Source organism: Morganella morganii H1r, from assembly GCF_000633515.1.
GTDB classification, from domain to species: Bacteria; Pseudomonadota; Gammaproteobacteria; order Enterobacterales; family Enterobacteriaceae; genus Morganella; species Morganella morganii_B.
In genome coordinates this window covers 115,343-173,013 of sequence record NZ_AYMP01000006.1, presented here as the reverse complement: position 1 = coordinate 173,013, position 57,671 = coordinate 115,343, and the positions used below count along the sequence as shown (strand labels likewise).

Annotated in this window: 53 protein-coding genes, 4 tRNA genes and 2 pseudogenes (2 of these 59 running past the window's edge); 21 read left to right on the top strand and 38 right to left on the bottom strand. The window is 53.9% G+C overall.

The genetic code is table 11. The features are described 5' to 3' along the window. The 3 genes from U868_RS0104040 to cspE form a co-directional block, all read right to left on the bottom strand. A protein-coding gene (locus tag U868_RS0104040; protein WP_025152167.1) for an MgtC family protein crosses the window boundary here: on the bottom strand, positions 1-88 show its 5' portion. 608 nt of this gene lie to the left of the window's left edge; only the first 88 of its 696 coding nucleotides appear in the window; it begins with the start codon at positions 86-88; the stop codon falls past the left edge of the window. Positions 89-436: 348 nt separating this feature from the next. Further along, positions 437-631 carry a protein DsrB gene (gene dsrB / locus U868_RS0104035; RefSeq protein WP_025152166.1) on the bottom strand — a complete coding sequence of 65 codons (195 nt, stop codon included), beginning with the start codon at positions 629-631 and terminating at the stop codon, positions 437-439. A 103-nt stretch (positions 632-734) separates the two neighbouring features. Further along, positions 735-947, bottom strand: a complete 213-nt coding sequence (gene cspE, locus U868_RS0104030) for a transcription antiterminator/RNA stability regulator CspE (protein ID WP_004240014.1) — start codon at positions 945-947, stop codon at positions 735-737. 460 nt (positions 948-1,407) lie between these two features. On the opposite strand from cspE, the gene U868_RS0104025 reads away from it, so the two are divergent. The 5 genes from U868_RS0104025 (at position 1,408) to U868_RS0103995 (ending at position 3,066) form a co-directional block, all read left to right on the top strand. Next, entirely contained in the window at positions 1,408-1,917 is a 510-nt protein-coding gene (locus U868_RS0104025) for a YlaC family protein (RefSeq protein WP_025152165.1), read from the top strand. Positions 1,918-2,046: 129 nt separating this feature from the next. Continuing rightward, a tRNA-Asn gene (locus tag U868_RS0104015) sits at positions 2,047-2,122 on the top strand. Positions 2,123-2,370: 248 nt separating this feature from the next. Then, positions 2,371-2,446: transfer RNA gene (locus U868_RS0104010), tRNA-Asn, on the top strand. Between the two features lie 243 nt (positions 2,447-2,689). After that, positions 2,690-2,765 (top strand) — tRNA-Asn (locus U868_RS0104000). Between the two features lie 225 nt (positions 2,766-2,990). Next, a tRNA-Asn gene (locus tag U868_RS0103995) sits at positions 2,991-3,066 on the top strand. 49 nt (positions 3,067-3,115) lie between these two features. Here U868_RS0103995 and U868_RS0103990 read toward each other — a convergent pair. Beyond that, positions 3,116-3,307, bottom strand: a pseudogene (locus U868_RS0103990) (XRE family transcriptional regulator); the annotation flags it as partial. A 119-nt stretch (positions 3,308-3,426) separates the two neighbouring features. Between U868_RS0103990 and pyrC the strand changes: the two are divergent. From pyrC to U868_RS0103975, 3 genes are all read left to right on the top strand, one after another. Beyond that, a complete protein-coding gene (gene pyrC, locus U868_RS0103985; protein WP_025152163.1) occupies positions 3,427-4,479 on the top strand; it encodes a dihydroorotase in 1,053 nt (350 codons plus the stop codon). 235 nt (positions 4,480-4,714) lie between these two features. Then, positions 4,715-4,972, top strand: a complete 258-nt coding sequence (gene bssS / locus U868_RS0103980; RefSeq protein WP_004236879.1) for a biofilm formation regulator BssS — start codon at positions 4,715-4,717, stop codon at positions 4,970-4,972. A 167-nt stretch (positions 4,973-5,139) separates the two neighbouring features. After that, the gene (locus tag U868_RS0103975) at positions 5,140-8,754 is read left to right on the top strand and encodes a calcium-binding protein (protein WP_025152162.1); all 3,615 of its coding nucleotides are present in this window, start codon (positions 5,140-5,142) and stop codon (positions 8,752-8,754) included. Between the two features lie 155 nt (positions 8,755-8,909). Here the strand turns inward: U868_RS0103975 and ttrA are convergent, their stop codons facing one another. From ttrA to ttrB, 3 genes are read right to left on the bottom strand one after another with little or no spacing between them, the layout of a single operon-like run. Beyond that, on the bottom strand, positions 8,910-11,990 hold the full coding sequence (gene ttrA, locus U868_RS0103970; RefSeq protein ID WP_025152161.1) for a tetrathionate reductase subunit TtrA: 3,081 nt from the start codon (positions 11,988-11,990) through the stop codon (positions 8,910-8,912). After that, positions 11,983-13,047 (bottom strand): tetrathionate reductase subunit TtrC, encoded by a 1,065-nt coding sequence (gene ttrC, locus U868_RS0103965; protein WP_025152160.1) that lies wholly within the window; start codon positions 13,045-13,047, stop codon positions 11,983-11,985. Before ttrC ends, ttrA begins: the two co-directional genes overlap by 8 nt. Beyond that, positions 13,047-13,784 carry a tetrathionate reductase subunit TtrB gene (gene ttrB / locus U868_RS0103960; protein WP_025152159.1) on the bottom strand — a complete coding sequence of 246 codons (738 nt, stop codon included), beginning with the start codon at positions 13,782-13,784 and terminating at the stop codon, positions 13,047-13,049. The genes ttrC and ttrB overlap by 1 nt, the downstream gene beginning before the upstream one ends. A 221-nt stretch (positions 13,785-14,005) precedes the next feature. Between ttrB and ttrS the strand changes: the two genes are divergently transcribed. The 5 genes from ttrS (at position 14,006) to U868_RS0103935 (ending at position 20,570) form a co-directional block, all read left to right on the top strand. Continuing rightward, positions 14,006-15,760 carry a tetrathionate respiration histidine kinase TtrS gene (ttrS, locus tag U868_RS0103955; protein ID WP_025152158.1) on the top strand — a complete coding sequence of 585 codons (1,755 nt, stop codon included), beginning with the start codon at positions 14,006-14,008 and terminating at the stop codon, positions 15,758-15,760. Next, positions 15,751-16,362, top strand: a complete 612-nt coding sequence (gene ttrR, locus U868_RS0103950) for a tetrathionate respiration response regulator TtrR (RefSeq protein ID WP_025152157.1) — start codon at positions 15,751-15,753, stop codon at positions 16,360-16,362. The genes ttrS and ttrR overlap by 10 nt, the downstream gene beginning before the upstream one ends. A gap of 91 nt (positions 16,363-16,453) precedes the next feature. After that, positions 16,454-17,395 carry a Kdo(2)-lipid IV(A) acyltransferase gene (locus U868_RS0103945; RefSeq protein ID WP_025152156.1) on the top strand — a complete coding sequence of 314 codons (942 nt, stop codon included), beginning with the start codon at positions 16,454-16,456 and terminating at the stop codon, positions 17,393-17,395. 24 nt (positions 17,396-17,419) lie between these two features. Beyond that, positions 17,420-18,652, top strand: coding sequence for a multidrug efflux MFS transporter MdtG (gene mdtG, locus U868_RS0103940; protein WP_025152155.1), 1,233 nt, complete (start codon positions 17,420-17,422; stop codon positions 18,650-18,652). 394 nt (positions 18,653-19,046) lie between these two features. Beyond that, the gene (locus U868_RS0103935; RefSeq protein ID WP_025152154.1) at positions 19,047-20,570 is read left to right on the top strand and encodes a peptide MFS transporter; all 1,524 of its coding nucleotides are present in this window, start codon (positions 19,047-19,049) and stop codon (positions 20,568-20,570) included. 39 nt (positions 20,571-20,609) lie between these two features. Here the strand turns inward: U868_RS0103935 and U868_RS0103930 are convergent, their stop codons facing one another. From U868_RS0103930 to U868_RS0103920, 3 genes are all read right to left on the bottom strand, one after another. After that, positions 20,610-21,320, bottom strand: a complete 711-nt coding sequence (locus U868_RS0103930; protein WP_025152153.1) for a helix-turn-helix transcriptional regulator — start codon at positions 21,318-21,320, stop codon at positions 20,610-20,612. Positions 21,321-21,361: 41 nt separating this feature from the next. After that, positions 21,362-21,703, bottom strand: coding sequence for a tRNA-binding protein (locus U868_RS0103925; protein ID WP_025152152.1), 342 nt, complete (start codon positions 21,701-21,703; stop codon positions 21,362-21,364). Positions 21,704-21,819: 116 nt separating this feature from the next. Then, a complete protein-coding gene (locus U868_RS0103920; RefSeq protein ID WP_240182654.1) occupies positions 21,820-22,557 on the bottom strand; it encodes a FecR domain-containing protein in 738 nt (245 codons plus the stop codon). A 616-nt stretch (positions 22,558-23,173) separates the two neighbouring features. On the opposite strand from U868_RS0103920, the gene U868_RS0103910 reads away from it, so the two are divergent. After that, the gene (locus U868_RS0103910) at positions 23,174-23,821 is read left to right on the top strand and encodes a LysE family translocator (RefSeq protein WP_025152150.1); all 648 of its coding nucleotides are present in this window, start codon (positions 23,174-23,176) and stop codon (positions 23,819-23,821) included. A 67-nt stretch (positions 23,822-23,888) separates the two neighbouring features. On the opposite strand, the gene U868_RS0103905 is transcribed toward U868_RS0103910, so the two are convergent. The 19 genes from U868_RS0103905 to U868_RS0103820 form a co-directional block, all read right to left on the bottom strand. Beyond that, positions 23,889-24,815 carry a hypothetical protein gene (locus U868_RS0103905; protein WP_025152149.1) on the bottom strand — a complete coding sequence of 309 codons (927 nt, stop codon included), beginning with the start codon at positions 24,813-24,815 and terminating at the stop codon, positions 23,889-23,891. A 29-nt stretch (positions 24,816-24,844) separates the two neighbouring features. After that, complete coding sequence (locus U868_RS0103900) at positions 24,845-25,138, bottom strand: PAAR domain-containing protein (RefSeq protein ID WP_025152148.1); 294 nt, start codon at positions 25,136-25,138, stop codon at positions 24,845-24,847. Next, positions 25,135-25,689 carry a DUF6931 family protein gene (locus U868_RS0103895; protein WP_025152147.1) on the bottom strand — a complete coding sequence of 185 codons (555 nt, stop codon included), beginning with the start codon at positions 25,687-25,689 and terminating at the stop codon, positions 25,135-25,137. The genes U868_RS0103900 and U868_RS0103895 overlap by 4 nt, the downstream gene beginning before the upstream one ends. 9 nt (positions 25,690-25,698) lie before the next feature. Beyond that, entirely contained in the window at positions 25,699-27,585 is a 1,887-nt protein-coding gene (locus tag U868_RS0103890; RefSeq protein WP_025152146.1) for a type VI secretion system Vgr family protein, read from the bottom strand. Positions 27,586-27,651: 66 nt separating this feature from the next. Then, on the bottom strand, positions 27,652-29,658 hold the full coding sequence (locus U868_RS0103885; protein WP_025152145.1) for an ImcF-related family protein: 2,007 nt from the start codon (positions 29,656-29,658) through the stop codon (positions 27,652-27,654). A gap of 27 nt (positions 29,659-29,685) precedes the next feature. Further along, positions 29,686-30,843, bottom strand: a complete 1,158-nt coding sequence (locus U868_RS0103880) for a type VI secretion protein IcmF/TssM N-terminal domain-containing protein (protein ID WP_025152144.1) — start codon at positions 30,841-30,843, stop codon at positions 29,686-29,688. A gap of 16 nt (positions 30,844-30,859) precedes the next feature. Further along, entirely contained in the window at positions 30,860-31,525 is a 666-nt protein-coding gene (icmH, locus tag U868_RS24000; RefSeq protein ID WP_025152143.1) for a type IVB secretion system protein IcmH/DotU, read from the bottom strand. Positions 31,526-31,531: 6 nt separating this feature from the next. Continuing rightward, positions 31,532-32,788, bottom strand: a complete 1,257-nt coding sequence (tssK, locus tag U868_RS23390) for a type VI secretion system baseplate subunit TssK (protein WP_025152142.1) — start codon at positions 32,786-32,788, stop codon at positions 31,532-31,534. Beyond that, positions 32,778-33,260, bottom strand: a complete 483-nt coding sequence (gene tssJ / locus U868_RS0103870) for a type VI secretion system lipoprotein TssJ (protein ID WP_025152141.1) — start codon at positions 33,258-33,260, stop codon at positions 32,778-32,780. The genes tssK and tssJ overlap by 11 nt, the downstream gene beginning before the upstream one ends. Continuing rightward, entirely contained in the window at positions 33,257-34,150 is an 894-nt protein-coding gene (locus U868_RS23995; RefSeq protein ID WP_025152140.1) for an FHA domain-containing protein, read from the bottom strand. Before U868_RS23995 ends, tssJ begins: the two co-directional genes overlap by 4 nt. Positions 34,151-34,166: 16 nt before the next feature. Beyond that, complete coding sequence (locus U868_RS0103860) at positions 34,167-36,425, bottom strand: AAA family ATPase (protein ID WP_025152139.1); 2,259 nt, start codon at positions 36,423-36,425, stop codon at positions 34,167-34,169. 12 nt (positions 36,426-36,437) lie between these two features. Next, the gene (locus tag U868_RS0103855; RefSeq protein WP_025152138.1) at positions 36,438-37,094 is read right to left on the bottom strand and encodes a type VI secretion system baseplate subunit TssG; all 657 of its coding nucleotides are present in this window, start codon (positions 37,092-37,094) and stop codon (positions 36,438-36,440) included. Further along, positions 37,081-38,805, bottom strand: a complete 1,725-nt coding sequence (locus U868_RS0103850) for a type VI secretion system baseplate subunit TssF (protein WP_025152137.1) — start codon at positions 38,803-38,805, stop codon at positions 37,081-37,083. The genes U868_RS0103855 and U868_RS0103850 overlap by 14 nt, the downstream gene beginning before the upstream one ends. Then, entirely contained in the window at positions 38,798-39,202 is a 405-nt protein-coding gene (locus U868_RS0103845) for a GPW/gp25 family protein (protein ID WP_025152136.1), read from the bottom strand. Before U868_RS0103845 ends, U868_RS0103850 begins: the two co-directional genes overlap by 8 nt. Beyond that, positions 39,199-40,536: a type VI secretion system contractile sheath domain-containing protein gene (locus tag U868_RS0103840; RefSeq protein WP_025152135.1), complete on the bottom strand. Its 1,338-nt coding sequence runs from the start codon at positions 40,534-40,536 to the stop codon at positions 39,199-39,201. The genes U868_RS0103845 and U868_RS0103840 overlap by 4 nt, the downstream gene beginning before the upstream one ends. 15 nt (positions 40,537-40,551) lie before the next feature. Next, positions 40,552-42,033 (bottom strand): type VI secretion system contractile sheath large subunit, encoded by a 1,482-nt coding sequence (gene tssC, locus U868_RS0103835; RefSeq protein WP_025152134.1) that lies wholly within the window; start codon positions 42,031-42,033, stop codon positions 40,552-40,554. Then, positions 42,033-42,536: a type VI secretion system contractile sheath small subunit gene (gene tssB, locus U868_RS0103830; RefSeq protein WP_025152133.1), complete on the bottom strand. Its 504-nt coding sequence runs from the start codon at positions 42,534-42,536 to the stop codon at positions 42,033-42,035. The genes tssC and tssB overlap by 1 nt, the downstream gene beginning before the upstream one ends. Positions 42,537-42,593: 57 nt before the next feature. Further along, positions 42,594-43,112 carry an Hcp family type VI secretion system effector gene (locus U868_RS0103825; protein ID WP_025152132.1) on the bottom strand — a complete coding sequence of 173 codons (519 nt, stop codon included), beginning with the start codon at positions 43,110-43,112 and terminating at the stop codon, positions 42,594-42,596. Positions 43,113-43,140: 28 nt separating this feature from the next. Further along, a complete protein-coding gene (locus U868_RS0103820; protein WP_162817206.1) occupies positions 43,141-44,313 on the bottom strand; it encodes an ImpA family type VI secretion system protein in 1,173 nt (390 codons plus the stop codon). 388 nt (positions 44,314-44,701) lie between these two features. Here U868_RS0103820 and U868_RS0103810 point away from each other — a divergent pair, with 388 nt between their 5' ends. From U868_RS0103810 to U868_RS0103795, 4 genes are all read left to right on the top strand, one after another. Further along, positions 44,702-45,088, top strand: a complete 387-nt coding sequence (locus U868_RS0103810) for a YkgJ family cysteine cluster protein (protein ID WP_029990629.1) — start codon at positions 44,702-44,704, stop codon at positions 45,086-45,088. An 82-nt stretch (positions 45,089-45,170) separates the two neighbouring features. Then, on the top strand, positions 45,171-45,353 hold the full coding sequence (locus tag U868_RS0103805; RefSeq protein ID WP_004241466.1) for a DUF2526 family protein: 183 nt from the start codon (positions 45,171-45,173) through the stop codon (positions 45,351-45,353). A gap of 396 nt (positions 45,354-45,749) precedes the next feature. Then, positions 45,750-46,325, top strand: coding sequence for a class I SAM-dependent methyltransferase (locus tag U868_RS0103800; RefSeq protein ID WP_025152129.1), 576 nt, complete (start codon positions 45,750-45,752; stop codon positions 46,323-46,325). A 70-nt stretch (positions 46,326-46,395) separates the two neighbouring features. Further along, positions 46,396-46,848, top strand: coding sequence for an acetyltransferase (locus tag U868_RS0103795; RefSeq protein WP_025152128.1), 453 nt, complete (start codon positions 46,396-46,398; stop codon positions 46,846-46,848). A 4-nt stretch (positions 46,849-46,852) separates the two neighbouring features. Here U868_RS0103795 and cysM read toward each other — a convergent pair whose 3' ends face one another. The 7 genes and pseudogenes from cysM to U868_RS0103760 all read right to left on the bottom strand — a co-directional run bounded on the left by cysM (position 46,853) and on the right by U868_RS0103760 (position 53,557). Beyond that, positions 46,853-47,734 carry a cysteine synthase CysM gene (cysM, locus tag U868_RS0103790; RefSeq protein ID WP_025152127.1) on the bottom strand — a complete coding sequence of 294 codons (882 nt, stop codon included), beginning with the start codon at positions 47,732-47,734 and terminating at the stop codon, positions 46,853-46,855. Between the two features lie 78 nt (positions 47,735-47,812). Continuing rightward, positions 47,813-48,895 carry an ATP-binding cassette domain-containing protein gene (locus tag U868_RS0103785; RefSeq protein WP_025152126.1) on the bottom strand — a complete coding sequence of 361 codons (1,083 nt, stop codon included), beginning with the start codon at positions 48,893-48,895 and terminating at the stop codon, positions 47,813-47,815. Then, the gene (cysW, locus tag U868_RS0103780; protein WP_025152125.1) at positions 48,885-49,727 is read right to left on the bottom strand and encodes a sulfate/thiosulfate ABC transporter permease CysW; all 843 of its coding nucleotides are present in this window, start codon (positions 49,725-49,727) and stop codon (positions 48,885-48,887) included. The genes U868_RS0103785 and cysW overlap by 11 nt, the downstream gene beginning before the upstream one ends. Next, a complete protein-coding gene (gene cysT, locus U868_RS0103775) occupies positions 49,720-50,547 on the bottom strand; it encodes a sulfate/thiosulfate ABC transporter permease CysT (RefSeq protein WP_025152124.1) in 828 nt (275 codons plus the stop codon). Before cysT ends, cysW begins: the two co-directional genes overlap by 8 nt. A 1-nt stretch (position 50,548) precedes the next feature. After that, the gene (gene cysP / locus U868_RS0103770; RefSeq protein WP_025152123.1) at positions 50,549-51,580 is read right to left on the bottom strand and encodes a thiosulfate ABC transporter substrate-binding protein CysP; all 1,032 of its coding nucleotides are present in this window, start codon (positions 51,578-51,580) and stop codon (positions 50,549-50,551) included. A gap of 387 nt (positions 51,581-51,967) precedes the next feature. After that, positions 51,968-52,861: pseudogene (locus U868_RS0103765) on the bottom strand (Dyp-type peroxidase); the annotation flags it as partial. A gap of 102 nt (positions 52,862-52,963) precedes the next feature. After that, positions 52,964-53,557: an RpoE-regulated lipoprotein gene (locus U868_RS0103760; protein ID WP_025152121.1), complete on the bottom strand. Its 594-nt coding sequence runs from the start codon at positions 53,555-53,557 to the stop codon at positions 52,964-52,966. A gap of 182 nt (positions 53,558-53,739) precedes the next feature. On the opposite strand from U868_RS0103760, the gene U868_RS0103755 reads away from it, so the two are divergent. Continuing rightward, positions 53,740-54,153 carry a YgiW/YdeI family stress tolerance OB fold protein gene (locus U868_RS0103755; RefSeq protein WP_025152120.1) on the top strand — a complete coding sequence of 138 codons (414 nt, stop codon included), beginning with the start codon at positions 53,740-53,742 and terminating at the stop codon, positions 54,151-54,153. Here U868_RS0103755 and U868_RS0103750 read toward each other — a convergent pair. Then, entirely contained in the window at positions 54,150-54,581 is a 432-nt protein-coding gene (locus tag U868_RS0103750) for a GNAT family acetyltransferase (protein ID WP_025152119.1), read from the bottom strand. The two genes, U868_RS0103755 and U868_RS0103750, sit on opposite strands and share 4 nt — an antisense overlap. Before the next feature lie 113 nt (positions 54,582-54,694). Between U868_RS0103750 and hemF the strand changes: the two genes are divergently transcribed. Then, positions 54,695-55,600, top strand: a complete 906-nt coding sequence (gene hemF, locus U868_RS0103745; protein WP_025152118.1) for an oxygen-dependent coproporphyrinogen oxidase — start codon at positions 54,695-54,697, stop codon at positions 55,598-55,600. Positions 55,601-55,701: 101 nt separating this feature from the next. Then, entirely contained in the window at positions 55,702-56,802 is a 1,101-nt protein-coding gene (locus U868_RS0103740) for a M4 family metallopeptidase (RefSeq protein ID WP_025152117.1), read from the top strand. 48 nt (positions 56,803-56,850) lie between these two features. Here the strand turns inward: U868_RS0103740 and der are convergent, their stop codons facing one another. Further along, positions 56,851-57,671, bottom strand: partial view of a ribosome biogenesis GTPase Der gene (gene der, locus U868_RS0103735; RefSeq protein ID WP_025152116.1) — the 3' portion only. Its footprint extends 685 nt past the window's final position; 821 of the gene's 1,506 nt are visible here — the last part of the coding sequence; the start codon falls outside the window, past its right edge; it ends in the stop codon at positions 56,851-56,853.

The following is a 57,671-nucleotide window of genomic DNA, read 5'->3' as shown; positions in this document are numbered from 1 at the left end:
TCCGCTGACGCCACTGACGCTCCGCGCCGATCAGTGCGCCAAGAGCCAGCGCCGCCAGTAAATTGAGTAAATAAGGAATTGCAAACATAGTAACCTCCACCCGAAAGACGCCATGGCGTCAGGTGTTAACAGCAGAAAACGTAAAAATAACTGAAAATTCTGCTCAGTAACCGGGAGGAAAGAGTGCGTGAGAAACAATAAACATACTGCATACCTGTTGCAGTGATACGACCGGGAACCGGTGGATCATCTGTATCAATCAAAAAGTGCAGTACCGCAGAAAGGTGCTGCCCGCCATCATCATTCCGGCAGACAGTTTCAGAAGAGAAAGGTGTGCCGGATCAGTTAATTGAGTTATAACTGTGACTGTCCAAATCCGGGTCCTCTGTTCAGAAAAGATGCGCGGAGTATAGGATGTCCGCGAAAATATGTAAAGTCAGAAATCATTTTTCGGCGTGATAAATACCCCGTCCCCGCCCTCTTTTTCATTAAAAAACCAAATCCCCTCCGGATATTCCGGCAATGCCACCAGGTACATCACCCCTTCACTGAACGGTTCAATCAGCAATATCCGGCCTTCGCGGGGCTCTTCTGCATCCGTTTTAACATAAACCGTGTCGTTAATCTGCATAAACCCGCTCCCGGTGATCACGATAAGGTGATAAACATAAACATCAGATATAAAAAAAGCCCGCCACTTACGCGGCAGGCTTGGAATTCGGTTTGGCTATATCTTACAGCGGAGTTACGTTAGCTGCAGCCGGGCCTTTAGCACCATTCTCGATGGTGAATTCTACTTGCTGGCCTTCGCCCAGGGTTTTGAAACCTGCGCCCTGAATGGCAGAGAAGTGAACGAAAACATCTTTGCTGCCATCAGCTGGAGTGATGAAACCAAAGCCTTTAGATTCGTTGAACCACTTAACTTGACCTTTCATTTTGTCAGACATGTGACTTTCCTATATATAAATAAATGCATTGCCATTTTGGCAGGTACTGGCCGGAAGCAAAAACTAAATGGAGGCACACAGCATATGAAACGGTCAAAGGCTATCCTGGATAACACTCAACTTAAACGCTCAAACTCAGTTGTCATACATAAAGCTGCTCTTTTTAGGGCCGCAAACATTAACTCATGAGTGAGGATGAATAGCAACTGATTTATTACCGTGAATTTTAAAAAAAGTGAAAGCGCTCATATTTATGCATTTTTGTTTGTCTGATTGCCTGCAATTTCAGCGTATTGAACGGATAAATACACCTGTCTTAAGCCAAATAAGACTATTCTTAATAATCCCCGCACCATAACAGTTCTCCCTCACAAACCCTGTAACTGTTCTGCGCGGTTGTATGCCTGACATGTTAATATAATGTATCAGAACAGTCAGCAGACCTGCGGAGGTCATTTATATGGATGTCGTCAGAACACTTATTACCGGCGCCCTTGATAATATTAATCAGCGTGAGAAACGGGACGGAAAACCCCGCTTCAGCAGTCATTTTATCCGCACCTATCCTTATTTATGTCTGGCGATGGTGGTGTCTTATCTTGTGCTGGGTGTTCTTATTTATTACGCACCCTACTTCGGTTTTTACTGGCTGCTCGGTTTCAGTGCCCTGTTTCTGGTAATGGCTGCGGTTCTGCTGTTTGAGGTCAAACCGGTTTACCGCTTTTCGGATATCGGTGTCCTGGATTTGCGGGTGTGCTACAACGGCGAATGGTTTGTCAGCGAAGCAGTACCTCCGGAAACCCTGGCGGTGTTACTTGACCACCCGCAGGTCAGTGAATCACTGAAACAGGCGATCCGCCATATGACAGAAACAAAAGGTACCGTGTCATTTTATGATCTGCATCTGATGGCGTACCCGGAAGCGCATCCGGAGAAACCACGCTCTCACTGGATGAAAGGCGCGGCTTAAGCCACTGTTTATGCCTGTTTTTTATTCACCCGGGTTACTTGCTGAGCAAACAGAATAAAATTATCTTTTTCCCGTTGACACAACCGGGGCACCCCGTTAATATGCGCCTCGTTCCCACGGGAACTCGCTTCCTCCATAGTTCAGTCGGTAGAACGGCGGACTGTTAATCCGTATGTCGCTGGTTCAAGTCCAGCTGGAGGAGCCAGATTCAAGAGCCCGCTCAATTAGCGGGCTTTTTCGTTTCTGCCCGCCGGAAACCGGAACCGCCCCTTCCTGCACGAAAGCCATTAAAATATTCAGACAGCACCGGACACGGCTTACAGAACAGCAGAATCCGTACTGTTTCAGCCGCAATTGTTCAAGCCTTAGCCACTCAGTCATTTTTTTGCATTTTGCCCTTTACAAGCTGCCGCAGGATAGCTATGATTCACCCCGTTCTCACGAGAACGCAATTCCTCCATAGTTCAGTCGGTAGAACGGCGGACTGTTAATCCGTATGTCGCTGGTTCAAGTCCAGCTGGAGGAGCCAAATTTAAAAGCCTGCTCACTGAGCAGGCTTTTTTTCATTTCCGCTGTTTCATTTCCCCGTACTGCCCTTTTTATCGTCCGGCGAATTTAAAAACCGGATTTATATCTGTTAACCCTGTGATTTTGATGATTATTCCGCCGATGTGCTCATAAGTGCGGCAAACAGATCGCAATCGCTGATTTTCGCTTTGACAATCCGTTCTGACCACATTACTATGCATCCCGTTCTCACAGAGAACACGCTTCCTCCATAGTTCAGTCGGTAGAACGGCGGACTGTTAATCCGTATGTCGCTGGTTCAAGTCCAGCTGGAGGAGCCATATTTAAGAGCCCGCTCACTGAGCGGGCTTTTTCGTTTCTGTCATCCGGCAATTTCTGTTTACCCGTTTTTATTTTTCTGACTGACTGATTTACAGGCAAAATTAACCTTTTTCGCTGTTATTTTCCGCAAAGTGATCACAAACAAAGCGAACGATTCAAAAAGTCATTTTTCATTTTGACAAACCCGCCCTGCCACACTACTATGCACCCCGCGTTGAAGATGTTCCTCCATAGTTCAGTCGGTAGAACGGCGGACTGTTAATCCGTATGTCGCTGGTTCGAGTCCAGCTGGAGGAGCCAGCGTTTATCTCTCCTGTTTATTTCTCTGTTTTATCCGCCGTATCCCGTATCAGACCCGGAACGTATAGTGCGTACCGTCCGGCAGTTCAACATCAATATTCAGTTTTCCGCCAATAGTATCGACATAACGTCTCAGCGTGGATAATTTGACATCATGCCCCGGTTTTTCCATTCCGGCGACTGTCGGCTGTCTGATTCCCGGGGCCTGTGCCATTTCTGCCTGTGTTTTTTTCACTTTTTCCGCCGATAACGCAGAAACGCAAATTAACATGGTATTTACCGGCGAATCGTTCTATCATTCTTTTCCGGCTTATGGCACCCGCCATCAGGTTATCCTTTACTTATTTCGGAGCCGGTTCAATGACTCATCCTGTTACTTCCCTGAAAATCCGCCGCCCTGACGACTGGCATATCCATTTCCGTGATGGTGCGATGCTCGGTACTGTTGTGCCTTTCACCAGTGAGTTTTTCGGGCGCGCCATTGTGATGCCGAACCTGGTTCCGCCGGTCACCACCACCGATGCCGCCATTGCGTACCGCGAACGCATCCTGGACGCCGTTCCGCAGGGGCATGATTTCACCCCGCTGATGACCTGCTATCTGACCGATAACGCAGACCCGGCAGAGATTGAACGCGGTTTCCGCGAAGGTGTGTTTACTGCCTGTAAACTGTATCCGGCGAATGCGACCACCAACTCCGCACACGGCGTGTCAGATATCCGCAATATTTATCCGGTGCTGGAGATGATGTCCCGCAACGGTATGCCGCTGCTGGTACACGGTGAAGTCACACATGCCGATATTGATATTTTTGACCGCGAAGCCCGCTTTATTGATGATGTGATGATCCCGCTGCGCCGTGATTTCCCGGCACTGAAAGTGGTGTTCGAGCATATCACCACCAAAGAAGCCGCGCAGTATGTACTGGACGGGGATGATAATGTCGCCGCCACACTGACACCGCAGCATCTGATGTTTAACCGCAACCACATGCTGGTCGGCGGTGTGCGTCCGCATCTGTTCTGCCTGCCGATCCTGAAACGAAATGTGCATCAGGAAGCGTTGCGTCAGGCGGTAGCCGGCGGCTGCAAGCGGTTCTTTCTCGGCACGGACAGTGCCCCGCATGCCCGTCACCGCAAAGAGTCCGCCTGCGGCTGTGCCGGGGTGTTCAATGCCCCGACCGCACTGGCCGCGTATGCCACGGTATTTGAGGAGCTTAACGCGCTGGCGCACTTTGAGGCATTCTGTTCACTGAACGGCCCGGCGTTTTATGGTCTGCCGGTCAATGACGGCTTTATCGAATTAACCCGTCAGGAAGTTATCACCCCGGAAACCATTAACGGTGCAGAAGATATTTTAGTGCCTTTCCTGGCCGGCACCGATGCCCGCTGGGATATTAAAACCTGTCGTTAAGCAAAATAAATTAGTTATAAATACGTAGTCATTTAGTGCAATAAGGCGAAAAACGGCTTATTGCACGACTATGATGTTCAGAGAAGACTATTTTGCCGTTTTTTGCATAATAAAAGTCTGATCCCCCCCTTTTTACTTTTCAAAAAGACCTTATACTGATATCACCCGTTGTTAACGGGACGTCAGCTCTTAGTCAGAGATACTTAGCCATCTTGCCGTATGATTAGGAGGTTCTATGAACGATAAAAAAACCGTTATCCAGACTCATCCGGTTATCGGATGGGATATCAGTACCGTCGACAGTTACGACGCCATGATGCTGCGCCTGCATTATCTGCAGGATCAGTCCCAGTCTCCCGAACATGCAGAAGTGGATAAAACCATGTGGCTGACGACCGATGTCGCCCGCCAGTTGATTGACATACTTCAGGCCGGTATCGATAAAATTGAATCCGGTGAATATTATAATCAGTCAGACAATATCAGACACTGACACGCAAAGACCGCACAAGAGGGACACCATTTGGTGTCCTTTGTGTTTTCTGCGGGCTTGCTGCAAAAACTGAATACGTATCATGTTTTTTACTGACAGACATTTTTTTTTGAGAATGATAAATAAGGGAGTCTTAACAGCCGGTTACAAATCAGAAACGGAAGTATATGCCACCTGTAAACACACTAACCACCGCCTCATCAGCTAACATAACCCCGGTATGCCGGGATAATCCAGAACCGGAAGACCCGGATATCTGGTCTGATGCCATCGACTACGTTGAAATGGAAGAGACCTGGTTTGAAGGGGCTGAAGCCTTTACCCCTTATAAAGACCATCATACTGATCCGTCGTTTTCTGCCGGAGAAGCGGCGGATTCACGGGTTCCGTTTACGGAAGACTGCCGCCGGTGTGTGCAGCAGCTTGTCCGTACCCTGGGCGAATACGGGGAGAACAAAATACTTTCTGTCTGCCTTTCTGAACTACTTCCGGGTACCCCGGCCCCGCTCATTACCGCAGCAAACAGTCTGTATACTGCGGTTACTGAACGACGGAATATTGATACCGCAGCACTGCATGCCCTCGGACTGGTATCAGAGTACCTTCCCGAGAATATGAATATTGTTTCCCGGCTGGCAGCGATTATCAGAAATACCGTTACCGGCTGGACGGATGGAACGTTTCTGCAACAGTTTTTGGGTAACGACGACAATCACACGTCTGTCCGCCTGTTTACGGCACTGGCGGTGATAACCATTGTCGCAAGGCACCGGATGAAAGACGAAGGCCCCCCGCAACGCAATGTGCTGAAAGTGCCGGCCTTTATGGCTAATATTTTTATCCGTGCCGGCCACTACTGGACTGCGCTGGGAAATATGGCGGGTAATCTCTCATCCGGTGCGGAACCCGCTGAAAAAACAGGTAAATTACAACAACCTCCCGCTTTTGAGGTCGACACTCTGGCGGAAATGAGCGGAGGTGTATGCGATGCACCGGCTCCCTGCTCCTCAGTACAACGGCTCACCGCATTCTCATCAAATTCAACTGCCAATCCTGAGGCTTATACCTGTGCGACAGTACAGAACAGGCCGGCCCCTGCGCCCGGGGTAAATACTCATCTCTCTGTGCCTGAACAGATGCATTATCTGGCTGCGGACAAACTCCGGCAGGAAAGTGGTCTTTCAGCGCTGCTGTATTGTACTAACCTTAAGACTGAGAGCCGCCGGCAAATAAACGAAAAGATTATTACCAACACGTATTTCAATATGAAATGTGAAGCCACCGCTTATCCCGCACCGCTGACAAAAGGGGCTCATCGCATATCTGTACACACCGGCATACGGGAAACACAGATATCCTCATCAGCCACAAGCCAGAGTGGCGGGGATACTTTACTGCCTCTGGCGGCGGCAGGAGCAGCTGTGGCACCCGTGGCAACGTCTTATGTGCAGGCCCTGAAAAGTAAAACAGTCATTGCAGCCGGTACTGCCATGGGGGTATTAGGATTAACCGCAGGAGGAAAAGCGCTGTGGGACAGTTTCAGTTCACCGGAATCAATAAAAAACAACGAAATAAAATCAGATTTACTGAAAGCAACGGACATGGATATCCAAAAACTGTGTCTGTCCGGAACACCTAAAAAAGTATTCAGAACATACAGACTCATTAGTGATGAGTCCGGTCAATCAAAAAAAATACAACCCCGAAAGGCAATGAATTTAGATCTGATCAGGCTGGGTTCAGAGATGTATAAAACAAAAGACTATCTGACATTCTCCCTTCCCTCACAACACACGGTTCCGGATGTTCATCAGATTGGCGTTGTTAAAAAAATAAAAAAAGGCATAAGTCATATTACCTTTGATTTGAGATCTGATACAGGACACTCGAAATGCACTATCTTTAGCTTAAGAAAATATAATACCGAAGATGTTTTTAAATTATCAAAGCGCGGAAAGGATCTCATTGTATGGGATAATGGTAACGAATCGATAAGAACAGATTTTTTTATGGACCTTACTCAAACCAGTAAAGTTGATGTAACAGTGAATCTGGGTTTAATGTCTTTTATTGATATAAACATTAACAATGAACATATTTATACGGATATGACTGACAGCACTTTAAGTGAGTTTTTTGCAGGTATTAACTGCGAAAAAACAAGTAAGTATTACAGAGAGGTTCATATTAAAGACCTGACAACAGAACACGTTAAACCTCCTGCTTTATTAACTGACTGGTCAGGTTTCATATCAGTTGCGGAAAAAAACGAGATAAAAATAGATCGGAGTATAAATCCATTTACTGAAGAAGGTATAAAGTTTTATGGCAGTAAAGAACACCTGGAGATAATAGCTGAACGTAAAACACTATTTGAATCAATATACAAAGGCAGAATTAAACGGTCAGTAAGTACTGATGCCTCGCTGACAACGGCTCTTAATGCTGTAAGCTTTATCTATTTAACCATAATCTTATCTGATCCGAAGGTAGACAGAGAAACAAAAGAAAATGCTATCCTTGATTATGTGAAAATTGCATCAGCTGATATCTTTTCTTTCAGTACCGGACTGATTGAACATATGGATCCTTTTAAACTTGTTTCCGGGTCTTATGCCGCTGAAGTAAAAGGAATACTGAAAACAGCAGGTGCCTCCGTTGGTGTGATATTCAGTGCATTGAACTTCATCGAAGGTGTGGAGGAGACAGATCTGGCAAAAATTGCGTCAGCCTCACTGGGTATATTAGGTGCTATCTCTGGTGTTGTTCTGTCAGGGTTTACCGGGTTTGGGTTCGCCTTGTTTTTAATGGGAGGAGGGTTAATTCTGGATGCTATATCAGATACAAAAAAAAGAGGCAGACAAAGAGAAGTATTCTTTAAAGATACAATACTCAATGTGACCAGAAATCAACTGTATAATTATGCATGGATATCAAAAACGAATCAGAAAGGTGAAAGTGAAGGCAGTTATAATGAATTTATACTAAGCGATGATAATGTTCCTGGTGAAAAACAAAAAAATGAGGCTGGTGAATATTTGTTTTATGAATCACTGAGCGGACATCAGTATATAACACCTGAGAAAGCCGGCAGTTTTGATAATGTTACCTATAATACATCCCCGGAAAATGAAAACATGGGTTTTATCGGTTTTAAAACACATGAAGAAACTAAGGGAAAACGGGTATCTCATATTATTTACACATCAGATGGTGCTATAAAAGACACATCTTATATCGCTCATAACAATCAGGGTAAGGACAGTATTCAGGGATATGGTGATTTTCTGAATGGAGATGATACTATTTATTCCAGAAGTACCGGAGCCGGAATTAATGCTGGTGATGGAAATGATATTGTATTCGTATCAGGTTCGGAAGACGTCATTGATGGTGGTTCTGGTAGTAATACGGCAATTATAGACGGATTGAAGAGAAAAATAGTTCTTAATGTTTTTGGTGATGGTCATGCTTCAGTCGGTGATACCGTGTTAAAAAACTTCGGAAGTTACATATTAACCGGGCGTGGTCATGAGGTTATTGTTAACCCCAATGGCTTGTCTGATACTATCCCGGTATTTATTTGCTCAGGGGAAGGACATATAATTCTGAGGAATCCGGTAAGTACGAATGGTGAAGCCGTTGTTCTGCAAAAAGGTAATAAGCTCAGGCTACCGGCCGGAAAAGGTTTTACGTATGCATCAATACCTAACAGTATTTCAGTCGGAGGAAAAACAATTGCATTACAAAAAGGGTTTGTTGTATCGGCTCTGTATGATTGACTGAAGGGCTTGCTGCAAAAGAAGCCTGAGTCTTTTTCAGATTGAGCTGATGATGAACTCTGAAACGAAAAACCCCTAATCATCGGATATCCGACTTTCGGGGTTTACTTTACGGGGTGGCCAGAGGTGATGACGGGTTGAGGCAGACCGTGTTATCAGGCTGCGGAAATCCGTTCCACTTTCGCCGGCAGTCCCTGCCGGACAGAGGCGCCGGTTACCCAGTCCAGCCAGGTGTTCGCCACCTGACGGGTCGGGTCAGCGAAGCCGAGGTCGTTGATATTAATGCCGGACGCGATGCGTTTATCCATTGCCAGCGCTTCGCCGTCAAGATAGTGCTGACGCGCGCCCATTTCGTGATGTCCGTAACCGTGTTCAATCGCCACCACCCCCGGCATCACACCGGTCAGCAGGCTGATTTGCGCTTCGACACTGCCGCCCGGCGTGGTGATACGTACCCGATCCCCGTGCTGCACGCCAAACCTCTCGCCGTCCGCCGGGTTGATTGCCACCAGGTTTGACGGTTTCACATGGTGCAGGCGCTCAATCATGGTGGTTGAACTGCTCATCACATGGGATTTAAAGGACATCAGTTTCAGCGGCCAGCTTTCCGCCGGATAGACACGGTCAATATCGCTGCCGTCAGACAGGCGCGGCGGATAATAGGCCGGACACCCGCTGAAACGCTCGCCGGTGATGGCATGGCGGTTCTGTGCCACTTCCGCGTTCCAGATCTGCAGCGGCTGTTTCCACTGCGGCCCGGTTTTCTCCCCGTCCCAGCCCTTTTCATAAGGCGCAAAACGGCCGCCGCGGCTGAAGAGATAAGCCACACGGCTGATTTCCTCTGCTTTCAGCACCTGCTGCATGGCAGGCATGATGCGATCCACCCCGGACAGACGGATATCCGCCTCTTTGGCTTCCGGCCCCGGTTTCTCACCCATAAAGGCAGTATTGGCCGCCACACGCAGATAGTAATCCTCTGCCGTGTTCAGCGGCCAGGTGTTGCCGTCATTGTCCGCGATAGCATTGTCGCCGAATCCCGGCAGGTTCAGGGCTTTCGCCACCGCAATACAGAAGGATTCCATGGCGACCGGCTGACCATCCGCCGTTTTTGCCACACGCGGCGTAACAACCGGCCAGCGGGCGGTGGTGGCTTTGGTCTGTACCCCGGACCACGGTGCACTGAACCCCCAGCTTTCAAAGTTGTGGGTATCCGGCACAATGTAATCCGCCAGCGCGGTAGTTTCATTCATAAAGGCATCGATACCGATAATCAGCGGCAGATGCGCCGGGTCTTTCAGCTTCTCTTCCATCACCTGACGCATTCCCGCAATACCGTACAGCGGGTTGGTCATATTGGTGATCCAGGCTTTCAGCTTGTGCGGATACCCCTCAAGCGCGGAGCCGAGCTGCTCGGTCAGCTGACCGGCTGCCAGCGGATACCACGGTGCTTTGGCCGGATACGGGTTCTGACCGGCAGAAACCTTGTTTTTGTATTCATCAGATTTTTCATAGACCGACTTACTGCGCGCCAGGTTCATGCCTTTCGGCTTCACTTTGCCCGGAAAGCTGTCCATTTTGTAGCACGGTCCGTCATTGGCACCGTTAAATTTACCGCCGCCGACAGAGACACCGCCTTTCAGGTTCATGTTACCGATCAGTGCATTGAGCATGATCACCGCCCAGGCGTTATAGAATCCGTTACCGGACATCATCCCGCCGTGTGAAATGACTGCCGCCTGACGGCCGTACGAGGTCAGTGTTTTCGCCAGTGCGGCAATTGTTTCTTCCGGCACGCCGCAGCGGGCGCTGTATTCTGCCGGGGTAAAACGCTGTGCGGATTCTTTCAGCAGCAGGAAGCTGCTCTTGAGATCCACCGTGGTACCGTCTGCCAGCGTGACCGGCTGGCTGACTTCCAGTACTGCGCGGTCGCAGTTGTCCGCCGGAACCAGCTCACCCTGCTCTGTCAGCACCATATACACCGGTTCTTCAGATGTTTGCCCGTTCAGGGCTTCAGCAGTCAGATGCTGACCGGCCAGCGGATGCGCATCATCGGTAATGACAAGGTGAGTCGCGTTTGTCCAGCTGCTCTCACCGACACGCTTCATGGAGGCTTCCCCCGGAACGGCGAGATACTCCGCGTTATAGCGGTTATTCTCAATCATCCAGCGGATCATACCCATCACCAGCGCGGAATCCGTGCCTGGTGTGACCGGGATCCAGTGCCCGTGGTCATTGGCAAGCGTGGTGGTCAGCGGCAGTGCCGGTGAAACCACCGCATAGTTAAAGCTATCGCGGATCCGCGCATTCGCCAGCTGACGCCCCTGCCGTTTGAACGGGTTACCGGACTGCGCCGGAGAGGTGCCGAGGAACAGCGCAAATTTCACATAATCCCAGTCCGGTTTGACGTGGGCGTTTTTGTCGAGGTCGTTCATCAGTGCGCCGGAACCGGCGCGGTAAGCCAGTCCGCAGTAGGAGCCGTGCGCACCAAAGTTTTTACTGCCGAAGGCATTCTGGGCAAAACGGCGGATAAAGGTATCGCGCCCGTCATCCCCGGCGTTGGTCACCAGTAACTGGTTTGCCACCGGGCCGAGTGCCGGTTGTGCCGGGTCAATCAGCGTATCGAGGTCGCGGATAGCACGCAGCCCGTCCACATGACCTTCACCGAACAGATCACCGCCTTCCGTCACTTCTTTTATCAGTTGTTCAAAGCTGATACGCTGCCATTTGCCTTCACCGCGTTTACCGGCGCGTTTCATCGGCTCCAGGATACGCAGCGGGCTGTGCAGCCCTTCCATCAGTGTTGCGCCACGGGCACAGGCGGTGGAACGCCCTTCCAGGCCGCTTTCGCCGCCCATATTTTTCAGGGCTTCCGCCAGCGGCGTGTTATAAGCGATATGGTGGTCGTGAGAGAGCGGATGATACGGGTTACCGGCAATGCGGATCACCTGATTGGTTTCGCGGTCAACGCGGGCACGGATCCCGCACTGCGTCCAGCAGCCGAAGCACTGGGTCATTGAGACCGCCTGTGCGTTTTCCGCCTGCCAGCCTTTCAGGGCATTCCCTTCAGGGATCAGCGAGTTACCGTTAATGCGGTGCAGCGTCACTTTACCGGATGTACCGTTCATCAGCCCGTCGACAGCGCGTTTCGCCACATCGCGGTAACTGTAACCGAACGCTGCCAGTCCGCCGATCGCCAAACCTGCTTTTAACCACTGACGTCTTGTTGACTTAGCCATGTTGTACACCCCCGTCCTGCGCGACTTTCTGTTGATTCTGTACTTTGTTATTAACCCAGCGGATACCTTCACGGAATATAATCACCAGAGCTATCCACAGACCAATCGTACCGATAATGGCCTGAATACCGTCCGTGCCCATCGGCAGGCTGTACGGATTGTGCATGACATTGTATTTCGGCAGTGTCTGTACCTGCATCAGCAGCAGCCAGCGCAGCGACCAGGTCAGGAACAGCGTCAGCAGCGTATGAACGGTGATACAGGCGACTGAGCCGCGGCGGGTCAGCAGACGGACTGCCAGCACCATCAGGACATTCCACAGAACGATTTCCCCCATCGCCAGTGTCCACCCGGTTGTGCCGAAGCGCAGCTGAGTACGGATAGCAGCACCTGAAATAGTGTCACCGGCGATCCAGAAACCCATACACACCGCCAGCAACAGTAAGGAAACCACCTGCAGACGCGCCAGTTGTGCCTGATACTGCGGCTCACGGCGGGCACCCAGCATCATCAGGGCAGGCAGTGCCTGTAATGCACTGAAAAAAAGCAGCACCGGGATCCAGTAACTGAACCAGATCGGATGCGCGCGCACCACAGACACCTCACGGCCGGTATATATCAGCAGACCGATGGCAAATGCGGCACTGCCGAGTGCCACCCAGCGGGTCAGTTTAAATTGCTTATGCCAGATTTTATCCGCCACCAGTGCCAGGAAATAAAGACCGATACAACCGGTAAACGCAGGCAGAAACAGAGCGCCCCACGGCATCCACGACCACGGTGTCGGATAAGCATAGAAATGCCAGACACGGGCGGTCTGATGCAGATCCGCTGTCAGCGCCATCGGCGCGGCGATCCCGAGCGTGATACTGATAAAGACCGCCAGCATCTCGAGGCGGGCATCCCGTTTGTCTCCGCGCCAGCGCTGCCAGCAGGCATACAGGGCGGCACAGGCGGCGATCCCGATCATAAAGAAGTATTGCACTGCCCACGGCAGCCAGGTGATTTCCTGCGGCCGGGCCAGCACTTCCTGAATTAACATTGCTTGTTCAGTCATCAGTGGATCTCCTGCCATAATGCGGGCTGTCCGCGATTTTCCAGCGGATGGACAAAAGCCTCATCCAGTCCCAGATAGAACACCTGCGGCAGTGTGCCGTTTTCCGGTTTCAGCACTTTAATCGCGGCTTCATGCTCTCTGAGCATTTTGCTGATGGTGCTGGACGGATCTTTCAGGTCACCGATAATACGTGCACCGCCGACACAGGATTCCACACAGGCCGGTAACAGCCCCGCTTCCAGACGGTGGGCGCAGAAGGTGCATTTATCTGCGGTTTGTGTGCTGTGGTTAATAAAGCGGGCATCGTACGGACAGGCCTGCACACAATAGGCACAGCCGACACAGCGGGTGTTATCCACCACCACAATGCCGTCTTCGCGCTGGAAAGTAGCCTGTACCGGGCATACCGGCACACACGGCGGGTTATCACAATGGTTGCACAGACGCGGCAGCAGCACGTTGGTTGTTGCCTCTTCATTACGGATCTGAATCTGATACTGACTGACACTGGTGCGGAACTGCCCCTGCGGGCTCTGATTTTCAACAGAACAGCTGACGGTACAGGACTGACAGCCGACACAGCAGCGTAAATCAATCAGCATACCGTAGCGCTTTGACGGGTCACCTTCGCGGCGGGTCGGCGAAAAATGCAGACCTGCCTCCGCCATCGGAACCAGGGCCGTACCTGCTGTCAGGACGCCCAGGTTTTGCAGAAATTTTCGTTTGCCAAGATCCATACTGCTCTCCGGTGTATTTGGAACTTCATTGCTCGTCGTATTCAAACTCAACCAAAAAGGAATAAACATGTTGTTGAGTAAAGGGATATGTCATTATGGGGATTGTAAAAATTGCCGGAGACTTCCCCTATTGTGGTTAACCACATAACGGGGAATACGTTGATCTAAAACAACAGATTTTTCCCAGAAAACTGACACAGGACGCACTGACCCGGGGACACATGCAGATAGCCGCACGCACAGGTTTGCTGACCGCACTGTTATTTCTCACCTCTTTTTCATTTGCCGCACAGTGGACTATCGGAGTGCTGGCACTACGGGGGGATGCGCCGACACGTCATTACTGGGAGCCGCTGACAGAGCAGCTCAACCGCGCCCTGCCCGGCGAACACTTCACCCTGTTGCCGCTGACGCTGGATCAGATGCGGGAAGCGCTGCACAATAACGAGATTCAGTTTGTCCTCACCAACCCGGCACAGTTTATCCAGCTGGACAGCAACTTTCCCCTGCGCTGGCTGGTTTCCCTGCGTTCGGCTTATGAGCCGGATAACGCCACCCGTAATGTGATCGGCAGTGTGCTGCTGGTGCGTAAAGAGAGCCCTTATCAGACGCCGGCGGATCTGACCGGTAAAAAAGTCGGGGCTGTCGCGCCGGATGCCTTCGGCGGCTATTTATTAGGCTATAAAGCATTGCGTGATGCAGGTATCGATCCGCCGCGTGATTACCATCTTCAGTTCTCGGGGTTTCCGGCTGATGCCCTGCTTTATCTGCTGCGGGACAAGGCGATTTCCGGTGCGATTGTTCCGGCATGTCTGATCGAATCCATGGATAAAGAGGGGCTTATTCACCAGGATGATTTCCGCCCGCTGATCCGGCACGACAGTCCCATTCCCTGCTGGACCAGCAGCGAATTATACCCGAACTGGTCATTTGCGGCGGGCAGTGATGTGCCGGACGAACTGGCGGATGAAGTCACCCGGGTGCTGCTGAACAGCCACGGTGAAAAAGCGATGCGCTGGGGGGCACCGTCCTCCACCCGCCAGGTGGAAAATCTGCTGAGGGACGTCAATCAGCACCCGCAGCAGCGTCAGTTCTGGCAGGAGATTATCAGCTGGAGCCGGAAAAACAGCTGGCTGTTAGGTTCGGTTGCCCTGGTTTTTATGCTGCTCGGTATCAACCATGTGTGGATTGCTTTCCGGGTGCGCCGCCGTACCCGTCAGCTGGAAGCCGCCCATTCTCAGTTACAGCGCCAGCAGCAGGATCTGGAAAAAGCTCAGCAGCTCAGTGTGCTCGGGGAGATGGCCTCCGGTTTTGCGCATGAGCTGAATCAGCCGCTGTCCGCTATCCGTCATTATGCCCAGGGCTCGCAAATCCGGCTGGAGCGGGAAGATCCCGCCCATCCGCTGCTGCCGGTCATGTCGCAGATTGACAGCCAGGCCGAACGCGGTGCCAGTATTATCCGTAATCTGCGCTTATGGGCGGGAAACAACCCGGCCTCCCCGGACGGCGCGCCTGTACCGCAAAATATCGCGGCGGTGCCGGATCTGGTCTGGAAACTGCTGCGGGTTACAGAACGATATCCTTCTGCGGTTTTATATAACACCGTTGCTCATGATGCCGTATTACACTTACCCCCGGCACTGCCGGATCAGGTGCTTTCCAATTTGTTCAGTAACAGTTTGCAGGCCGGGGCGGACTGCATCCGGGTGACACACCATTATACGCCGGGCGGGCAGATTCTGGTGGTGCAGGATAACGGCGGCGGGATGGATGAAGCACAGCTGGCGCAACCTTTTGCCCCGTTCCGTTCCACCCGGGCCGAAGGGCTCGGGCTCGGGCTGGTGATCTGTCAGCGCCTGATGCGCAGCCAGGGCGGTGATATTCACATGGAAAATTGCACCGGTCCGGACGAACAGCCCGGCTTATGTGTTACTCTTATCTTCAGTGAACCGACAAAGGAACCCCCATGCCCGTGATCCACCTGGTTGATGATGATGTTGCTGTAACACAGGCGTGTCAGTTTTTGCTGGAGAGCCTCGGTTATGAAGTGTGTGTCTGGAATGACAGCCGGACATTTATTGCACAGGCAAAGCTGCATACCTGCGGTATTGTATTACTGGATATGCGCATGCCGCACCTTGACGGCTGCCGTGTGCATCAGCGCCTTCTGGAGCAGCACAGCACACTGGCGGTGATATTCCTGACCGGCCACGGCGACCTGCCGATGGCGGTTGAACAGATGAAACTCGGCGCAGTGGATTTTCTGCAGAAACCGGTGGCCACACAGCCGCTACAGGCAGCACTGATCCGCGCCGCCGCTGTGACCGGTAAAGCTGTGGCCTGTGCCCAAATCCGTGACCGTTTTCAGACCCTGACACCAAAAGAGCGCCAGATCGCCGGTTTTGTGGCACAAGGGCTGATGAACCGGGAAATCGCGGATATCGCCCATGTCGCGGTAAGAACGGTCGAAGTGCACCGCGCCAAAGTGATGGAAAAAATGGCGGCGGGCAGCCTCGCGGAGCTGGTCACACAGCTCAACAGCATTACGGACGCTGAAAACAGCAGTGCAGAACACTAACACCTGCGACTGATACCACGTATAATTTAATGTTATATCATTTACATGAACCCGCATCTGCTGATGCTTTAAACAATAACGATGTCTGACTATGATTACAGCTCCTGAATTTCAACGCTCGTTTCTGCATCCCCGCTACTGGCTGACCTGGTTTGGCCTGGGTGTGCTGTATGTACTGGTGTTGCTGCCGTATCCGGTGATTTACCGGCTGGGTACCCGTCTGGGTCGTCTGTCCATGCGTTTTCTCAAACGCCGCGCGGAGATTGCTGACCGCAATCTGCAGTTATGTTTTCCGGATATGCCGGAAGAAAAGCGCAAAGCGATGGTGGTGGCGAATTTTGAATCCGTCGGCATGGGGCTGTTTGAAACCGGTATGGCCTGGTTCTGGCCGGACTGGCGGGTAAAACGCTGGTTTAAGGTCGAAGGCCGCGAACATATTCAGAAAGTACAGGCATCCGGACAAGGTATTATCGTGATAGGTATCCATTTCCTGACCCTGGAACTGGGCGCACGGATTTTCGGTATGCTCAATCCCGGCATCGGGGTTTACCGTCCGAACGATAACCCGGTGATGGACTGGATGCAGACCACCGGTCGTTTGCGATCCAACAAATCCATGCTCGACCGCAAGGATGTCAAAGGGATGATCCGCGCCCTGCGTGACGGACAGATTTTGTGGTATGCACCGGATCACGATTACGGCCCGCGCAAAAGTGTGTTCGCCCCGCTGTTTGCCGTGGAGAAAGCCGCCACCACCACCGGTACGTCTATTCTGGTCAAAGCCGGTCGTGCAGCACTGATCCCGTTCACACCGCGACGCCTGCCGGACGGAAAAGGCTATGAACTGCTGATCCAACCCCCTGCGGAGGGTTTTCCGGAAGATGATGATGTGGCTGCCGCAACCTTTATGAACCATGTTGTGGAAAAAGAAATTTTACGCGCCCCGGAACAATATATGTGGCTGCACCGGCGCTTCAAAACACGGCCGGAAGGCGAACCGTCCCTCTATCATGACCGGGATAAAGTCCATTAAAAAAGGAATTAAATTACTACCCTGATGCAGAACAAAGCCCCCAACCGTAACTGGAAACGAAATCTTTATGTTGTGTGGTTCGGCTGTTTTCTGACCGGTGCCGCCTTCAGCCTGATCATGCCCTTTCTGCCGCTCTATGTGGAAGAGCTCGGGGTGACAGACCATGAGGAACTCAATCTGTGGACGGGGGCGGCATTCAGTATTACCTTCCTGTTTTCTGCCATTGCCGCGCCTTTCTGGGGCAAACTCTCTGACCGCAAAGGCCGTAAGCTGATGCTGCTGCGCTCCGCGCTCGGTATGGCGATTGTCATGCTGCTGATGGGCTTTGCACAGAATGTCTGGCAATTGCTGTTTCTGCGCGCCCTGCTCGGGCTGCTGGGCGGTTTCGTGCCGAATGCCAATGCCCTGATTGCCACCCAGGTACCGGTCAAACGCACCGGCTGGGCGCTGGGCACACTTTCCACCGGCGCCGTCAGCGGCGCACTTATCGGCCCGCTTATCGGTGGTTTTCTGGCGGATCAGACCGGATTGCGTCCTGTCTTCTATATTACTGCCACCGTACTGTTTATCTGCTTTTTCGTGACGCTGTTTTTTGTCCGAGAAAACTTCACACCGGTATCACGCAAAGATGCCCTCAACACAAAGCAGGTCTTTGCGGCGATAAAAAATCCGCGTCTGGTGATCTGTCTGTTCTTCACCACCATGTGTATTCAGATTGCGGCGGGCTCAGTCAGCCCGGTTATCACCCTCTATATCCGCGAACTCGGCGGTCATACCGGAAACCTGGCGTTTATCAGCGGGTTAATTGCCTCTGTACCCGGGCTTGCCGCCCTGATCAGCGCTCCGCGGCTCGGAAAGCTGAGTGACCGGATAGGGCCGGATAAAGTGCTGGTTACCATGCTGGCGGTCTCTGTGTTTGTCATCCTGCCGATGGCCTGGGTCACCCATTACTGGCAGCTCGGTGCCCTGCGTTTTCTGCTCGGCGCTGTCAATGCCGCTCTGCTGCCTGCGGTACAGACCCTGATTATTTATCATATCTCCCATGAAATTGCCGGGCGGATTTTCAGCTATAACCAGGCGCTGCGTGATACCGGTAATGTTGCGGGACCGTTAATGGGTGCCTGGGTGGCTGCTCATTTCGGCTTCGCTTCTGTCTTTTATTTCACCGCTGCGGTTGTACTGTTTAATCTGTTTTATTCGTGGTGGTGCATAAAATCGCAGAGTACCCCGAAAATTAAATCCGCCGATATCGGGTAGATATCGCCGGTTTTCATCCGGTTACTTTTCACTGTCAGCCATTTGTTACTGAAATTTCATCTTTACGTTATCAGTAAACTTTAACTGGTTGATTTAAAATAATTTTGCAAATATATGTAAGCTTCATAATCCACATCTTCTGTCAATAGACACCCTCACATTTTGTATAAATAAGTCTTGTGAAATGAGATTTTTGTCGACATTTCATCTAAAAAATGGTTTATAAAATAGAAAACGTGCTTTAAGTGAATACGATTCACGATAAGTGTGTTAATAATACTTTAATAAGACAGGATGTTTATTGATACGCAAAAGTATCATTTTGTTAACAGGAACTGTTTATCCTTACCATTTTCAGGCTTATTCTCCGGAATAAACCTTTGGGAAATTACAGATGCAATCAACAACAAACAAAAAACGTACTTTCTTCGGGCACCCTTACCCGCTGAGCTCGCTGTTCTTTACCGAGATGTGGGAGCGTTTCTCCTTCTACGGTATCCGTCCGTTACTGATCCTGTTTATGGCAGCCACCGTCTATGAAGGCGGGATGGATATTCCGCGTGAACAGGCATCCGCTATCGTCGGTATTTTTGCCGGTGCGATTTACCTGACTTCCCTGCCGGGCGGCTGGCTGGCGGATAACTGGCTCGGACAGCGTCTCGCGGTCTGGTACGGCTCCATTCTCATTGCACTGGGTCACCTCTCGATTGCCCTGTCGGCAATCTGGTCACCAAAGCTGTTCTTTGTCGGTCTGCTGTTTATCGTTATCGGTACCGGGTTATTTAAAACCTGTGTGACGGTGATGGTCGGTACACTGTACAAAGAGGACGATACACGCCGTGACGGCGGTTTTTCCCTGTTCTACATGGGGATTAACATGGGCTCCTTTATCGCGCCGCTGGCGACCGGCTGGTTAGTTCCTAACTTCGGCTGGCACTGGGGCTTCGGTATCGGTGGTCTGGGGATGTTAGTGGCCCTGCTGGTGTTCCGCTTTTACGCGGTACCGCTGATGCGTCAGTATGACGGTGAAGTCGGTCTGGACTCCAGCTGGGATCGCCCGACGGTCGCGCGCAAAAATGTCGGCATGTGGGTAAGTCTGGCGGCAGCGGTTATCGCAGTTGTCACTGCCCTGATCGCCGGCGATATTATCCCGTTCAACCCGATGCTGGTTGCCACCAACATGGTTTACCTCATCTCCGGGATGGTTATTCTCTACTTCATCTACCTGTTTGTGTTTGCCGGTCTGCAAAGCAGTGAACGCATCCGCTTGTTTGTCTGTTTTATTCTGTTAGTCACCGCTGCCCTGTTCTGGTCTGCGTTTGAACAGAAACCAACGTCCTTCAACCTGTTTGCGAAGGATTACACTGACCGTAACCTGTTCGGTTTTGAAATCCCGACCGTCTGGTTCCAGTCCATCAACGCCCTGTTTATCATTCTGCTGGCTCCGGTGTTCAGCTGGTTATGGCCTGCCCTGGCGCGCCGTAATATGAACCTGAGCAGTATCACCAAATTTATGTTCGGTGTCCTGTTCGCAGCAGGTGGTTTTGCGGTGATGATGATGGCGTCCGAGCGCGTGATTGAAAGCAGCGCCGGTGTCTCCCCAATGTGGCTGACCTTCAGTATCCTGCTGCTGACCCTGGGTGAGCTGTGCTTAAGCCCGATTGGTCTGGCAACCATGACACTGCTGGCGCCGATGAAAATGCGCGGTCAGGTGATGGGTCTGTGGTTCTGTGCCAGTGCGCTGGGTAACCTCGCAGCCGGTATCATGGGCGGTAATGTCCGTCCGGATCAGCTGATGAACCTGCCGGGCTTCTTCTCACACGTTTCTGTTGCCCTGCTTATCTGTGCCGCCGTTCTGTGTGTGCTGATCGTCCCGGTGCGCAAAATGCTGCAAAGCGCAGACAGCAAATCTGCCTGACAGCAGTAATATATCAAAGCAAAAAGGGTGAGCGACAGCTCACCCTTTTTTTATGCGCAGATTGCCGGGTGTCTCACCGTAAAAACGCCGGAAAGCACTGGTCAGGGAGGATTGGGTACTGTAACCGCAGCGCAGGGCTATGTCCGGCAGTGTCAGCGGAGTATGGCAGATAAGGTGATGCGCCCGGCGCAGACGTATTTCTGTCAGAAAAACCACCGGGGTTTTACCGGTGGCCGCCAGCAGGCGGCGCTGGAGGGTACTGGCCGATAATGCACAGCACGATGCCATCTCACTGACCGTCCACGGGTAATCAGGACGTGCGGTCAGCTGTTGTTTCAGTGTATACAGCCAGCGCCTGTCCGGCTGTAACTGCACCGCAAGCTGCTCAGCCAGCAGCATGTGTGTGCTTTCAGGGTGCTGGTCAATCATCTGCGGATAACGGATAAGCCAGTCCGCATAAGCACGGGTGGCATCCGGCAGCACTGACCACAGGGAATCAGGGGATGTGAGGAAAAAGCTGTCAGCAGGCAGTTCCAGTACCAGCTGGCAGTTATGCCCGGTGCCGCAGAAACGGTGATGATACCCCGGCGGGATCGCCGCCATCCGCCCCTGCTCCACTGAACCGCTGTCACTGCCGACAGTCAGTTCCATTGCACCACTGCCGCCCAGCACCAGCTGCCACCTGTCATCATGACGGTGTTCCAGGGTCTCCTGCTGATAGCTGCGTAATGAGATAACAGGTCGTTTCATGGCATGCCCCTGTGAGTACGGAAAACGACAGGCGCAGGGTGTTACATCAGGCGGTGACCGGCAGGTACCGGCAGGGAAAACTCCGCGAGAACGATATCCCCGTCCGCGTTGGCGGCACCGGTGATCAGCACTTCTGATTTCACACCGGCCACCCGTTTCGGGGCAAAATTACACACACATAATACCTGACGCCCGATTAATTCTTCCGGTTTATATAATGCGGTAACCTGCGCGCTGGATGTTTTCACGCCAAACTCACCAAAATCCACCGTAAAGATATAAGCGGGTTTGCGGGCTTTCGGATTAAGCTCTGCAGTCAGTACCACACCGACCCGCAGTTCCACTTTTTCAAAATCCGCCCATTCAATTTCTGCTGATGTCATTGGTCTCTCTGTCTGCTGTACAGTGGTTAATCAGGGTAATATTCCGTATCATTATACCGGTGATCAGCCACCGCCGCTGTTGCCGGACAGTCAGATTTTATCGCCGGACAGGCAACTCAGCGGTAAGCCTCTGAGCCCGGCAGTGATTCGCGGGTCAGCCCGAGGGAGCGCATCATCTCCTCAACCTCTTCATCCAGACGGCTGAGATGCAGCACACGATCCACAATAATATCTTTTTTATCATTATTCAGCAGAACCACCGGTACCGCGCGGTAGCTGTTGATCATCTCAATCGCTTCTGACAGCGGAATATTATCCAGCATCAGTGAGCCCGATAACCAGTCGATATCGGTATATGTGCGCTGAAATACTTTCGCCCGGCCTTCCGGCAGAATTTCCAGACGCTGTCCCGGTCCCACCGTTTCGGTTTTGCCGTTAAAAAAGGTGGTCACCGTTTGATCCAGCGGACAGACCGAGACTTTGTTATCCTCAATATCGACCACAAAGTTACCATTACCGGATTCCACCCGCACACCATTAGCGGTGACCCGGAACGGGCGCAACTCCTCCCGGTTATCACTGACGGCAAAACGCGCCCGTCCGGACAGTAATTTTACCGCCCGGCTGCCGTTATCATAGGCCACCACAGCACGTGACTCCGTATCCAGCTTCAGCAGGCTGCCGTCACGCAGAGAATATTGTTTAATCTCCCCGCGGTGTGTGTAGTGTTCCTCAACGCCTTTTGCTTTCATCCGGATAGCGTTGTATACCCCGTAGCCTGCGAGGATAACAAGGAAGACACATAACGCGGTGAGCAAACGGCGGCGCCGTTGTCTGAAAAATAGGTGTTTCAACTGCATTCTCCTGCGGATAGTGAACGCCGTAATCTGTATTTCCGGCGTCACATATATCGTCCGGCAACCGGACGGCTCCGGTCATCGGTTGATAAGAAATCTCGATTAATCACTGCGGTTATTGTCGCTGATTACCGGTGTCAGGCTGTTGTTATTAGTTATCCGCAGAAACCACGCACACAGTGATAAGTATCAGATAATTATCATTTACAATTAAAAATAAGTTCGCAGATATCCGGCGATATCCACAACAAAAATAAGGCCAAAAGTAAAATATCATCTTTTAATTCAGTTAATTAATCGATGATACGGTAATATTGGTGCAGCTGAGTATAATACACTTTCCCGGATGTAAAGCCGTGCTTTTACGTTTTGTTACACTATCTGCCATCCGGAAACACTCTTTTGAGGTGTGTTCTTTTTGCCTCTGTTTTTTTCAGCCGGCCAAATAATGACACGAGTAATTCATTATAAATATTAAACAAGTTTATATGATTCAGTAAATCAATATGCGCGTATAAATAACCGGTAAAAATGTCATTTGCCAGCAGATCATACTTAATGGCATTATATCCGCCATAATATAACGTTTTCCCTGACTGCGGAGGGCTGTCACATGCTGGATATTATCCATTACCCACTGTTTTTACTGTCTGTTTTTATCTTTGCAGTAACACCGGGGCCGGATATTGCCTATGTACTGGGACAAAGCCTGGCCAACGGCCGCAAAGCCGGTATTTTGTCCGCACTGGGGGTGATGCTCGGCAGCAGCGTGCATGCCATTGCAGGGGCGGTCGGGCTGGGGGCGATTATTGCCGCGTCACCGACACTGTTTACCGTGATTAAATATCTCGGCGCACTCTATCTCGCATTTCTCGGTGCCAAAATGATCCTCGGCACATTCAGAAAGCGCGGACAAACGGCTGATGATAATGACGAAATCGTGATTCAGAAGACAGCAGCAAAACCGATTCTGATCCGGGGGTTTATCACCACACTGACCAATCCGAAAGTACTGCTGTTTTTTATCGCTTTTTTCCCGCAGTTTATTGCTGCAGGCGGCAGTTATTATGCGGAATCTTTCCTGCTGCTCGGCGCAACTTATGCCCTGCTCGGGTTCTGTACCGATACCGCGCTGGCACTGATTGCGGGCACACTGGCGGCACGGATTTCCGGCAGCCAGAAAGCGCATTGCTGGATTGACCGCCTCGTCGGCACCACCTTTATCGCACTCGGTCTGCGTCTGGCGTCAGTGGCCCGCTGAGGGCTGCTGCATAACGGAAAAGACCGGCACCGCACTGAGTTTTACACAACGGTGCCGGTTATCAGATTCAGCGGAAGAAATTATCTCCCTGTGACATCAGGGTGGATTCTGTTGCTTCCAGTAATTCCAGCATATTTGCCATATGTGCTTTAATTTCACAGCTCGCCGCATCCAGCAGCGTGCACATATTGGTGACCTTTTCGACATAATGCAGGCTTTCATGAAAACTCATTGCCAGATCCGTCAGTTCTCCCCGGATCATGGATAAATCATGGCTGCCGAGATGGTTGTGGCTGTGCGCATTTACCTGATCGATCCGCTGTTGTGTGCTCTGCCCCCGGCTCTGTAATACCACCACGGACTGTTTCAGCTTATACAGATTGCGCTGTAAATCACCGCCGAGCTTACTGAGGGTTTTGCAACTCCATTTGGCGGATTTGCGCTGCGCTTCAGTCTCACCGATTTCTGCAGCGACGTCGTTCTTATCCTGAATATAATGCCTGATCTTGCGCATACGGCGTACCGCTTTCCCCTGTGCCATCACTGTCAGGGCACAGGATGCGACCATTTTGCTGATCCCGCCGTCCGGAATAAAAGCCAGCGGTGCGGTCAGCCCTGAGGCCAGATTCCGTTTCAGCTGCGCGCGCCCGATATCTGCTGCTTTACGCATAAACTGGTAAGAGAGATTACCGCGGCCTTTTTCATAATAATCCGCTGTTTCCGACAGCAGATTTTTGCCGCCGATAACCTCTCTGTCGAGGTGTGTGCGCTGTGTGCAGTCCGTACCGACCATCACCGCAGTATGTGTTCTGGTGCTCAGTGCCTGAGAAATATAGGTCGCATACATTTTCTTTACCGACTGCGCAATTTTGGTGCGTTCTGCGGCCATGATCTTTTCATCCAGAATGGCCAGTCCGCCATTCAGTGCACCGCTTCCGGCGATAGTATTCACGTATCCGAGACCGGTTTTGACCTCTGCTCCTGATATTGCCATAAAATTCCCTTTTTATTGTTGAAATCAGATTATCCGCCGATCAGTACTGACGGCAGACCGGTGACAATGGTGCCGCCGTGCGCCGTACTGTCGCCCAGCCGGGCGGCGGGTTTGTTGTTGATAAACACCGTCATACTGCCGGTGATGATGCTATCCGGCACACCAATACACAGACACATCTGTCCCAGCGTGGCTGCCGGTAAGCCGCCAATCAGCACTGTCGCCGGGGCGGGCAGTACCGGGCCGCCGGCATGCGGCACCGGTACAGGTGGTGTCTGGGCCGGGCACAGATGCATATCGCCGCTTCTGGCTGCCGGTTTCATTGTTTATCCCCCCGGGCCACGGCCAGCCCGTGTGCCAGGAATGTCCGGTAATGTTCTGCAATGTGCGCACCGTCCGGCATCACTGCCATCAGGTTTATTGCACCGCTCAGTGCCTGCGCATATAAAAACGGCGGTGCCGGTAACGGGGGCTGTCCGGCATCCAGCATGCTGCCGGTACTCCAGAACACCGCCTGTGCCAGCCAGCCCGCTGCCGAGGATAATCCCTGCTGCTTTGCCGCATCACCACAGGCACGGCGCTCTGATTCACCGGATCGGGTTATCCAGTCCCTGACGATTTCCAGCACACGCCGCTCCTGGTCACTCCATTCTGTCAGTTGCTGCGCACAGTGATATCCCCACCAGAGCGCCTCTTTCAGCGGCAGACCGTGCGCCAGAAAAAGCACGGCATCCCCGTAATGCGCCTGCTGCTGCGCGGCGATCAGAAAATCCGCCGGTGCCGGATATTGTGCCGCCAGCGCTGCGGCTTCCCCGGAAGGGGTATAATTTTTCATCACCAGCATTGCGCTGCTGTAAGGCATTTTGTTCAGCATCGCCGTTCCTCAGTTAATTTTTGTCAGCGCACCGCTGATTTGCACCATCGCCCCGGCTTTGACTTCTGTCATTGCCGAGCCGCTGATTTCCACCAGCGCACCGCTCAGCCGGGCTTTTGCCTGTGCTGTCATCTCCAGCACCGCACTTTCCAGGCCGATTTTGCCGTTCCCTTTCAGGGTAATTTGCGGCGCCTGTAATGTGATGCCGGAAGCAGACAGCTCGATTTTGCTGCCGCCCGCCGTCAGTGTCAGTGTCTGTGATGCGGATAAGGTGATCGTTTTCGCGTCTGCGGAGAGTGCGCCGTCCGCCTGTAATGTCAGGTTTCTCCCGCTGTTCTGGGCGATCCCTTCCGCTGCTTTCAGCTGCCACTGTTTATCACTCAGATGCTGCGTGTTTTCTTTGCTGCTGATGGTCAGGTCTTTTTCTGTTTCACAGCGGATATTGCCTTTAATCAGGGTTATCCAGTCATTATTGGCGCTGATGGTTAAATCCTTCTGTGCCGCCAGCGCCAGACACTCCTCATCCCGTTTATCCTCGAAACGCAGCTGATTGCCATCCCCCTTTGCACCTGCCGGGGAGGAACGGCTGTATATACCGCCTGTCAGCGGATCGGCGAAAGGCCGGGCGTGATTCTGATGCCAGAGTGCGCCGGTCACCACCGGTTTATCCGGGTCACCATTGAGAAACTGCACCACCACCGCATCCCCGGCACGCGGCAGAAACTGAATTCCCGCCCCGGCACCCGCGCTGTGTGAAAGCACCGGCAGCCAGGCCTGAGATAACCCGCTGTCCTGATTATCCTCTTCCCAGTGAAAACGGACTTTCACCCGCCCCTGTGCGTCATAACAGGTTTCGTCTCCGTCACGGGCAACGACTGTCGCCGCCTGAATGCCGTCATAACGGGGAGCAGCAACCGGCGGCAGACGAAAGGGGGTGCGGGACTGATGACAACGGAACGTGTTGCTGTATCCGGGGCTGCCGCTGCTTTCACTGCAGTCAATGGCGTGTGTAATCTCACTGATATAATATTCGCTGTTATATTCCGCCGCCGGATGATCATTCAGCCGGAAACGCATACCGGCACACAGTGCCATCACCGCCGACCCTGCCTCATAGTATTGCGCGGCAGCCGCTTCAGCCTCACAGGCAAACCGCGCTGTGGCAGGCTGTCCGTCATAATAGTGCGTCTGTTGTGTGGTGCCGCTGCAGGAGAGCGTCTGCTGCTCAGTACGGCTGTGATGCTGTTCCTGTGACCAGCTTTCTGCGGAAAATGCCCCGCTGCTGACCCGGCGGCAGGCACGGAACGGGGTGATAAGGCGGGCGGAGATCTCTCCGGCAGACGGGGCATGCTGTAATCCGTCAGTGATTGTCCACTGTGCGGCATTGTCCGGATTACGCAGGCAGAACCAGCCCTGTCCCGCCATTATCCGGCGGATCATGGCGCTGTCGCTTTCATCCATCTGACACACACAGGGACGGGTTTCACCTTCGCCGCTGAGGGAAAAACGGATAAACGCCGTCAGCTGATGCAGACTGAGGAGTGTGCTGATCTGCCCCCTGCTGTTCTGATTCTGAAATAAGCGGCGCTGCCGCCCGTGACGGAGAAACGTCAGCGGATCCACCGCCGTAATGCGGTAAAAATAGAGCTGTTTATCCGGATGAAAACCGTCACATTCAATCTGTTGTGCCAGCCCGGCAAAGGTCCGCCCATGACAGGTCACCACCACCATTTTGCCCGGCAGCGCCTGACCCGGCGGTGACGGGCTGAGAAAGTGTACTTCCAGCCATGTGCCGTCTGATAACGACTCCTTTGCATTCAGACGGGTCGCCACATACGGTGCACTGTTATCCAGTGTTACGGTAAGCGGACGGGGCTGATCGGCATAGTTTTCCATAACATCATACTCATTATTCAGCCTGACAGAACATACAGTGTGCCACGGTGCGGCAGAACACTGCCTTCACCGGTCAGCGGAATTTTGTCGATTTTCAGCGGGATTTCCCCGGCTGAGCAGTGACGGCGGCAGACGGTAACCTGCAAACAGCGCTGCCGGTGACAGTACCGGTCTGCCGTTGATTCTGCTGCGGAAGCGGAATATATAACCGTTCTCCGTGACCACACTTTCCGGTGAGGCAGCGCGTCCCTGAGACTGCGCCGTCAGCAGCCAGCGCAGCAATCCCCACTCCCCAGGATAAGAGGCCGAGTAAACCGGTTTGCCGTGACGGAAATAGTCCGCCGTCAGCGGCTCTGCATCGGTTGCGGGCGGCCAGTAAAAATCCTGCCAGACCGCCGGGCCGTGCTGATAAATCAGCGCATCATTGCCCTGTGCCAGCCGGATCCCCGACAGTTGCGGCGTCAGTGCCACCGGACGCAGTGAGATCCGCATATTCAGTGCTGTGCGGCTATCAGCATAAAACAGCTGCCTCAGTTGTTCTGTCTGAATTTCCGGCTGACTCAGTGCCGCATACAACGGGTCGCTGTGATGATCCGGCGGCAGAGCCTGCATAAAGCTATCCATGACACCACCGGGGGCCAGAAAGGCATGCAGATCATCCGGTTTTACCCCCTGTGCATTGTGGCTGAACGGATAATAAGGGGCGAGACGATCCCGCCAGAACGGATACACCGTTGTCTGCCACTGTTTATCGAGATAGCGGGCAGCCAGACCAGCCTGCAATTGTGCTGTGGTCTGCTGCCACTGCCGCAGCAGGGTCTCCGGAAGCGGCGGAATATTTCCCGGCCCGTTCTCCGGCAGCTCTCCGCCGTGCATGGACTGCTGATACCCCCATTCCTGCGGGTCAGCGGATGCCATTCCCTGCTGCCAGTGCTGCCGGAGTGATACCACTGACTGCTGCCATGCGGACAGTGCCGGTGACGGTGTCCCTTCCGCTGTCAGTAAGGTGTGCCAGGCAGAAAAAGCGCGGTTAATATGTATTCCTGCCGGTTCATCCGCTTTTTTATATTTACCGAAGGCGGATTGCAGCCGCCCTGCTTTTTTCATTTTGCTGCTGATTTTACTCAGTCCGAGCAAAGAGGCCGTCTGCTGCCCGGATTTCAGATCCGGCCCCGTTTCCGCTTTCGCCGCCGCAAAGGTGGTATTACTGCGGATCCCCCGCACCAGCGCCATCACCGGATCACTGAACGGCTGCTCTGTCAGCTGCAGTGCGGCGATCAGGGCTTCCGGTGAACCGGCGCGGTGCGGTGTCAGCGATGACAGAAATTGCTGCCAGTAGCGGATATATTCCTCGTCATACTGCCGGTTGATTTGCACAATGACTCTTTCCGGTGCCGGTTGTGCATTGTCCGGCCAATGCGCCATAAGTACAGCAAACTGCGTCTGAAAATCCGCATCCTCCCACTGCGCCTGCCAGGCGGTATAGCCTGCTTTGGTCATGGTGTACGGAACCGATAAAAAGCGGTTATCCGCCTGAAACAGCGGGGTAATATCCGCCGGGAACAACGTTGCCAGCGGCACTGTGGCATGCTTACGGAGAAACTGCTCCCGCAGCACCGGATAGAGATGCCGGACAGGATCTGACGCCGCGACTTTCTGCCGCGCCTGTGCCACCAGCCCGGCATGGTATAAACGGCGCTCCTCCGCTGTCAGTGGCTGAACCGGATAGTCATCCAGCAGGGAAATAATGTCATCGCCGCTGTCTGCATCACCAATATTCTCCCCCCGGTGGTTATCGGTAAACAGCTGCCGGTAATCGTCAATAGCCTGTAATAACTGCGGGGATGATTCTTTCAGCGCCCGCTGCAGACGCTGTTCCCGCTGTTTTACCAGCAGCGGAAAAAGTGTCTTGCGGATCTGCTGCTGATAATCCCGGTACAGCGGCAGCAAAGAGGATGAAAACCAGCGGCGGTGATATTCACGGCGGATTTCCGTAATCACCGGCTGTAAGAGATGCAGGCGGTAAACCCGCTCTCCGGCCGGTGCTGCCGCAACACGCGACAGGTAATCCATCTGCCCGTTCAGTGAATCCTTCTGTTCCTAAAAACTGCGCCATTGTGAAACCCCGGCGGCAGCGGTACCCGCCAGACATAACATCACGGCCAGGCAATAGCCGATCAGTCTGCGCCGTTCCCGTGCCTGACAAATAACGTCATCACGGCCATGAATGACCCGTTCAAACAACGGCGTGGCGACATGCTGATGCGCGCATTCCGCCGCACACAATAATGCCGACGACAGCACCAGATGTGTGCCTGCTGTGCACTGGTGCTGTAACGCAGCCACATAGCGCGTCCGCGGGTGAAGATGTGCCGCCAGTTGTGCGGGAAATGATAACACCGCCGCATTATGCGCAGTCTGTTCTGCTGTCAGCGCGGTGAATTGTTCCTGCTGTAATGACAGCATTAAATCAGCGGTAAACTGTGCAAACGGGGCATCCGGCAAGACCTTCCGCTCGCGGCTGAAATCCGTGCTGTAACAAAACTGCGCCCGCTGCGGATCGGCAAACCAGCGGCGCAGTGCAGGCACACTGCCGAGCCCCGGAAGCATCAGATGCAGCGGCGGACGGCACCCGAGCAGAACAGAAAACCCGGTACAGGCCGCATGATGCTGCTGACCGGCCTGTATCGCCTGTTCTTCACTGAGTGCGGCAAATGCAGGAGCCGGAGACAGTAAAATAAACCCGTTCAGCGGCTGAGACGGATTCAGGCGCACCAGCTGCCGGGCACTTTCCCGGCCGCCGTCACCGGTGAGCCACGCCGGTGTGCTGACGCGGACTACCCTATTACCCGCCTGATAGCAGAACGGCTCCTGCTCCAGCGCCACCGGGGTAAATCCGTGCTGACGCATACAGGACTGTGCCTGCGGCAGATCCTCACACAACAACCAGTAAGTGCTGATCCGGGAGGGATCCCGCCGGGACACACCACCGCTGCGCCGCAGACGGCGGCAGGTCTGTTTCAGATAGCGGCGCAGTTCACAGCGCTGTTGCTGCCGTTGTAACTGCTGCACATCCGGCTCTGCCCGCCATGTGGTTTTTATCAGCCCGTAAACCGCCAGACACAGGCTCAGCAGAGAAACAAACACCGGTAACAGCACACTGCCGCCCTGTGTCAGCCAGTAATACCAGGCGGTCGCGGTCAGTCCGGCAAGCAGCAGGATAACCAGCGCGTACAGCATTGCGGTTCTGATTTTCATCACCAATCTCCGTTGTTCAGAACAGGGCCGTCAGCGTGTCACTCAGTTGCCGTAATAACTGCTGATAACTGAGATCTGCTGCCACCCGGCATGCCGCACACAGCAGCAGTGAGCCGGAGAAAATCAGCGACAGCGGGATCCGTTTCACCGGACGATTCCGGTCCGTGCAGCGGCTTTGTGGTGCGGACAGTATTTCCGGCCTGCTGTTCATCAGAATATGACGCAACCGGGTATAACAGGCAGCCAGTGCTTCCGGCTGTGTGCGATACTCCCCCCGGAAGCCGAGTGATAACAGATAAAACTGTAATTCGAGAAAATCCCGAAGCGGAACAGGGTTATGTACCGCCAGGTGCAGATAGCGGAAAAATGCCTCGCCGCCGCGCCGGTTCTGAAACACCGCGCCGGCCAGGGTATGTTCCTGCCAGACCGATTCCGCTCCCCACGATGTGCTCAGTACCGCCTCATCCAGCGCGGCACACCAGACAAATGCACTTTTCCCGGTCAGAGAAGGATGGAGCTGACGGGCGGTGCAAATCCGGTAAAACCGGCTCACGCCCTGTAACATCTGCTGACGGAACAGGGGGAGATCCGGCGGTGTTCCCCCCTGCGCCAGCATAATCAGTGCCTGAAGCAGCGGCTGCCCGGCGCTGATCAGCACATTGTGTCCGGAATCCGTTTCCATGATTGATTACCTCCGTGTGATCAGAACAGCATTCAGCCGGGCATGCGGCAACTGGCCGTCAATATGTAATGCCAGAACCGGATCATCCGCTGTCCACAGCGGGCTGCAGGTATCCGGCTCAAAGTAAATCGCCCCGGGATGTGGCGTGATCCCGTCCGGGACACTGTCCGGTGACAGCAGCGGAATGCCGGTCAGCCCGTTATTGACACAGGCCGCTATCTGGTTGTTTCCGGCCAGCTTCAGCAGACGGGCTGTACGGGCCGCATCCGGCGGTCCGCCGCTGTCATCACGGTATTCAAGGATCAGACGGCTCTGCTGCGCAAAAGCGGATTCCGGCAAAACCAGCCGCAGTAAACGCCTGGAAGCCAGCAGCCGGGTATCCCAGTTCAGCAGCTGCACATGCTGCCGCGTCTGCGGGGCAAGAAGCTGTTTCAGTGACTGAATACAGGGGGAGAACACCCCGGCGTGATCCTCATTACGCCACGGCTGCGGTTCCGGCGGCGGCGCACCGGTCAGCGCACACAGTACGGATTGCAGATGCAGGCAGAAACGGTAAAAATCCCGGCTGGTAATGCGATCCCCTGCCGTCAGGCTTTGCAGCTGAGTCAGCAGCGGCTGTAAATGAAGGCAGGCCGTTTCCCCGTCCGGCGTGCTGTAAAGCCGCTGCAACCGCTGCGCCAGCAGCAGCCGCACATCCTCCGCCCGGCGGCTCAGCCACGGATTGTCCTGCACAAACAGATACGGCGCACAAAATTCCGGCGCCGGCAGCGGGTACCCGGCGCCATCCCGGCAATGCAGACGGGCGACCGCCAGCCCGGTTTCATCGTCACGGCACTGTGACAGACATTTCAGTTGCAGATTCAGATACGCGGCACTGATCATCACCGGTTCACGGGTCTGCCCCACCCGGTTTTCACTCACGCTGAGCGGTTTTGCGGTAAAGCGATCCGGTGCACTGCTCAGCGGCAGTGCCAGCAAAAAGGTCATATCCCCGGACAGCCCGTCCAGACTGATACTCAGCGGGACATCCGTAACAAACGGTGTACCGTCCGGCATCACTCCGTGCGCCTGTAACAACGTCAGTTTTCCGGCTCCGGTCAGCGATTCATCCGTCACCAGCCGGGAAAATCCGGCCATTCCGCCGCTCAGCTGCTGTGTCACATCCCGCAGACAATCGCTGTGCAGACGGCTCTCACAGATAAAATGTGCCGGCCGGAGAAACAACCCCTCCTGCCACCAGACACCGGCGGTTTCATGATTCATCGTCTGCCCCCGCCGTGAGTGACAACGTTTGTCCGTCCAGGAACAGTGATACCTGCATCAGCGGCAGCGGTAACACCGCAATCACCTGCTTATTTTTCGCCTGCGCCGCCGCAGAGAAACCGGCCAGCACGCCGATATGTGTTGTACCGGACTGTAATTGCAGCAACAGTGTTTCACGGCTGCCGGGATAGACCGGCTCCGTCACTTTCCGGGCCAGAAGCTGTTCTTTGAGCAGCGCCTGATCCTGCTGCCACAGCGGCATAAAACGCTCACGCTGAAAAATTTCGTCACTGCTGAGCTGATAGATCCTCAGCACAACCGGTGCGGGCTGATTGTCGGCATTCGGGTTACTGTTTTCTTCTGCCCGGATCAGCACCCGTAACATGCCGGTTTCCGGCAATGTTCCGAACTGACAGGACACCGGGCCGAGAAACAAAAAAATAAACATCAACAAAGGAATACGGTGTTTCATGATGACTGAATAATCCGGGGGTATAATTCACTGCGGAAATAATCCGTCAGCTTGTTTTTCAGATGGTCATCCGCAATCTGCTGACCGAAAAACCGCTTATAGGTCTGCCAGTAATCAATTTTCCCGGCAATTTTCTGGTCACGGTGCAGTGCTTCCAGGTGCTGCGGAGAGATATCGCGGATGATTTTTTCCGCTGCCGCGCTCAGTGCCTGACTGATTTCCGGCAGCAGTGATTGCAGCAGCGCCAGTTTGTCACCGGTCAGTGCCGGCGGCAGCGGCGGTTCCGGCGGTAAAATAACCGGAGGCGGTGCGGTGATCACCGGCACAATCTCCGGTTGCGGTATAGTCTCCGGTTGCGCAACAGGTTCCGGTGCGGGCGCCGGACTGCCGTAAGGCCGTGCCACTGCCGAAAAACGATAGCGGATATCATACGGTGCCGGTTTTTGCACCGGTGCGGTGGCGAGGAACGGGTCATCATCAAAACAGGTATTATCATCCGCCGGTGTAAACAAACTGCGCAGTGCTGTTTCCTCTTCGGTGGTATTCAGCGGCTGCGGCGCACAGCTCAGCGGGGAAAAGCAGGACACCAGCAGCCGGAACGCCCCGATGCCGAGCATATCACCGTCCTGCAGCAGATAGCCGGTACCGTGCCCGAGTGCTTCAGGCCGGTTATTGATAAAAACCCCGTCACGGCTGGTATCTGTCAGGATATAACCGCCGGTCGTGCAGCGGAATGTGGCGTGTGTATCCTCAATACGGGAATGCGGGTCATCCAGCACTATATCGGCCTGTGCGTCACGCCCGATGGTGCCGTCTCTGCCGTCAAAGCAGTATTGCGGCAGCGTGTTGCTGTGCTCCGGTGCGCTTACTATCCGAATCGTCAATGACATAACGGTGTTCCTGATGTTAATCAATAGAAACAGCAGGGTTATTATCCGTGACTGATAATAAAACCCGGGTAATGGCTGCCTGCTGTCTGCGTTTTTCAATACAGGCTTCGGCAATCTGCGGCAGAAGTTTACCCGTTACCCCCTGCTCAATGGCTCTTGCGCCGGTTTCTGCTGAATAAGGCAGTGATAACAGATAACTAATTAATTCATCTGAATAACCGAACTCACACTGATAGGTTTCATGAATACGTTTACCCACTCTTTCCAGTGACAGCCGGGCAATTGCCGCCCTTTCCGTTTCACTGAGCGGGTAATACGGAATAATGGTGGTGCGTCCGAGAAACGATGGCCGGAAATGACGTAACAGCGCCGGGAAAATCAGCGGCACCAGTTCTGCCACCCCGAGACGCTGATCACAGCAGTGTGCGGTTATTTCATGTTCTGCCGCATTACTGGTCATAATGATGATCGTGTGACGAAAATCGACCTCCCGCCCTTCGCTGTCTGTAATACGGCCTTTGTCGAAAATCTGATAAAACACGTCATGAATGGCCGGATGGGCTTTTTCCATCTCATCGAGCAGTAAAATAGTGTACGGGTTGCGGCGCACCGCTTCAGTCAGCACCCCGCCTTTGCCGTAACCGGTGTAGCCCGCCGGGGCACCCAGCAGCATGGATACTTTATGCGGCTCTTTAAATTCGGTCATATTGAGCGTCACCATCCGCCGCTCGTCACCACAGAGGGCTTCACACAGTGCCAGCGCGGTTTCGGTTTTTCCGGTACCGCCCGGGCCGCACATCAGGAAAACACCCTGTGGCCGCTGCGGGTTATTCAGTCCGCTGCGGGCGATACGGATAGCCTGAGCCAGCGCCGCCACCGGTGCGGTCTGGCCGATCACCCGCTCCGCGACCTTGGCTTCCAGGTTGCTGAGGCGGGAAATATCATCCGCCGCCAGATGCCCGGCCGGAATGCCGGTCCACAGCGCAATCACTGCCGCAATATGGTTGTCATCCACCGCCTCTGCCGCACTGTCCGGGGTCACCGACTGCGAAACCGATAATCCGGCACAGGCGGTATCCAGCAGGCTGATGGCTTTATCGGGCAGATGCCGTTCCGGCAGATAGCGGACCGAGAACCGCACCGCCGCCTCACAGGCCGCGTCCGTCACCGGCAGGCCGTGATGCTGCGCCAGTACCGGTTTCAGGGTACGGAGAATGGTCAGGGTGGTGGCTTCATCCGGGGGGGCGATTTTTACCGGCTGGAAACGCCGGGTCAGCGCCGGATCCGGTTCGATAAACTGTTTGTATTCAGACCAGGTGGTGGCCGCCAGGGCTCTGAATTCCCCTCTTGCCAGCGCCGGTTTGAGAATATTGGCTGCATCCCCCTGTCCTGCCGTACCGCCTGCACCGATCAGGGTGTGCGCCTCATCAATAAAGATGATTTTTTCTGCGCTGCCGGAACGGATCTCCGCCAGCAGGTTTTTCAGGCGCTGCTCAAATTCCCCTTTCATAGCCGCTCCCGCCTGTAATGCGGTCAGATCCAGTTCCCACACTTCACAGCCGCGCAGACGTTCCGGCACATTGCCGTCACAAATCGCCTGAGCCAGCCCTTCGGCAATCGCGGTTTTTCCCACCCCGGCCTCACCGACCATAATCGGGCTGTTCTGGCGGCGGCGGCAGAAGATATCGAGGATCTGACGGATTTCACTGTCACGGCCAATCACCGGATCCAGTTTTCCAGCCCGCGCCAGGGCAGTCAGGTCGCGGGCATACGCGGAAAGCAGTGTCTCACCACCGGTACTGCCCGGAGCCGGCGGAGCAGATGCCTGCGGCAGTGCGGCTATCTGCTGTGCCAGCCATTGTGTATCCAGCGATTGCGCCCATGCCGTCACCGCAGGCGGGATACCGCTGCATGCCGTCTGGCGCAGAAGCTGTAAAATATGGATCTCACTGATGTGCTGTCCGCCCTGATTCAGCGAGACATGCAGCCAGAGCTGTTTCAGCAGTTCTGTCAGTTCCGGCGCAAACACCGGGGAGGCATCCGCCGCCTGCGGCAGCAGCGCCAGCGCATCATTCAGGCTGTATTGCAGTGCACTGTTATCCGCCGGTGCCCCACACCAGGCAAGCTCACGGCAGCCCGCTATCACCAGCAGCCAGTGCAGTGGTGTGACCGCGCGGTGACGGCGGCGGACGCATTCCTGTGCCGCATCCTCCAGTGCCGTCATCAGCGGCGGTGTTAAGCGGCGGATAAGTTGATGCAAATCGATAGTCAGCATAGTCATTCCTTGTCAGAGGCGGGTATTTCGTCCCAGCCGTGATGTCATGGCGGCGAGTTGCACGGGTATCATGCGGGTGTCATCCGTCCGGAAAATGACAGTAAACGTCAGCGGACGGCGGAAGAAAGTGCGGATAAACTGCCCGAGGTAATGATGATATTCCCCGCCCGGCTGCCAGTGGTCACGGGGTTGCAGCGGATCAGCAAACACCTGCACACGCAGATGCACTGCCCGCAGATAACAGTGTGTGCCAATCATGGCACCGCCGCCGAGGCAATTTTCTTTTCCGGCGGGCGGGTGATACGGCATACGGACCGGCGGGGCATACTGAAATTCCGTGCGGCAGGCAAAAAAGGCGGAAGCCGCCCTGCTCAGTACCCGCAGCCGGGTATTTCCGCCCCATACCTGTGCTGCCGCCGGATAACAGAGTGCCGGTTCCGGCAGCAGTGTCTTCATCAGCCCTGTCAGCGGTAAGTCAGCAGCAGATTTCCCGGCCTGCTGCTTGTCTGCCGCCTGCTGTAACCGGCGGCAGACAGTATCAAAAACCAGAAAAAAATCCTGCGGGGCGGTCTGCTGATGAGCCTGTGCATATTCCGCCACCGTTCCGGTGATATAACGCGGCAGCACTCCGCCGGTACCGAGCAGGCCGGGCCGGTCAGAACGGTTCATCGGCTATGCTCAGCGGACCGTGATACAGCGCCCCGCAGTCATGACGGCGGTGGAGTGTGAGCTGAATAAATTCATGGTCATCACTCAGCGCCGTGAAAACCGCCTCCAGCAGCGCGGCAAAAAAAGCGGTTCCGGCCACCGGGGTATGCTGTGCCAGTGTGACAGTGATATGCTGCCCCGGAATGGTCAGCGGCAGGTGATGATAAAAACGCACCGTGACGCCGGGCGAGGATGCGATCGCTTCAACAGCGGCAATCAGCCCGGAAATCACCGGCGAGTTCTGCCGGTCATACAGCGACAACAGTGCCTTCAGCACTTCCGGAGAATCAGTAAGATCAGATAACCGGGTCTGCCGGAGCCGCAAAAAGAGCGCGCACGGATCCTGTTGTACCGGCAGCGGCAGCCGCATTGCCCGCTGAGCGGCAACCGCATGATACATCAGCGGATCAGCCTGCTGCGGTGTCACGGTTTCTCCGGCAGCGGCCACCGCCCGATCACCCTGAATTCCGCGCCCGTGTATCACCCAGAGCCGGACAGGTTCCGGTTCCGCCGCTTCGCCGGACAGCAGACAGTTAAGATGTGTCACCCCGCCCGCTGTACCGCACACCGGCTGCCAGCAGCAGGCGGAATGCGGTGTGATCAGCGGGTGATACAGCTGCGGCACCGGCTGTGCAGGCAATGCGGTGATATCTGTCACCGCCTCAGCAGAATGCAGAAGCACATCAGATTGGGTATCCGCACATACCGGGTGCGGATTGCTGTCCGGCGATACCCGCAGCGGTTCACTCTGATGGGCAAAACAGTTTGTCAGCACAGTGCGGAACAGTGCAATGCTGTCCTGACGGGCGAAACGCGCCGGATGCGGCGGCATGTCGCGGAAGAAAAATGTCAGTGTGAAGGTCTGTCCGTTGCAGTTCCTCAGCAGATCCGACAGTGAGATCACCGCCCCGGCCGCCTGTTCCGGATACCACAGTGCGTCATACAGCAGCATCTGTGCATCATCCTCAGCTTCTGCACGATACGTCAGCGGCAGCCGCTGACACACATCCGGCGGCAGAAAGATCCCCGTTTCCCCGGCATTCAGCCGGATGGCAGCACACTGCCGGTGTACAGCTTCATCCGTCAGCCAGGGGAGATCTCCGTCACCGGTAAAATACAGTGTCAGTGATGTCAGGTTCAGCTCTGACAGGGAAACGCCCGGCACGGTCACCGAAAATGTCAGTTGCAGGGAACAGGCAGCGGTACGGGATTCTTCCTGCTCCGTATAGCCTGCCGCCTGCGGGACAAATTGCTGTGTCGTGATCGCCAGCGGCATCAGTGTCAGCGGGTGCTGTGTGCACCAGTGAATGGTTTCCCCGGCAGCCGTGTGTGTGGTGAACGGTGTCTCTGCCGCCAGGATCTGCGTTTGTGCCGCCGCCTGCGGCGTAAATACCACCGGCAGCAGCGCCGGTACCGGACGCAGATAATCAGGAAATACCATGCGGACCAGCGTTTCCGTCAGCTGCGGTGCGGTCAGAGCCAGTTGCTGAGCAGTCAGCCCGGTCAGATAGGCCACGCCGTCGAGCAGTGCCCGCAACTGCGGATCGCTTATCCTCTGCCCGCTGATCCCCAGTAACTGCGCCTGATGCGGATGCTGACGGCGGAAGGCTTCCAGCCCGTCCAGCAGCAACTGCCGCTGCTGCTCAAAATAGTACAGTGTGCTGTCATGCACCGGTGGCCTCCGGGTTTATCAGTTGTCCGGCATTAAAATCCAGGCAGACCGGCAGACACACTTCGTGATCGCCGCACAACGCCGCTATTTCAAAATGAATCTGATGCTGCCGGTATGAGTGCGGCACAATGGTGACATTTACCTGCTGTAACCGCGGTTCATAGCAGCGGATCAGGCTTTCAATTTCCTGAGTGATCGCGGTGAGATGAAATTTTCCCTGCGCCCGCAGCAGATGGCTCTGGCCGAACCCGGCGATACCGCTGCTTTTTCTGCCGCCTGCCCAGACCGGCGCACGGGCATTGATGAGCCGGTACAGATGTGCCGTAACCGCATGCTCTGTGCAGGGCTGATACGGCGGTGCATCCGCCTCGTGGCACAATCTTTCCAGCAGGCTCATGACAACACCTCTCCCTGCGGCCGCGAAAACCAGAGTGTGAGATCCACATTTGCCTCGCTGATATCGTACTGATATTGCGGCTGCAGGCAGATACGGCACTGATAGCGGGTCGGATCCGCCGGGTCCGCACTCATCACCACCGCCGCGCGGCGCAGCGGATAATCAGCCATAATGGCATCCTCGCCGTAATCCACATCACTCACATAGCGTTTCAGCCACTTTTCAATGCTGCGCTGACAGGCAGACAGAGAATCAAAATTACCGATTTTGTCGCGGATTTGTATCCGGATAGCATGAGCAAACCGGCACGCCATCAGATTCACCGGCAGCATCGTCAGTTGCCGCCAGCGCGGCTCCGGCGGTTGCCAGACACTGTAATAACTGAAAAAACCGGACTGCCCGCTGAGATACAGCGAAGTGCAGGCCGTCAGCCCCTGTTCTGCCCAGAAATTATCCTGCTCACAGGCCAGATTGGTTTCCGTGATAATCTCCGGCGGCGTAAGGCTGTCCCCGCCTGTCAGTGCAGCCACAATCGCACCCTGTGTACCGCTGCTGTTATAGCTGCGCAGAAAACCGAACCAGCTGATCCGCTCAAATTCACGGATAACATTTATCACCACCAGCCAGGCAGCATTACCCCATAACTCCCCGCCGCAGTGATTGTCCGGCTGATAAACAAAGCCGCAGCGTGGTGTTTTATGCGGATAACGCAGCAAAAAACGCGGCAGTGCGAGATATAAAAAGCGCGCCTGTTCGTGACAACGTAACTTTTGCCACAGACAGTAATCCGGACTGCTCAAAATCCGGGCAATTCTGTTTTGATCTGCCGAAAACCAGTGCAGGTCATCCCCGGTGAAATGCGGGTCAGTCCCGGTGATCACCGGACATAACGATACCTCGCCCAGTTCCGCCAGCCGGGTGGCGGTATAGAGTTCGTCATACTCACCGCCGCCGGTAAACACCATCTGGTGATCCACCAGCAGCAGCCCGAACGGCAGTCCCCCCGCCGTATTCAGCTCACGCTGATACAGCAGGCGGTACAATAGTGTATGGCGGATATCAAACGCGGTATTCAGCTCCCGGGCCAGTGACGGCCAGGCGAGATCCAGCAGGCGGATAATCACCCGCCGGGATGATGAAACCCCGGCAGTGAGATGACGCAGACTGCGCCAGCGGGCTTCCAGCGCACAAAAGTCCGGGTGATGCAGCACCTGTTGCAGCTGTGTACTGCACAACCGGTCGATACCGTGAATACAGTGATTTATCAATGCACAAAACTGACTGTGATCCTGCCGGGCCGCTGCCTGATGCAGTGCGGTCTGAACATCTGCCATCCGTGACATTCCTCATTACCCGCCCGGGATATCCGCCACCATCCGCAGCGAGGCAGTAAGGGCTTCCATCTGTAACCACGGACGGATCCATGCCACCGCCGCATACATCCCGGGGCGGCCCGGTAAATCCGTCACCGTGACTCTGGCTTCCGCCAGCGGGTGAGTCGCTTTGGCTTCATTGCCGATAGCATTGGGATTGACATACTGATGCAGCCAGCGGTCGAGGGATTTTTCCACATCCGCCGCCGAGAGGTTTGATCCGACGCGGTCACGCCCTATCACCTTCAGATACTGCGCAATACGGCTGCTTGCCATCACATAGGGGAGTCTGGCGGAAATTGCCGCATTAGCGGTCGCCGCCGGGTCGGTATAGATTTTCGGTTTATGTACCGTCTGTGCGCCCATAAACACGCCGTGAGCCGCATTTTTGTAATGCACCAGCGGCAGGAAGCCAAGGTCACTCAGCTCTTTTTCCCGCTCATCGGTGAGATTGACCTGTGCCGGACACAGCTGGACCGCATCACGGGCATCATTGCGGTAGATATAATTCGGCAGATTATCCACTTTGCCGCCATTCTCCGCCCCGCGCACCGCCGTACACCAGCCGAAGCGGCGGTATGCCTGTGTCAGCAGCAGCCCGTAGGCATACGCGGCATTGCTCCAGACAAACTGATCCTGTGACGACACCTGTGCAGAGCCGTCCGCCCGCTGCGGCAATTCCTCAAATTCAAACCCGCTGATACTTTTACCGCCGGTGCCGTAAGGCTGACGCGCCAGGGTTTTCGGCAGTGTCAGTGCGACATAGCGCGACTCATCGGCGGCACGGAACGCATTCCACGAGGCATATGCCGGGGCATCAAACCCGGCGGCGACCGGTTTGCCGTCAGCAAACTGCGTTACCGACTGGAAATCAAACATCGACTGCCCGGCCGCCGCCACAAACGGCGCATGGGAGGCACTGGCCACTTCGCCGATGTAACGCAGCAGCGCCACGTCTTCATCACCGTAACCAAACTCAAAATCCCCGAGCAGCACGCCGTACGGCTGACCGCCTGCGGTACCGAATTCTGCCTGATACACACAGTTAAAAAACGGGCTGCGGTCAATCGCGGGGGCATTTTCGAACTGTTGCAGCAGCTCGCTTTTGGTGTAATCCGCCATGCGGATTTTCAGATCCGCTCCCGGGTCACTCTCCCTGACCAGTTTATGCAATCCCAGCCAGCTGCCTTCCAGCCGCCGAAAATCCGGGGCGGTCATCACTTCAGATAACTGAGCTGAAATCTGTTTATCAATCAGTGTGATAGCCTTACGTAAAGTCAGCGTCAGGTTTTTATCCCAGCTTACCGTACCCGCCATTGCCTGACGGGTCAGTGCGGTCATCAGGTCACGGGTAGTATCCGGCGGCGTCTGCACGGTGGCCTGTACCGCGCGATCGAGAAAACTGAGTTCCGCCGTGCCCTGCGGTACCGCCGCCTGCTGCTGCGAAGTGTCACTCATCAGCCCGCCTCCGGCACAGCCAGTTCCGCATTCAGGGAACTGAGTGCCTCTGTATTCTGCAGAATTTCTTTGAGCAGCTGCTCGAGGTCGCGGGAACGATCGGCTTTACTGAGCAGGGTTTTCAGCTGATTACGGGTTTCAACAAGGGATTTGAGCGGTGCTATCTGGTTCACCAGATTTTCCGGGTGAAAATCCGCCATCGATGTGAAAGAGAGTTCCACCGGAAACTCGCTGTCGTCATCACTGAGGGTATTGGTGACGTTAAAGGTCAGTTCCGGGTTTATCTGCGCCATCACATCATTAAAATTGTCATTATCAATGCCGGTAAATTCCCGATCTTCCGGCGCACATTTTTTATCCGCCGGTTTATGCCCGGAAAAATCCCCGACCACCCCGACGACAAACGGCAGCTCCCGGTTTTCTGATTCACCGTTGACTTCAACATCATACGTAATACTGACGCGGTTTTTATTCACCCGCTTGTGCTGTGCATTCATTGCCATAACCATTTTCCTGCGGTTATCAAAAAAGCGGGAAGCCCGAAGGCTTCCCGTCAGGTATTATTTCGCGCCGGACAGCAATTTGCCCTGCGGCAGGTTGTAAGTGACAATACCACCCTCTTTCAGCTCACCGCCTTCCAGTTCATAGGAATGTTTCTGAGAAATTTCCACATAGGAAAAGGTGATCATTTCATGCGGCTGTGCACCGTCATAACCGCTGACGTTATAGCCGGTCAGGCGGGCATGAGAGAGCTTGATCTGAAAATAAACAGATGCCCCCGAGCCGTCCGCTTCCGGTTTGGTGAAGGCGATTTCCACGGTTTTGCCTTCTTTGCCCGGATTAAACAGGAAAGAGAGCAGATCTTCCGATGCGCCGTCAATCTGCTTTGCCACACTGACCGGCTGAATCGCGACCATACCGGAGTCGGCGTTATTACCGTTACCGATATCCATCGCCACATTACGGGAGCCGCCCCAGCTGTAGGAGTCCACCGCAAACCAGTTCGCGCCGTCCAGGCCGATAACCGTTGCGCCGCCTTTAATATCAACGCCATCAATTCGCATATAAATACTTGCCATAACTATCCTTATTATGTGTGTGTAATGATTACCAGCGCAGCGCGGTATTGCCGTGCTCTGCCGGTAAGGTCGGGTTTTCATCTGCGGATGCCGGGCCGCTTTCCGGCACCGGCAATTCTGTCATCTGCATATCATTCAGACCGGTCAGTGAAAAAATCCGGTCCAGCAGTGTGCTGTTGTCTTCCAGTAATATTTCCTGCCACAACCCGGCCAGAGACATTTGCCCCCAGCGGATGGCTTTTTCCAGCAGGTAGGAGATCGGACTGTGCGGTTCACTGTCCCTGAAATAACGTGAAATTTCGCGCAGCTGCCGCAGTGCGGTATCACGGTTGTGGTGATTACGCCGGCTGAGTGCCGGGAAATCCGGCCGTCCTGAGGGTTCCGTAACCGGAGAGGCCGTTTTCTCCGGCGGATGCTCCGGCTGTGCCGCCGTAACCGGTGGCGCGGAGAGTGCTACCCCGCTGACAGCCATCACCGCATTGCGGTAACCGGTCAGTAATTCCGTAAAAAAGACGGGTGATACCGTGCCGCCCGCGCCCCGTTCCGCAAAAAATGCCGTCAGCGGCTGTAAGTGCGCCAGGCACTGTGTCAGCACATCAATGCGCTGCCGGGCGTCCGCCTGTGATTGCGCAGAGTGCGACGGGCTGTCCGGCAGCACTCCCCGGTGCTGACATTGCAGATAGTGGTAATACGGGATGTCATCCGCCACCGGTAACAGCAATACCGCACTGTAAAACAAACAATTTTCGGTAGCGGAGCCAAGAATCAGACTCAGCTCCTGTAATTTTATCTGCTCCGCCTGCGGGTCTGTTTCATGCTGGGGGGGCAGTTGTTCCCAGTGTTGAGTCATCTGAACAGAGAACCAGGCAAGCGACTGCTCAAGGGCGCACAGTGACGGATCCTGTAATATCTGACACCAGAGATACCAGCCGGAAAGACTGATATCACGTGCCGTGTCTGTCAGGACAGGTAGCAGCGCATCTGCCAGCGCAGTCTGATCGGCGAGCATCTGCTGCCGGTGCTGTGCTCTGCTTTCATCATCCGTCTGCTGTAACAGACGGCGCAGCGAGGACTGGGCAATATTGAACAGATTACGCAGCGGCCGGTAACGGGCATCATCTGCCTTTAAATATTCCCCCTGCGGCTGTCTTTCACAGACAGGTAACCACAGTGTTTTCTGCTCATCCTGAGACAATGGCATACCTTTCCCTTTGCGTTCCGCCGCTGTTTTCCGATGCGGCAAGTAAACCACATTGAAAGTACCGCCACTGTCAGCAGCCTCATTAATTTTTTTAGCTTTACGCCGGACCATGGCAGCATATCGTGCAGGGAGGGATAACCGGAGGTATTTTTACTTTATCTTTTAAAAACAGAAATATACCCGCATTTACTGCAAATTATGCCGGGCATCTTTCATTAGTTGGCTTATTATTTTAATTTTGTTCATTATTTTGTGATCCCGTGCTGTATATTTTTATTGAATTTAAGCGGCAAAATAAAAATAATAATCCGTCCTGTCTGATTATTCAGGACAAAAACCCGGTGAGCGGTGAGGTTATCACCGCGTTTGCATAATGTGGTTAACTATCATGAGCAATGTAATTGCGTTTACTGATGCGGACACCAATCCCTGCATGCAATGCGGGGCATGCTGTGCCTATTTCCGGGTCTCGTTTTATCACGGGGAAACGGACAGCACGGGCGGCGTGGTGCCGGCAGAGATGACAGAGAAAGTGAATGATTTTATGGCCTGTATGAAAGGCACTGATCAGCCATCCCCGCGCTGTGTCAACCTTCAGGGGGAAGTCGGTCAGTGTGTGGCATGCAGCGCTTACGCACAACGCCCGTCCCCGTGCCGCGAGTTTGAACAATCGTGGGTCAGCGGTATACACAATGCCGCCTGTGACCGGGCAAGAGCCGCACACGGCCTGCCGCCGCTCGGACCACCGTCCCGCCATAATGATCACGCGGCCTGATCACCGCCGTTTTGCACTAACGTTTTTACGGCTGTTCAGGTAGGATAACCGCATTACTATCAGACTGAATAAGGACAGCCGTATGAGCGATTACGCACAGAGTGTTGCTGACGTGGAAAAAGCCATTGAGAGTAACAGTATCACTGAAATGAATGAGCTGATGGTCAGCCTGGGTGACAGTAACCCGCTGCCGTATGAACAGCGTTATGAATTACAGCAGCGCCTCCGTCAGGCGATAATGGATCACGGAAAAATACATCACTAGTTAATTCTAATTCCGTACCGGCTTATTTCCGGAATAATATACCGGTACGGAGTGTCATGTTTATTGCGTTAATGTCAGCTTTTGCAAAAATCGCAGTCATTCCTGTACTAACCGTCTTTTAATCCGCTATGCTTTCCCTGTCAGCTATCTCGTTCATCTGATTATTATTTATAACAAATCAATCTTATCTGCCTGTTAATTAAAAATTGCAAACAAAACACCCTATTTAATTGTTTTATATGACAGTTTTATGAATTTTTTAATTTTTTCACCGGATGAACAATTCTTTATTTATCGGTAGAGGAAAGAGAATAATCGGCATATGATATTGAATACGTTTCACTGACGTGACTATTTACACGTGCGTTGTATCCGGGTTTGTAAGGAATGCTTATTATGGAAGTATCAAACTATTCACCGTTACTGAGCTATTACGCGTACATTAAAAAATTTATTGTATCGCCGGCCACGATGGGTACCATCACGCCCTCATCACGCTGGTTGTGCCGTGCCATGGTCCGTCACGTCGACTGGAGCGGTGAGCAGCATTTCGCTGAGCTGGGCGCCGGTACCGGGGTGATTACCCGCCAGATTCTGGATCAGATGGATCCGCAGGCTAAACTGGATGCCTATGAAATTGACCCCTATTTTGTCAGCCTGCTGAATAAATTTCAGGATAACCGGCTGGGGATTTTTTCTGACTCGGCAGAGAAACTGAGCCGTCCGTATAATGTGATTTTTTCCGGGCTGCCGTTCCTGTCAATTGACCGCCGCACCGGGCTGCGTATTCTGAAAGCGGTGCGTGACAATATTGAACTCAGTGACGGGCAGTTTATTCTGTTCCAGTACACCACCAAATTTGAGAAATACCTGCGCCGTTATTTCCATTTCCGTAAAGAGCGTGTATTGTTCAACGTTCCGCCGGCCTGGGTATATATCTGTACCCCGAAGAGACGTTATACCAATAACTGATCACCCGCAGCGTGTCCCGGAATGCCGGGACACCGGCCATTCTCTGTATCCTCTGTTTACGGATTTCTTTATGTTAATTATCGCCCCTGCCAAACCGGATCATTTCCCGCGTCTGGTTGCTATCTGGGAATCATCCGTCCGTGCCACACACGATTTTTTATGTGAGGCTGATATTGAAAAACTGCGCCCGCTGCTGCTCAATACCTATCTGCCGAACCTGAATGTGGTGGTGGCGCAGGATGAAAACGGTGAGATTCACGGTTTTCTCGGCACAGACGCGAACCGGATTGAGATGCTGTTCGTGGAGGCGGAAATCCGCGGCAAAGGCACCGGTAAATTCCTGCTGAATTATGCGGTTGAGCAATTACAGGCGGATGAGCTGGATGTGAATGAACAGAACCCGCAGGGCGCTGGTTTTTACCGCCATATGGGCTTTACACAGACAGGCCGTTCTGAACTGGATGGGGAGGGAAATCCGTTCCCGCTGCTGCACATGAAATACACCGGCAAAACAGCGGGATAATGTCTCAGCCGAAAACGCCGGTTGAGAGATAACGGTCGCCGCGATCGCAGATTACGGCGACAATCACCGCCCCCGGGTTCGCTTTTGCAATTCTCAGTGCACCGGCCACGGCACCGCCGGAACTGACCCCGCAGAAAATGCCTTCCTGCTGCGCCAGCTGACGCATGGTATCTTCTGCTTCCTGCTGTGTGATATCCAGAATATCATCCACCAGCTGAGGCTGAAAAATCCCCGGCAGATAGCCCGGTGACCAGCGGCGGATCCCCGGAATCTGACTGTTTTCCGCCGGTTGCAGACCGGCAATACTGACCTGCGGTGAAACTTCTTTCAGGTAGCGCGCCACGCCGGTTATCGTACCGGTGGTGCCCATGGCTGAGACAAAGTGCGTGATACGCCCGTCCGTCTGCTGCCAGATTTCCGGGCCGGTTGTCCGGTAATGAGCCAGCGGGTTATCGGGGTTATTAAACTGGTCAAGCACATAACCTTCCCCGTCCGCTGCCATCTGCTGCGCCAGATCCCGCGCCCCTTCCATACCCTGCGCCCGGCTGACCAGCACCAGTTCCGCACCGTAAGCTTTCATGGCAGCCTGACGTTCGGCACTCATATTTTCCGGCATCAGCAATTTTAATTTATAACCGCGAATCGCTGCGATCATCGCCAGCGCAATGCCGGTATTGCCGCTGGTGGCTTCAATCAGCGTATCCCCGGGACGGATTTCCCCGCGCTGTTCAGCACCTTCAATCATACTTTTCGCCGCGCGATCTTTTACCGAGCCGCCGGGGTTATTGCCTTCCGGTTTGACCCAAATTTCTGCGCCGCTGCCCTCACCCAGCCGTGCAAGCCGGAAAAGCGGGGTATTGCCGATGCCATTACTGATAGATGCCACGTTGTTCTGCCTCCTGAGCCGTAAACGGAAACCATACCGCCGCCGCAAGGCAGTATGCAACCGGAATTATTTTCATCTTTATGCGCACTGTGCCTGCGGCAGCAGCGCCAGTTCATCTTCGCCGCGAAACAGCCGCAGTTCCCTGATTGTCAGCCAGACAGAATCACCGGCGGCGGCACGGGTGTCCGGCGGTAATATTACCGTCACTTCATCTTCAGCCGCTTCCGTGGTCACCACCGCAGTGCGGTAATGCCCGTGTGAACGGAGGGTCACAACCCGGGCGGCAACCGCATCGGCAGAAAAGGTATGCTGCAATGTCAGCGACCAGGGGCGCACAAATACCGATACCGGCCCGGAACCGGCAGTCAGTGCGGCAACCGGCTGGCGCACACCGCCAATCCTCACCCCGCCATCCGCACCGATATCACCGCGGAAAATATTGATCTGACCGAGGAATTCGGTCACGAAGCGGTTGCTGTCATCATTCCCCAGGCTTTCGGGTGCCGCGATCTGCTCGATATGTCCGCCGCGCATCACCACGATGCGGTCAGCCACTTCCAGTGCCTCTTCCTGATCGTGTGTCACGAACACAGCGGTAAATCCCAGTGACTGATGCAGCTGACGCAGCCAGCGGCGCAGTTCGGTTCTCACCCCTGCATCCAGGGCACCGAACGGTTCATCCAGCAACAGGATCTGCGGCTCTGCCGCCAGCGCTCTGGCCAGGGCCACCCGCTGTTGTTGTCCGCCGGAAAGCTGTGCCGGGTAACGATCCGCCAGGTGTGGCATCTGAATCTTTTCCAGCAATGACATCACTTTCACGCGGATTTCTTTTTTTGACGGACGTGTTTTGCGCGGCAGTACCGTCAGCCCGAATGCAATGTTGTCAAACACCGTCATATGCCGGAACAGCGCATAGTGCTGAAAGACAAACCCGGCACGGCGCTCCCCTGCCGCCAGCCCGGAGACCTCTTTCCCGCTGATATACAATTCTCCGGCGGTATGCGGCGTCAGCCCGGCAATAATCCGCAGCAGTGTGGTTTTTCCGGAGCCGGACGGTCCCAGCAGCGCCACCATTTCGCCGTCCGCCACCGACAGCGAGATATCCTGTAATACCGGCTCCGCACCGAAATGGTGTGTCAGATGACGGATTTCAATGCTCATATTTCCTCCGGGAGCCCTGATAAGCCATCACGCCGTGACGGATGCACAGGGTCACAACAGCCATCAGCGCCAGCAGACCGGATGCGGTAAATGCCGCCACGGTCTGATAATCCTGGTGTAATAATTCAACCTGCAACGGTAAGGTGAAGGTTTCCCCGCGAATTGCGCCGGAAACCACCGACACCGCCCCAAACTCCCCGATAGCCCGGGCGTTGGTCAGGATCACACCGTAAAACAGCGGCCAGCGGATATTCGGCAGCGTTACCCGCCACCAAATCTGCCACGCACGGGCTCCCAGCAGTACAGCGGCCTCTTCTTCCTGCGCCCCCTGACTGAGCATCACCGGTACCAGCTCCCGCACCACATAGGGACAGGTCACGAAAATCGTCACCAGCACAATTCCCGGCAGCGCAAACATGATTTGGGTGTCCAGCGAGCTTTCGAGAAAGCCCCCCGGCCAGCTGTTTGAGCCGTACAGCAGCAGATACAGCAGCCCGGCGATCACCGGCGATACGGCAAACGGCAGATCTGCCAGAGTCAGCAATAACTGGCGGCCGGGAAAACGAAACCGCGTTACCAGCCACGCCAGCAGTGTGCCGAAAATCAGATTCACCGGTACGGTGATCAGCGCCACGATCACTGTCAGCCAGATAGCGTGCAGCATATCCGCCTCCGCCAGTGCACGGACAACACCGCCGATGCCATCAGACAGCGCGGTGACAAAAATCCACACCAGCGGAATCACCAGGATGAAAAATGTCAGCAGCAGGCCCGCAGTGATCAGCAACCACTTCTGCCACGGGAAACGTCTGCGGCGCAGAGAATCAGCCATGTGACCTGCCTGTGCGCAATCCGGCGCGGCTCTGAATAATATTAACCGCCAGCAATAACACCAGCGAGGTCATCAGCACCACCGAGGCAATCGCTGCAGCCGCAGGGTATTCAAATTCCTGCAGACGGACAAAAATCAGAAATGACACCACTTCTGTCTGCCACGCGAGGTTACCGGCGATAAAAATCACCGCGCCGAACTCGCCGAGGCTGCGGGTAAAGGACAAAACCGTTCCCGCCAGCGCGGCCGGGGCGATTTCCGGCCAAATCACACGGCAGAATATCTGAAAGCGTGAAGCCCCCAGCGTTTCTGCCGCTTCCTCATATTCCGGTTTCAGGGTTTCCAGCACCGGCTGTACCGTGCGGACCACAAACGGGATACTGGTAAACATCATCGCAACCGCAATACCAATCCAGGTATTCACCACGGTGATATTAAACGAATCAAAAAAACGGCCGTACCAGCCGTTCGGGGCAAAGAGAGTGGCGAGTGTCAGTCCCGCAACTGCCGTAGGCAGGGCAAAGGGTAAATCCATCAGGCCGTCAAGAATACGGTGGCCGGGAAAGCGGTAGCGGGTCAGGATCCAGGCCATCAGCACACCAAACACCGCATTAAACAGACTGGCGGCAAGCGCGGCGAGCAGTGTGACTTTATAGGCGGCGACCACCTGCGGCCCGGTAATGACCTGCCAGTACTGTGCCCAGCTCATCTGCGCCAGCTGTAATACCAGTGCCGTGAGGGGCAGCAGCAGGATCAGCCCGCTGTAGAGCAGCGTAAACCCGAGGGACAGGCCGAATCCCGGCAACACCCGCCTTGCCATATCAGCGTCCCTGAGCCATCAGAGTGTCAAATTCACCGCCTGAATTAAACCGGCTTGCCATCACTTCAGACCATGAGCCGAACTGATCTTCCACTTTAAACAGGGTGACAGGCGGAAACTGCCCTTTGGTCGCCGCCATCACATCCGGGTCAGTCACGCGGTAATTAAACTGTGTCATTTTGGCCTGTGCCGCCGGGCTGTAAAGGAAAGTCAGATACGCATCGGCAACAGCCTGTGTGCCGTTCTTTTCCGTGTTTTTATCCACCCGCGCCACCGGGAATTCCGCCAGAATATTGGATGCCGGGACGATAACGTCATAATCATCCGCGCCATATTCATTACGGATATTATTCACTTCTGATTCAAAACTGATCAGCACATCCCCCAGCCCGCGATCAATAAATGATGTGGTGGCGCCCCGGCCGCCGGTATCAAATACCGCAACATTACTGAGGAATTTTTTCATCTGTTCCTGTGTTCTGGCGCTGTTTTTACCGTTTTTCTGCTGCCAGAAACCTTCTGCCGCCAGATAGGTGTAACGGCCGTTACCGGAGGTTTTCGGGTTCGGGAACACAATTTTCACATCATCACGCAGCAGGGAATCCCAGTCTTTGATCTGTTTCGGATTGCCTTTGCGTACCAGGAAAGCCATGGTGGAATAATACGGCGAGCTGTTATTCGGCAGACGCGCCTGCCAGTCCGCTGCCAGCAGATTGCCTTTGTCATGCAGAACCTGCACATCGGTCACCTGGTTATAAGTGACCACATCCGCCCGCAGTCCCTGTAATATCGCCAGCGCCTGTTTTGAGGAGCCGCCGTGAGACTGGCGGATAGTCAGCGGATCGTCCGGGTGTTCCGCATTCCACTGTTTTTCAAACAGCGGGTTGATTTCCGTGAACAGCTCACGGGCAATATCATAGGAGCTGTTCAGCAGCTGAGCAGCACCGGCAGCACCGCTCCATACAGCAGAAAGGAGCAGCAGACCGGCAGGTAATACAGCGTTGACAGATAGTTTCACGGCGGAGAACCTCATTATAATGATGCGTTTCAGGTAACTCCGGTCAGTGTGCATATATCAGTAAAGTGATACAAGCCATTTACTTATACCATTATGGAATTATATATAGTGATTATTTCCTTCTGAATATTATGCATCGATCTGTTCAGTCACTTCCTGTGTCGTGTATATATACACGCAGGACAGACGTTACGCTCAGGGGAAGGTACAGCGGAATAAGGATAAAAACAGACACAAAAATGTGCATCACTGCGGGAAAAGTATGACGGTGATAACGGGTAAAAGAAACGAAAAGTATGCGCGCCACGGATGGCGCGCCTGAGCTTACAGGGATGTATTCACAGCGACTTTTCGTTTTTGCCCGTTATCAGCCGGTTCCGGGCTTAAAGTGACACCCTCCTGCAACGCGATCAGCTGTGCCAGCGACGGCGCATAATAATAAGCCCCGGTTTTCGGTTTACTGAACCGCAGCAGATCATCAAATTTACCGTCGGTTTCGCCGAACATACTCAGCAATTGCTGCTCAATATTATGCAAACGACCGCAGTACGCGATAAAGAACAGGCCGTGCTCACCACCGGCAGTACCGTACGGCAGGCTCTGGCGCAGAATGGAAAGCTCTTCACCCTCCTCCTCAATCACCACACGCGAGACATGAGAGGTTACATTGCGCACATTTTCATCCAGCTCGGTGCTGTCTGCTTTGGTGCGGCCAATCATCTTTTCCTGCTGCTCTTCAGAAAAACGGGTCCATTTATTCAGGCTGTGTGCCCAGCGCTGAGTCAGGATATAACTGCCGCCCGCATCTTCCCCTTCCGCGATCAGTGCCACGTCCGGACGCTCATCCCCTTCCGGGTTTTCAGTGCCGTCGATAAAGCCGCTCAGATCGCGCTCTTCCGTCCAGCGGAAACCGTGAATTTCGCCCTGAATCTCAACCGCACCCGCAAATGCCGCCACCGCTGCCTGTGCCAGTGAAAAGTTAATATCGTGACGCTGAGAATGAATGTGGATCAGTAAATCATACTGTGTGGCCGGCGCCAGGCCGCGCCCCAGTTCACGGAAATTTTTCAGCTCCGGTGCACTGCTCTGACTGCCCAGCTGACGCCACAGGTCGTGACCGAATGCTACCGTGGCACTCAGCTGTTCAGCCGGAAACTGAGTCTGTAACTTTTTCAGTGCTGCCAGAAAAACCTGACAACCGCGCCGGATCGCCGGTAAATCACCTTTGGTGTTTGCTTCAATAAAAATACCGAAACGGCAGTGTTCCGGCAGAATACCGCTTTGTGCTTGTGACATGTTGCTCCCTTTGCATCGTCAGTCTGATCAGGAAATGGCCTTATCATAAATCACTGACGCGGAATTACGTTGTTATTCCTCAAGTTCATTTATTATTCCGGGTTATTTATTGGCCCAGACGATATAACTGACAGTCCAGTTCTTCAGAATATCATCGGACGGCATCAGTGTTTCAGGACCAAACCAGGTTCCGCGGAAAACATAAGAAACACGCGGGGTTTGCGGTGAACGGCAGATAACCTGTGCGCTGTCATCAAATTCAGTGGTCAGGGTGCAGGCACCGGCAACGGCCTGCGGATAGATGTCCGAAAAGAGAGTTCCGGTTTTGGTGTCCCATTCTGTACGGATATCCGCATCATTGGCGACAATACGCTGCACAGTACCATTTTCCGGCCCGGACAGGCGGATAACTGTTTTATTGTCTTTCCGGCCTTCAAAAATTTTAACGATCTGCCCCTGCTCGGTCTGCATACCACCGCGCAGTGTGTATTTATCGTCCAGTCCCTGACTGATCGCCGCTTCGGTCATGGCTGTCCGGTTATTCACACCGCCGACACCCTGTGCCGTTACCGTCAGCGCACTGCTGCTGAACCAGCTTACCGGCGATAATGATGACCACGAAAATGAACTGCACCCGTTCAGCATCAGTACGGCACCGGCCACGGCGGCCAGCTTCATTGCCTGATAACACTTCATTTATTGCTCCTTTGCATTCGGTTCAGATATCAGACTCCGGAATTGACAAAACATTCATTCTGAATTATTACATCAAATAACTTTAACAAAATACGTATATTTACGAATTCAGTAACGTAACATTTCCGATAAGATATCTCCCGGCATATCACCGACATTCTCATTTACCGGCGACATAAGCTATGGCTAAAATGACATTCACATCATCGTCTTTTTACCTGTTTTCAGCGGTTGTGCTGGCAGGTACATTCTGGTTTCAGTCTGCTGCTGCCCTGCCGTCCTTTTCTGCCTATGAGTATCATCAAAGCACAGTGAAATGTGAAACACCACAGCGTTTTATCATCAAGCAGCTGCCCTATCTGCAGGATAACAGCCGGGTGATTCTGGAAGGCAATATTCAGTCTCAGATTTCAGCGGAGCACTATCTGCTGGGGGATTACAGCGGTATCGTCGAAATAAAAATTCCCGCGGATTTATGGGGGAAAAAGATTATCACCCCTAATGATACCGTCCGTATTGAAGGCGGAATGGAAAAAGACCGCCATGAGATTGTCGTGACCGCAGATTCGCTCAGTGTGGTAAACCCCGGCAGTTAATATTCCGGGTCGGTGATCAGCCGCTTCGTGTAGGTCAGGCTGTCCTGCTGACATTCGTCGTAGGCCAGTTTGTCAAACATACTCAGTGTGGCGGTATTATCATCCGGAATTGTCAGCAGCAGCTGCGGACATCCCCGCGCCAGCAGCTTTTTCTCAAGTCTCGCCACCATAGCATTGGCAATTCCCCGGCCCTGAAACTCCGGATGTACCGCCAGATAATAGGCATAGCCCCGGTATCCGTCATAACCGCCCAGCAGCGTACCCACCACCTCGCCGTTGACTTCTGCCACCAGAAACAGTGCCGGGTCGTGTGCCATTTTCCGCTCAATCACGGTTTCCGGGTCATCCGGGGGAGTGACCAGATCACAACGCTCCCAGAGCGCAACAACCTCTTCAAAATCACCTTGCTGGAATGTGCGAATGTCCATACCGTTACCTGCCTGCCGGTTGTCTGCCCGTGTCCGTGAGGAGACGGGTGTGATATCTTATAAAAACAAAATGATATACTAAAGTTTATCCGCAGCTCAATGGTCGTGATGTAATGAATATCCCTGATAGTGACAGTGTTAAAGATTTTTTTCTCCGGTTACAGGATTCCCTGTGCGGACAACTCGCCGCCTGCGACGGCGGTGCTGAGTTTACTGAAGATAAGTGGCAGCGGGAGTCCGGCGGCGGCGGACGCAGCCGGGTACTGAAATCCGGCGCGCTGTTTGAACAGGCCGGTGTTAATTTTTCACATATCAGCGGGGACAGCCTGCCGCCGTCAGCCACGGCACACCGCCCGGAACTGGCCGGGCGTCACTATCAGGCCATGGGTGTTTCCCTGGTGCTTCATCCGCATAATCCGTATGTCCCGGCCGCACACGCTAATGTACGCTTTTTTATTGCCGAAAAAACCGGCTGTGACCCGGTCTGGTGGTTCGGTGGCGGTTTTGATCTGACCCCTTTTTATCCTTTCACTGAAGATGCCGTACACTGGCACAGTGTCGCCCGGGATATCTGTACTCCGCTGGGCGAAGATGCCTGGCCGCGTTATAAAAAATGGTGCGACGACTATTTTTATCTGAAACACCGCAGCGAAGCGCGCGGTATCGGCGGCCTGTTCTTTGATGATCTGAATAAACCCGGTTTTGAGGAATGCTTTGCCTTCACACAGGCTGTCGGCAACGGTTTTACCCGGGCTTATCTGCCGATCACGGAAAAACGCCGTTCTATTCCCTATGGTGAACGCGAACGGCAGTTTCAGCTCTACCGGCGCGGCCGTTACGTGGAGTTCAATCTGGTGTGGGATCGCGGCACACTTTTCGGTTTACAGAGCGGCGGGCGGACTGAATCCATCCTGATGTCAATGCCGCCGCTGGTGCGCTGGGAATACGACTATCAGCCGCAGGCCGGTTCCCCGGAAGCCGCACTGAATGATTTTCTTATCCCCCGCGACTGGATCTGATAACTCTTCACAGTGTGCTGACTGAAAAGCAGGCTGATAGTCTGCTGCGGTGAGTATTTTTCTCCGCGAAGATGGTGGCTCCAACAACAGGAGAACCGCCTATGTCAGCACATGCCCCGCGTTATTCATTTTTACCGCCCTGGATCCTGAAAAAACGCCTGCTTCATGAGGGGGATCACGAAGAGACCCGGTTATGTTATCAGCATATGCAGCGCTTGCTGAGTTACCACCGCGTGCCGGAAGCAGAAACGATATCTCTCAGTTATGCCGCCCTGCCGGACACCGGGTGCCATTCTCCGGCACACCGCCGGGTGATGCATCTGAAAAACCTGACCATCGTTCCGGATCTGTATTACCGTGAAGACCGGAAAGCGGAAAATACTCAGCCGCATATGGCTGTCCGGCAGGATACCGATACCGACAATATGTTTGAATATCTTGATATCATTTACGGCTTTTTTGATAATGTGTTTGATTACAAATCCTTTAATGACAGCAATGCCACCATTTCCGCCATGACACATTACGGACGCGGCTACTGCAATGCCTTCTGGAACGGCGCACATCTGGTATTTGGTGCCGGGGATGCCGGAATGAGCGTGACTCCCCTGTTTCTGAGTTTTGCCCAGCTGGATATCGCCACGCACGAATTTTCCCATGCCGTGATTGATCACCTTTCTCCGCTGACTTACAGCCATCAGTCCGGAGCCCTGAATGAATCTGTCTGTGATGTGTTTACCGTCATGCTGGGTCATTACCGCAGCCGCCACGCCAGCCATCAGGGGGACTGGCATATCGGCAGAACATTGTTTAATCAACAAAGCGGAATTAAAGCACTGCGTTCCCTTTCATCACCGGGAAATGCCTATAACCATCCGGTGATCGGCAAAGATAAACAGGTGGCACATATGAAGGATTATATTGCACTGCCGGATGACCCTGAGAATGATAATGGCGGTGTGCATTGCTACTCCGGTATCCCGAATCATGCATTTTACCATTTCGCTTCCGCCCTCGGCGGATACAGCTGGGAAGTGGCCGGGCAAATCTGGTTCGACACGCTGCGCAGAGGCAACCTGCCGCCGGAATGTGATTTCCTTACCTTCGCCCGCGAAACCCTGCTCGTTGCGGATGAAAATTATGATGAGGAAGTTGCGGCCGTGCTGCTGAACGCCTGGAAAGCCGTCGGGCTGGAGCCGTGATAACGCTCAGATATAAAAAAACCCGCATTAAAACGCGGGTTTTCCTGATTAACGCCCTTTCTTAATATGGGACATCAGACGTTTACGTTTCCGCAGCTGGGTGGCTGTCAGCACGTTTTTCTTATCCGCAAACGGGTTTTCACCCTCTTTAAACTGGATGCGGATAGGGGTTCCCATCACTTTCAGTGACTGACGGAAATAGTTCATCAGGTAACGTTTATAGCCATCCGGTAAATCTGACACCTGGTTACCGTGGATAACAATAATCGGCGGGTTATAACCCCCTGCGTGCGCATATTTCAGTTTGACGCGACGACCGCGAACCAGCGGCGGCTGATGGTCATCAGCTGCCATTTTCATAATGCGGGTCACCAGTGCGGTACTGACGCGGCGGGTTGCGCAGTCATACGCTTCCTGTACCGAGTCAAACAGGTTACCGACACCGCTGCCGTGCAGCGCGGAGATAAAGTGGATACGGGCGAAATCGACAAAGCCGAGACGCAGTTCCAGCATATCTTTGACGTGATCACGATCCTCTGCGGTCATACCGTCCCATTTGTTGACAGCGATAACCAGGGAACGACCGGCATTGAGGATAAAGCCCAGCAGTGACAGATCCTGGTCTGAAATCCCTTCTCGGGCATCAATCACCAGCAGTACCACGTTCGCATCTTCAATCGCCTGCAGTGTTTTGATAACAGAGAACTTTTCAACCGTTTCAGTGACTTTCCCGCGTTTACGCACACCGGCGGTATCAATGATAATATATTCGCGCCCGTCGCGTTCCATCGGGATATAGATACTGTCACGGGTGGTACCCGGCATATCGTAAACCACCACACGCTCTTCACCGAGGATACGGTTGGTCA

Excerpts from the sequence above, each read along its gene's own strand:
- dsrB (WP_025152166.1), bottom strand. The coding sequence starts at position 631 with ATGCAGATTAACGACACGGTTTATGTTAAAACGGATGCAGAAGAGCCC.
- cspE (WP_004240014.1), bottom strand. The coding sequence starts at position 947 with ATGTCTGACAAAATGAAAGGTCAAGTTAAGTGGTTCAACGAATCTAAA.
- U868_RS0104025 (WP_025152165.1), top strand. The coding sequence starts at position 1,408 with ATGGATGTCGTCAGAACACTTATTACCGGCGCCCTTGATAATATTAAT.
- pyrC (WP_025152163.1), top strand. The coding sequence starts at position 3,427 with ATGACTCATCCTGTTACTTCCCTGAAAATCCGCCGCCCTGACGACTGG.
- bssS (WP_004236879.1), top strand. The coding sequence starts at position 4,715 with ATGAACGATAAAAAAACCGTTATCCAGACTCATCCGGTTATCGGATGG.
- U868_RS0103975 (WP_025152162.1), top strand. The coding sequence starts at position 5,140 with ATGCCACCTGTAAACACACTAACCACCGCCTCATCAGCTAACATAACC.
- ttrA (WP_025152161.1), bottom strand. The coding sequence starts at position 11,990 with ATGGCTAAGTCAACAAGACGTCAGTGGTTAAAAGCAGGTTTGGCGATC.
- ttrC (WP_025152160.1), bottom strand. The coding sequence starts at position 13,047 with ATGACTGAACAAGCAATGTTAATTCAGGAAGTGCTGGCCCGGCCGCAG.
- ttrB (WP_025152159.1), bottom strand. The coding sequence starts at position 13,784 with ATGGATCTTGGCAAACGAAAATTTCTGCAAAACCTGGGCGTCCTGACA.
- ttrS (WP_025152158.1), top strand. The coding sequence starts at position 14,006 with ATGCAGATAGCCGCACGCACAGGTTTGCTGACCGCACTGTTATTTCTC.
- ttrR (WP_025152157.1), top strand. The coding sequence starts at position 15,751 with ATGCCCGTGATCCACCTGGTTGATGATGATGTTGCTGTAACACAGGCG.
- U868_RS0103945 (WP_025152156.1), top strand. The coding sequence starts at position 16,454 with ATGATTACAGCTCCTGAATTTCAACGCTCGTTTCTGCATCCCCGCTAC.
- mdtG (WP_025152155.1), top strand. The coding sequence starts at position 17,420 with ATGCAGAACAAAGCCCCCAACCGTAACTGGAAACGAAATCTTTATGTT.
- U868_RS0103935 (WP_025152154.1), top strand. The coding sequence starts at position 19,047 with ATGCAATCAACAACAAACAAAAAACGTACTTTCTTCGGGCACCCTTAC.
- U868_RS0103930 (WP_025152153.1), bottom strand. The coding sequence starts at position 21,320 with ATGAAACGACCTGTTATCTCATTACGCAGCTATCAGCAGGAGACCCTG.
- U868_RS0103925 (WP_025152152.1), bottom strand. The coding sequence starts at position 21,703 with ATGACATCAGCAGAAATTGAATGGGCGGATTTTGAAAAAGTGGAACTG.
- U868_RS0103910 (WP_025152150.1), top strand. The coding sequence starts at position 23,174 with ATGCTGGATATTATCCATTACCCACTGTTTTTACTGTCTGTTTTTATC.
- U868_RS0103905 (WP_025152149.1), bottom strand. The coding sequence starts at position 24,815 with ATGGCAATATCAGGAGCAGAGGTCAAAACCGGTCTCGGATACGTGAAT.
- U868_RS0103900 (WP_025152148.1), bottom strand. The coding sequence starts at position 25,138 with ATGAAACCGGCAGCCAGAAGCGGCGATATGCATCTGTGCCCGGCCCAG.
- U868_RS0103895 (WP_025152147.1), bottom strand. The coding sequence starts at position 25,689 with ATGCTGAACAAAATGCCTTACAGCAGCGCAATGCTGGTGATGAAAAAT.
- U868_RS0103890 (WP_025152146.1), bottom strand. The coding sequence starts at position 27,585 with ATGGAAAACTATGCCGATCAGCCCCGTCCGCTTACCGTAACACTGGAT.
- U868_RS0103885 (WP_025152145.1), bottom strand. The coding sequence starts at position 29,658 with ATGGATTACCTGTCGCGTGTTGCGGCAGCACCGGCCGGAGAGCGGGTT.
- U868_RS0103880 (WP_025152144.1), bottom strand. The coding sequence starts at position 30,843 with ATGAAAATCAGAACCGCAATGCTGTACGCGCTGGTTATCCTGCTGCTT.
- icmH (WP_025152143.1), bottom strand. The coding sequence starts at position 31,525 with ATGGAAACGGATTCCGGACACAATGTGCTGATCAGCGCCGGGCAGCCG.
- tssK (WP_025152142.1), bottom strand. The coding sequence starts at position 32,788 with ATGAATCATGAAACCGCCGGTGTCTGGTGGCAGGAGGGGTTGTTTCTC.
- tssJ (WP_025152141.1), bottom strand. The coding sequence starts at position 33,260 with ATGAAACACCGTATTCCTTTGTTGATGTTTATTTTTTTGTTTCTCGGC.
- U868_RS23995 (WP_025152140.1), bottom strand. The coding sequence starts at position 34,150 with ATGTCATTGACGATTCGGATAGTAAGCGCACCGGAGCACAGCAACACG.
- U868_RS0103860 (WP_025152139.1), bottom strand. The coding sequence starts at position 36,425 with ATGCTGACTATCGATTTGCATCAACTTATCCGCCGCTTAACACCGCCG.
- U868_RS0103855 (WP_025152138.1), bottom strand. The coding sequence starts at position 37,094 with ATGAACCGTTCTGACCGGCCCGGCCTGCTCGGTACCGGCGGAGTGCTG.
- U868_RS0103845 (WP_025152136.1), bottom strand. The coding sequence starts at position 39,202 with ATGAGCCTGCTGGAAAGATTGTGCCACGAGGCGGATGCACCGCCGTAT.
- U868_RS0103840 (WP_025152135.1), bottom strand. The coding sequence starts at position 40,536 with ATGGCAGATGTTCAGACCGCACTGCATCAGGCAGCGGCCCGGCAGGAT.
- tssC (WP_025152134.1), bottom strand. The coding sequence starts at position 42,033 with ATGAGTGACACTTCGCAGCAGCAGGCGGCGGTACCGCAGGGCACGGCG.
- tssB (WP_025152133.1), bottom strand. The coding sequence starts at position 42,536 with ATGGCAATGAATGCACAGCACAAGCGGGTGAATAAAAACCGCGTCAGT.
- U868_RS0103825 (WP_025152132.1), bottom strand. The coding sequence starts at position 43,112 with ATGGCAAGTATTTATATGCGAATTGATGGCGTTGATATTAAAGGCGGC.
- U868_RS0103820 (WP_162817206.1), bottom strand. The coding sequence starts at position 44,313 with ATGCCATTGTCTCAGGATGAGCAGAAAACACTGTGGTTACCTGTCTGT.
- U868_RS0103810 (WP_029990629.1), top strand. The coding sequence starts at position 44,702 with ATGAGCAATGTAATTGCGTTTACTGATGCGGACACCAATCCCTGCATG.
- U868_RS0103805 (WP_004241466.1), top strand. The coding sequence starts at position 45,171 with ATGAGCGATTACGCACAGAGTGTTGCTGACGTGGAAAAAGCCATTGAG.
- U868_RS0103800 (WP_025152129.1), top strand. The coding sequence starts at position 45,750 with ATGGAAGTATCAAACTATTCACCGTTACTGAGCTATTACGCGTACATT.
- U868_RS0103795 (WP_025152128.1), top strand. The coding sequence starts at position 46,396 with ATGTTAATTATCGCCCCTGCCAAACCGGATCATTTCCCGCGTCTGGTT.
- U868_RS0103785 (WP_025152126.1), bottom strand. The coding sequence starts at position 48,895 with ATGAGCATTGAAATCCGTCATCTGACACACCATTTCGGTGCGGAGCCG.
- cysW (WP_025152125.1), bottom strand. The coding sequence starts at position 49,727 with ATGGCTGATTCTCTGCGCCGCAGACGTTTCCCGTGGCAGAAGTGGTTG.
- cysT (WP_025152124.1), bottom strand. The coding sequence starts at position 50,547 with ATGGCAAGGCGGGTGTTGCCGGGATTCGGCCTGTCCCTCGGGTTTACG.
- cysP (WP_025152123.1), bottom strand. The coding sequence starts at position 51,580 with ATGAGGTTCTCCGCCGTGAAACTATCTGTCAACGCTGTATTACCTGCC.
- U868_RS0103760 (WP_025152121.1), bottom strand. The coding sequence starts at position 53,557 with ATGAAGTGTTATCAGGCAATGAAGCTGGCCGCCGTGGCCGGTGCCGTA.
- U868_RS0103755 (WP_025152120.1), top strand. The coding sequence starts at position 53,740 with ATGGCTAAAATGACATTCACATCATCGTCTTTTTACCTGTTTTCAGCG.
- U868_RS0103750 (WP_025152119.1), bottom strand. The coding sequence starts at position 54,581 with ATGGACATTCGCACATTCCAGCAAGGTGATTTTGAAGAGGTTGTTGCG.
- hemF (WP_025152118.1), top strand. The coding sequence starts at position 54,695 with ATGAATATCCCTGATAGTGACAGTGTTAAAGATTTTTTTCTCCGGTTA.
- U868_RS0103740 (WP_025152117.1), top strand. The coding sequence starts at position 55,702 with ATGTCAGCACATGCCCCGCGTTATTCATTTTTACCGCCCTGGATCCTG.